Origin of the sequence: Rhizobium nepotum 39/7 (assembly GCF_000949865.1) — a bacterium.
Taxonomy (GTDB): Bacteria; Pseudomonadota; Alphaproteobacteria; order Rhizobiales; family Rhizobiaceae; genus Agrobacterium; species Agrobacterium nepotum.
Genome location: NZ_JWJH01000003.1, coordinates 1 through 57,671, shown reverse-complemented (window position 1 = coordinate 57,671; position 57,671 = coordinate 1). Strand labels below are relative to the sequence as shown.

Below are 57,671 nucleotides of genomic sequence, written 5' to 3'. Positions count from 1 at the left end.
ATGGAGTCGACTGGAAAGACATACAGGATATCTCATTCCAACGCTTCGCCGGCGCGAAAAGCGCGATCGTAGCCGATCCCCTCGCCTCTGACGGGGCAGCGATCGCTCTTGATCGAAGCAAACCGGGCTGGAATACGCAGTTGAAGTTTGACAAATTACCCAAATCCGGAAAATGGTGGCTCTATGCCGCCATTCGTGTGGGCGACACGATGAAAAATGAGAAGGTCGCCAATCTCGGAGCTGCACCGCCGATGAGTTGTTTTGATACGATTGGGGGCGACCAACTGGTTGCAGATAAGTATTTTTGGTTCCAGGTGCCAGGAGCGCCTTTTTCATACACAGCCGACCACGCTCGCAGTATTTACCTGGCACCGTTGAGTGGGCCTGAAGGATCCAAGGTTTTGATCGACAGGATAGTTGCCTTATCCCGTCCCTGGCGGGAGCCTACCGTTGCGCTATCTGGCAAAAAAACACCACACGTCACGATAGCCTCCACACAGAAATGCCAGCGTTAATACAACAGACTCACATAACGCAATATTATTAAACCGTAAAAAACAATATAAATCATCACATAAGGAATAAATTATCATTAATTTGCCTGTTAAGTACTGTTATACTAAAAAATACTGCCATAATCAAAATTTAATTGGGTAAACCGATTTTTCTCAGAGCGATGCGCCCCATTTTTAAAGGAATACATGGGTGAATACCACCTACCGTCGGCCTTGGTCGTTGCCGCAAAAGGAAACACGCAATGCGATCCCCAAGCGACGAATGGGCCTCCTGGAGATAATTCTGATCGCTGGCCTGCTTTTAATGCCGCTCCAGGTCGTAAGGTTATCAATTGCGCAGCCTGCCCATCTCTGGGTATTGATCGCGTTTGCGATGATGTTGTTCTATGATCTACCAAGGGTGTCGGCAGCGGAACTGATCGTCTATACGGCCTTCATCTATTTCACGCTGGCACTGACCTTCATGCAAGACTACACGCGCATAAAGGAAATGGATCAGGTCATCAAATTCATGCTTTTCTATCCCGCCTTTTATGTGGTGGGCAAATGGCTGGGGTTGCGTTTCGGTGACCGCGCACTGCCACTTGGCTACAGCTTCCTATTTATATTCCTCATTTTTCAATACTCGGTGCAAGCGCTGCATTTACCGGTGATCTATGAGGAAATCAGCTTTGGACAGGGCGCATTGCATGGGACGTTTAGAGAGCGTAATTGGCTGGCCGTCTATTTTTTCCTGTTCTCCTACGTCCTACTCATGAGGAACCGCAGCAACTGGGGGTTCTTGCTGTTCTTCGGCCTTAACGTGGCCGTCATGCTTCTGTCTGGTTCGAAGACGACGTTCGTAGCTGTTGGGATCGTCTTTCTCCTACAGTCAAGACTGCCTTTGTGGATAAGGATCCTACCTGTCATCATCGGCGCAATGTTTTACCTGTCAATCTTTTCGGAAGAACTCACCGGCGATAAATTGGCAATTAAACTTGAGGAAGAACGCGGGCTTGCGTTCACCGTTAGTCTCGATCTGTTACGAGCCAACCCGATAGGCTACGGCTTGGGGTTTGTGGAAGCGTTTTTCTCTAACACCTGGATCGTGGTAAAAGGGCTGGGAGAGGGCACAAACTCGGTGTTCTCCGTTCCGCTTGACCTCTGGATTATAGCTGGCCCGTTCGGCTTTGCTCTGTGGTTAGTGATCTTCGCCGGAGTAGGAAACTCCGCCACCAAGGTGTTGGCGCCGATTGCAGCGCTATCGCTGCTTAACCCGCTACACCAGTCCGAACTGGTCTATTTTTTCATGGGATTTTTGGTATCGCAGGATAGGTTTCTACGGCTTGCTCCCGTACGGGCAAGACAAATCACTGAGCGATCGACACATCCAGAAGAGATGGTGCGGAAATTCGCGCAGCTACGATAAGTAAATTTTTCCTGGGTTTGGCTGACGTCTCGGAAACAGGCTCAGATCAGTTCTTCGAGACAGATTTCACGCTAAATCATCGGCTGTAAATTTATCTGGCCAAAGCGATTTATTTCGCATATGCGAAAGAGAGTTTTTTTATTCATTGTTTCTCATAAATCTTTACAAAACGGATGATAAGCCATGTCGGCACCAATTCATAGTGAGATCCAAGCGCATGCTACTGTAATGCAGGATCTTAAATCCAAGCTCTCGACGATTAATGAATGTATTGGGGTTGGATCGAAGATTGTCTACATTGACTACCCCGCACATTTCAACACAGGCGACCTGCTGATTAACATTGGTACCGAAGCTTTTTTTTCAAAATACAATATCAATGTAATAAGTCGCTACGCAATCGGGGATCTCGGGAAATATTATTATGAATCTGACGAGTTTATACTCGGAAGACGCATCTCCCAGCTCGACAAAGACGTCGCTGACGGTGCAATTTTGGCATTTCATGGAGGTGGGAGTTTTGGAGATGTCTGGCCGCATCACCAAAAGCTTCGTGAAGCACTGCTAGAGCGATATAGCGGCGTTAAAGCAATTGTATTTCCACAATCGATTCAGTTTGGCGATCGCAAAAAGTACGAAGAAGCAGCCGAAAAATTCAGCAAACACAACAATCTGACATTATTCGTGCGAGACCAGGAATCGTTTGAATTTCTGGTTACAAGTGGCGTGTCGGGTGATGTATTGCCCGATATGGCCCATGAACTTTGGGAAAACGCGGAATTTTTCCCATTTCTTCATACTGGAGGGGCTGGTGAACTCCAACAGGTGCGTGTGGACTTGGAGGGAGACAACAATCCATCCATCGCAAAAGCCGGTTTCGATTGGGATGACACCCAATCTTCTCGAGACAGGGCTTTATACCAGATCTTTTGCGTCTGGCGGCGTCTAAATCCCCTCCCGCGATGGGTTCCCAGCTACAAGGCCTGGTACTTCCTAAGGGACGGGGTGATCAATAACGGTGTCGAACACTTTCAGAAGTTTGAAAGCGTCAGGACTGATCGTTTGCACGGCATGATTTTGTCATCATTGCTTTCAAAGCCGATATATTTCGACGATCGCAATAACAAATACAGGAAACTCCATCGATATCATTCCAAGTGGCTCTCAGGGTCGCCATTAGTCACATCCGCTTGAGCCCTGGAGGGACCATGAGCTCGAGACTAATAATTGGCCTTTCGGCCAATATAGCCGGTGGCCTCGTTCCGATGGCAGTTACGCTAATCGTCACACCATTCTACCTTCATCTGATCGGGTTGGAACGTTTCGGTATATTATCCCTTATATGGTTGTTACTTGGATATCTCGGCATTTTTGACTTTGGTTTCGGGCGAACGGTCGCCAGTGCGGTGGCGCGCGAAAAGGACGAGCATCGGAGGGCCGATTTTTTTTGGACCGGGCTCGCACTTAGCACCGTTGGTGGTCTAGCCGGCGCGCTCGTGGCTTACGGGATCAGCCGCTTCTTCTTTGATCAGATTTTTTCCGTCAGCTCTGATCTAAGCGGCGAAATCGGGAAGGCGCTTCTGACGCTCGTGGCTATTTTGCCGCTCGTGACCATTTCGTCGGTGCTTACTGGGTATCTGCAGGGGCGAGAACAGTTCGGGAAACTAAATATCGCCCAGTCGGCAGGTACTATTTTGTTTCAGACCGCTCCACTACTGGCCGGATGGCTGGTTTCTGTCGAACTTCCATGGCTGGCGGTGGGCGCGCTTCTTGGAAGACTGGGGGGTCTTCTGCTGCTCTTCGCCTACTGTCTATCACAGTCAACAGAAGCACGGATACCTCGTTTTAGTGCTGCCGATGTTCGCCCCATGCTCAGCTTCGGTGGCTGGACGATGGTGTCAGGCGTTATCAACCAACTCATGCTCACCATGGACAGGTTTGTTATCGGTGCCGTTTCCTCCTTGCATGCCGTTGCTATATACAGCCTGCCCTACAATGTGATCATCAGGGTCACGCTTATTCCATACAGCTGGTTCTCGGTATTATTTCCCCGCTTCGCAGCAGCCAAACATGATGAAGAAGCTCGGCAAATACTCGAATTCGGAAGCCGGGTGATGTTTCTTGCTGTCACCCCGATTACCGTGGGGGGCCTGGTGTTGCTTCAGCCCTTCTTGGACCTTTGGGTTGGTCGGGAAATTGCCGAACAGGCGGTCCCTCCGGGCACTATACTTATGGCCGGATTCTGGTTCTACGCAATGACATTCATGCCACTTGCATTCTTTCAGTCGCGCGGCAGGGCGGGCGTGCCAACCATTGCCTATACGATTGAGTTTATTGTTTTCGTTCCGCTTCTGTACTTCTCCGTCGCTCATGCTGGCGTAGTCGGTGCCGCTGGCGCGTGGGTTTTCCGTGCCCTTCTCGATGGGGCAATTCTTTACTGGGCTGCCGGCCGGGCGACAGTTTACTGGAAGAATCTTGGCCTCGCCCTGCCTTGCCTTCTACCCGTTTCGTTGTTTGAATTGCTCGGGCGTGATCTGGAATATTATGGTGCTCTGAAATCCGTGTGCCTGATCTGGGTCTTTATTTATATGGTGTTGATCCTTTCATCCTCCGAGCGTGAAATGGTTGTGCAATTCATAAAATCCGCATGGCGAAAGGTTCGTTAATCAGGACATTCGTCATTAAAGATATTCCGATATTTTTGGTGCAATGCAAAACTTCATCTTGCGATAGCGAAACAAATTGATAGACTACGGTTCAATTCATATTCGACTACTTTTTTATTTTTATATTATTTTAGAAAAATACATATTTGATAGGGTTACTTTTGAATATATCGCTTGTGACGTCCACAATGCATCGCCCCAGACAAATCGGCGAGCTTTTGGAATCCCTAAAGAACCAGTCAATACCGGCCATCCAGATTATTGTTGTCGATCAGAGTTCCGATGACAGTACGGAGAAGGTCGTCAAGAGCTTTGAGGGCAGTCTTCCGGTCATTTACATCCGGGACAGCCGCAAAGGGCTTTCGCGTGGCCGGAACCTGGGGCTTGAGCATGTTACCGGCGATATCGTTGCCTTTCCTGACGACGACTGTATCTACCCAAAGGATACCTTGAAACGTGTGCATACAGCCTTCCTCAATGATGAGGAAATGGGCGTTTACACTGGTATGAGCGTAACGCTAACTGGTGAGCCTTCACAAGGCCGCTGGGGTACGGTGCCGCATGTCATCAATCGTTTTAACATCTGGATCAGCCAAACTTCCTACACAACGTTTTACCGCTCACCGACGCTCAACAAAGCGGGCCGGTTCAATGAACATCTAGGTGTTGGCTCCGGTACTGTCTGGGGCGCTGGCGAGGAAACGGAACTGTTGCTCCGCGCTCTGCGTGAGGGTGCAAAGGGTTTCTACGACCCTGCACTCCGCATCATGCATCCCGAACCACTGGCTATTTTCGACGAGGCGGCGATGAAGCGTGGGCGCCTTTACAACAGGGGGTTTGGGCGGGTTATGCGCATGGAGGCGTATCCGCTCTGGTTCGTAGCCTATCTCGCGGGGCGCCCGCTCGCTGGCGCTTTGGCAGCTCTTGCCAAAGGAAAGCTGGGGCAAGCGCGTTACCGTGCCTGCGCGTTTTACGAGCGCCTGCGCGGCTGGGCCGATAGCCCGAACCTGCACGAACGACACAATTACTAACTCCGGCACAACAACCAAGGGACCAGTAACGTGCGTCTGAAAAGTGGTGACACATACGCGCCCACCACGACTGTTTTTGCAGACCGGCGGTGGCCTGAAGAAACGGGCATCGGAAAGGTACAAGCCGAAATTGAAGCCCGGCTTCCGGCCGATTTGCGTATAGTCGATATTGCGGTACGCGGACGGATAGGCTCTCCTTTGTCACCGCTCGCGATCAGTCGCTCCCTTACCGGCCGCGGCGGCAGAGGTGTATTTTTCAGCGCGGGCTTCGTACCGCCGCTCGTCACCAAACTTCCCTCGGTGGTCGTTGTGCACGACCTGACGCATCGCCGTTTCTACGGTAAAGCCAAGCGCACTTATTATGATCTCGTCTATCGGCCGCTATACCGGCGCTGCGCGGCAGTAATTTGTGTTTCAGAATACACAAGACAGGAATTCATAGACTGGTCTGGAATGCCCGCGGACAAGGTGCATCTTGTCTATAACGGTACTGAACCGATGTTCCGTGAAGATGGCGCGCAGCATAGCCCTGGCTATCCTTATGTCCTCTACGGCGGCAATCACCGCAGCTACAAGAACCTGGACCGGCTAATACGAGCCTATGCGACCTCCAGCCTGCCTGGCCGGGGGATAAGGCTGGTTTTGACCGGAAATCGTAACGATGAGCTTCACGCGATAGCCGCTGAGCTTGGTGTTGACCGAAGTGTAATTTTCACAGGACGCCTGCCGTCCGAGCAAATCCCCCCATTATACAGAGGAGCCCTGGCGGTAGCCTATGTCTCGCTGTTCGAGGGTTTCGGACTTCCTATCGTCGAGGCATATGCCTGCGGGGTGCCAGTGGTGACCTCAAATGTTTCCGCCATGCCGGAAGTCGCTGGCGGGGGTGCGCTCCTGGTGGATCCGCAATCACTGGACGAGATCAGGGAAGGGTTGGATCGGATCACATCTGACGAAACGCTTCGGCAACGCCTTATCACGAACGGCCGCAAGAGGCGGGAAGATTTCGATTGGGGCGTCTCAGCTCAACGCCTTTGGGAACTCGTGAAGGGAGCCGCCATCCAGGTGGATTCGGAAAGATGATGAGTAATATGGTCAAACGACAAAGACTACACGTCATACTTGTCAATTTCCGTACACCAGAATTGACGATCCGCAGTATCAGTTCGATACGGGAACAGGGCATTGCCAGGCCTGAAAACATTACTGTGGTTGAGAATTGCTCGGGCGGCGACTCGTTGCGCCTGATGCAAACCGCTATGCCGGATATTGAAATCAAGTCGTCACTGATCAACGGCGGTTTCGGTGCTGGTGTTAATTTTGGTGCTGCAGGAATAGATGCGGACTATCTGCTGGTACTGAACCCCGACACCTATTTCGACATGGACAGCGTGACGCCTGTACTCGATCAAATGGACTCCATGCCGGACATTGGAATTGCTGGCCTGGATTTGATCAATCCAGACGGTAGTCGCCAATACGGCGCTCGCCGCTTCTATTCCGCACTAGACATCGCCACGCGACGCTTCAGTCAACTTCGCAAGTTGATGAAGGAACGCATAAACCGGCATTTAATGGTCGAGGAAACAGATAGAGGCGAACCGTTCAATGCCGAATGGGTGATGGGAACGGGCTTCATAATAAGACGCGATCTTTTCAATCGGCTCGGCGGCATGGAGGAGAACTATTTCCTCTACATGGAAGACGTGGACCTCTGCGCACGCACCTGGATGAGCGGCCGTCGTGTTGTCTATTTCCCCGGCCTTCCACTCGTCCACGATCATCAGCGTCAAAGCGCAGCAAGTCCCTTGAGTTTCGTCGGCCGGGCACATATCCGCAGCCTGTTGTTATTTGCACGACGCTTCCACGTCCCACTGTTTCGCTCGCCCGGAATTGCCCATGTTGTACGCAGTGGGCGTAAAAAACGGTGGTCGGAAGAACAGCCAAGCAACCATGTTTACGACAAAGCCTATTGATCTCTGAAGCACAATAGAACGAGCGGAAGACGAAGAATGCATTTCGAACGACTGGATATACCCGAACTGGTTTTGATCACCCCGAAGAAATTCGGGGATGAACGCGGTTACTTTATGGAGTCTTTTCGTAAGAGCCTGTTCGAGGAGGCCGTCGGAAATTTCGACTTCGTCCAGGATAATCAATCCCTGTCAGCAGATGCCGGCACGATCCGTGGACTACATTTCCAGCTGGAACCTAAAGCACAGGGCAAACTCGTCTCCTGTATCGTGGGTTCCATCCTCGATGTAGCAGTCGATATCCGTACTGGATCGCCGACTTATGCACGCCACGTAACGGCCGAACTGACTGCCGATAACGGGCGAATGCTCTGGGTTCCGCCTGGCTTCGCGCATGCCTTTTGCACACTCGAGGCGAACACCAAAGTCAGCTACAAGGTAACCGACTACTATAGTCCCGAACATGATCGCGGTCTCGCATACGACGATCCTGAAATCGGCATAAACTGGCCGATCCCAATCAGCAAAGCGGTCTTATCGGCCAAAGATCGCCGCCAACCCAGGTTGGCGGAGCTTGGCGCCCTCTTCACCTATTCACAGCGTTCTGTCGGTTAATTTGGAAGGGTAGCTTCATATGCGCGTTCTGGTAACCGGAGGAGCCGGCTTTATAGGTTCTGCTGTTGTTCGCCACTTGGTGCTCGACAAGGGCTACGAGGTGTTGACGGTCGACAAGCTGACCTATGCGGGCACGCTGACCTCCCTTCGGACGGTTAAAGATCACCCCAGGCATCGTTTTCTGAAAGCGGATATATGTGACACTTCGGCGATTAGTGATGCGTTCGAGGCCTTCCGTCCGCAGCGTGTGATGCATCTTGCAGCTGAGAGCCACGTGGATCGCTCGATCACCGGTGCACGCGATTTTGTCGAAACCAACGTATTAGGCACATTCAATATACTCGAATGTGCACGTCATTTTTGGTCGAGTCTGCGGCCGGGCAAAAAAGAAGCCTTTCGGTTCCTGCACGTATCCACTGATGAAGTCTACGGCTCGCTCGGCGAGGAAGATCTTTTCACGGAGGAGACGCCCTACGATCCAAGTTCGCCTTACTCGGCATCCAAGGCTTCTTCCGATCATCTGGCGAAAGCCTGGGCCCGCACCTATGGTCTTCCGGTAATAGTATCCAATTGCTCCAACAATTACGGGCCCTACCATTTCCCGGAAAAACTCATTCCGCTCGTGATCCTTAACGCGCTCGAGGGAAAACCACTGCCAATCTACGGGAAAGGCGCCAATGTTCGCGACTGGCTTTACGTCGAGGACCACGCCCGCGCGCTCGATCTCATCTCCGAGAAGGGCCGGATTGGGGAGACCTATAATGTGGGCGGCCGAAACGAAAGACGCAATATTGATGTCGTCGAGCGAATTTGTGTCTTGATGGATGACCTCAATCCAGCAGGTGCGCCGCATTCACAGCTGATCACTTATGTGACTGACCGCCCCGGCCACGATGCTCGATATGCCATTGATGCTACCAAACTCAATGTCGAGCTTGGATGGACGGCGCAAGAAAACTTCGACACCGGTATCGAAAAAACTATCAAATGGTTTTTGGACAACCGATGGTGGTGGGAGCCATTGAGGCAAGGTTACTCTGGAACAAGGCTCGGACTGATGGAAAAGCAGGGCGAGCTCGCGTCATGAGCCCGCGACTGCTTGTGACGGGAAGATACGGACAGATCGCAACGGCGCTGACTGAACGTGCCGCGCTTGATGGGCGTTTCGACGTTGTTTCGCTGGGCCGACCTCAATTTGACCTCGCCGATCCTTCAACTGTGGGCGCGGCGATTGAGATGGCGTCGCCAGATATTATCGTTTCCGCGGCGGCATATACGGCGGTCGATCAGGCTGAATCGGAGGAAGATCTTGCTACACGCATGAATGGTCTTTCTGCTGGAGAGATTGCAAAGGCCGCCCACCGGCTTGGCGTGCCAATCATTCACATTTCCACCGACTATGTTTTCGATGGTTTAAAAAGCACCCCGTATTTGGAAGACGATATCGTCGCTCCAATCGGGGTTTACGGACGTTCCAAGCTCGCGGGAGAAATAGCGGTTCGCGCTGCAACGGAAGAGCATGTGATCCTTCGTACTGCGTGGGTTTACAGTCCATTCGGCAAGAACTTCCTGAAGACGATGCTACGGCTGGCGGAAACACGCGACAGCCTCTCAATCGTCGATGATCAGATCGGCAATCCAACCTCGGCTCTCGATATCGCCGATGGCATACTCACAATGGCCTCCAATATTCTGTCAGACAACTCGCGCATGTTTCGAGGCACGTTCCACATGAGTGGGGACGGTGCCGCAAGCTGGGCCGACTTTGCCGAAGAGATATTTTCCCAGGCCCGATTGCGAAATGGCCCTTTTGCGACGGTGAAGAAGATCGCGACGAGCGAGTATCCAACTCCCGCAAGACGTCCGGCAAACTCGCGGCTCGATTGCTCGCGACTGCGGAAACTGCACGGTATCATTTCACCACCTTGGCAGAGTTCGACGGCTCAGGTCGTCGAACGATTGCTCGCTGAATTACGAGCATAAGTCACTTCATCAAAACAGAGGGAGCAATACGACATGAAAGGCATCATACTTGCCGGCGGAAGCGGAACACGGTTGCATCCGATGACTGCCGTCCTCTCAAAGCAACTCATGCCTATCTACGATAAACCAATGATTTTTTACCCGCTATCGACACTGATGCTGGCTGGTATCCGGGATATATTGATAATCTCAACGCCCCGCGACCTACCGAACTTCCAGACTCTTCTGGGTGACGGTTCGCGCTTCGGAATTTCACTGACTTATGCCGTACAACCTACGCCTGACGGCCTTGCCCAGGCCTTCGTCATCGGCGCAGATTTCATAGGCTCCTCGCCTTCATGTCTCATCCTGGGTGATAACATCTTCTACGGTCATGGTATCAGCGACATGATCAAAGATGCCATCAACGGATTGGACGGAGCAACGGTGTTCGCCTACCAGGTCAATGATCCAGAGCGATATGGCGTCGTTGAATTTGGCAACTCCAGGAAAGCGATTTCGATCGAGGAAAAGCCAACCGTGCCGAAATCCGACTGGGCGGTGACCGGGCTTTATTTTTACGACAGCGACGTGATCGACATCGCCGCTAACCTGAAGCCTTCGGCACGCGGTGAGTTGGAGATTACCGACGTAAACCGCATCTATCTCGAACGTGGAAAACTCAACGTCGAACTGATGGGGCGTGGTTACGCCTGGCTCGATACCGGAACGCCAGATAGTCTCCTGGAAGCGGGCGAATTCGTAGCGACGCTTGAACGCCGTCAAGGCTTTAAGGTCTCCTGCCCAGAAGAGATTGCCTATCGCATGGGCTTCATAAGCGAGGATCAATTGCGAAAACTCGCGGAGCGCTACGGAAAGAGCAGTTACGGTCGCTATCTTTTTAAACTGATTGGCTAAACTCTTTCACTGATCGGCGCTTTAGGCGACCTCGATGATTTCAATCTCCCTGCCGCCCAGACTGACAATATCACCCGCCGTTTTTCCCATCAGCACCCTCGCGACGGGTGAGACATAGGACATCGATCCCGCAGCGGGATCGGCCTCATCCTCACCGACGATCCGGAACCGTTGCGTTCGCCCGTCATCGCGGCTGAACGTCACCAGGCTGCCGAAGGCGACAATGCCATTCGCGGGCGGGCTCAGCATCGGCTGAGCGGTGCGAACGCGCTCCGCGAAGTACCGAATGTCCCGCAGAGGATTGGCGGAAAGCCGACGTCTTTCATTGACGTCTTCGACGGTATTGGCCGCTTCGCAGGCTTCACGCGCCAATCTTAGCTGCTGTTCCAGCACTTTCAGTCCAGCCTCTGTTACCAGATTGGGATGAGGCGAAATCACCCGATCCGGCAAAACCGTTTCGGCTGCGGTTTCGGCACTGTCTTCCTTGGTAAAGGCAACACTCAATCCTGACACTCCATTTCCCTGAGATGCCGCTTCGGACATCCCCATCCGGCGCCGATCTTGCCATTTCCCACTGTGACGCTGCAAGAGCACGCCCCCCCATAAACCGGCCGCAGGTCCCGAACGGACACGAAGGGCACCGAGATCGGCCAGTCGCGACATGTCCGTTAGTCAGATCGCCGTTTTGCGCGGCGTTTTCGAATGCAACACGCACCCCTCATTTCTGGTTCTAACAGGAGGCTTTTTGCCCTGTTAGGGTGTCTGCCAAGAGGAGTGAGGGAGCCAACGCTAACGGACAGGAGACGATTAATGGCCCGGACAGTAGTGAATGCGCTTGGAGACACACTCTATTACAGCGGCAGTTCCACCGGATTTTTTTCCGCCACGGGTTCCGGCCCGCTGCTGACAGGCACCGCCGGCAATGATTCCATGTGGGGCGACAGTTCCGTCAACGTGACGATGGCGGGCGGCACGGGCGATGATATCTATTATCTCTATTCCAGCATCAATCGCGCCGTCGAAAATGCCGGAGCAGGTATCGACACGATCGACACATGGATGAGCTACACCCTGCCCGACAATTTCGAGAATCTCAGGGTGACGGGCGACGGTCGTTATGCCTTCGGAAATTCGCTCGACAATATCATCACCGGCGGATCGGGCAGCCAGACGATCGATGGCGGAGCCGGTAACGACGTACTGATTGGCGGCGGCGGTGCGGACACATTCGTTTTTACCAGCGGCAACGGCACCGATCTCATCACGGATTTCAGCGCCAACGACACAATCCGGCTTAACGGTTACGGCATCACGTCCTTCGATCAGCTCGTCAGCAATGCCACCCAGCAGGGCAGCAATCTCTGGCTGAATTTCGCAAATGGTGAAGCCGTCGTGCTTGCCGGAACGACCATTGATGACCTTCAGGCCGACCAGTTCGAACTCAGCCTCGACCGGTCATCCCTGACCCAGACCTTTGGCGACGAATTCGACGCGCTTTCACTCCGCAGCGGCGATCAGGGAACATGGGACGCCAAATATTGGTGGGCGCCGGAAAAGGGAAGCTCGCTGACCACGAATGGCGAAGCGCAATGGTACATCAACCCCGCTTATGCGGGTACATCTGAGGTCAATCCCTTCAGCATCAACAACGGCGTCCTGACCATCACGGCCGAGGAAACCCCGCAATCGATTGCCGGCGAGGTCGATGGTTACGACTATACGTCGGGCATGCTGAACACCTATTCGTCATTCAGCCAGACCTATGGCTATTTCGAGATCCGCGCCGATATGCCGACCGACCGGGGCGCATGGCCAGCCTTCTGGCTTTTGCCGGAAGACGGCTCCTGGCCACCGGAACTCGATGTCGTGGAAATGCGGGGCCAGAACCCCAATACGCTCATCATGTCTACCCACTCCAATGCGACGGGCGAACAGACTTCGGTCATCAACAATGTCAGCGTGCCGAGCACGGAAGGGTTTCACACCTATGGCGTGTTGTGGGATGCGGAACACATAACCTGGTATTTCGACGATGTCGCCGTCGCACAGACAGATACGCCTGCCGATATGCATGACCCCATGTATATGGTCGTCAATCTTGCCGTCGGCGGCATGGCGGGGACACCGTCGACCGTTGATTTCAGCGACGGCTCGCACATGATGATCGATTACATCAAAGCCTATTCGCTGTCCGACTGGGCCGCGTAACAAAAAAACGCCGGCAGTTGCGTCCAGAACTGCCGGCGTTTCAGGCTTCAGCCTATTGGGGCTGCGCCCTTTTCGGGTTCGTCATTCTGCCGCGATCTGCATCCGATCGGCGTAGAGCGACATGAGATGCCGCGCCGTTTCAAGGCTTGCCGGCTGTTCGGCCCGGTAGCGACGGCCGATTTCCATCATCAGCACGGTGCCTGGCAGGAAGGTCAGCTCCGAGAAGATTTCCTGCCATTCGATATCGCCCCAGCCGAGCGGCATATGCAGATCGCCGATGCCGAGCGCGGTATTTTCCTGCGGGAAATACGGCTGATAGAAGCCCTGCGGCCGGCCGAAGGAATCGTGCACATGCAGATGGCCGGCGACCGGCGCCATGGCGCGAAGCTGTTCGCGGAAATCGAGCCCGCGATAGGTGGATTCGAGATAGGCGTGGCTGAAGTCGATCAGCGCCACGACGTTGTCGTGGCCAACGGCCTTCACGGTCTGAGCCACCTCGGCGGGTGTCTGACGATATTGACCGGCTTCGGTGGAGAAGATATTTTCAAGCGCGACGCGCACGCCATAGGGCTTGCAGAATTCCGCAAGCTCAAAAAGCGCTTCCCGCTCACGGGCATCGGCATCGGCCCGCTCGGCGATCTGGTCGGCACGTAGCGCGCCGCCATGCTGAACGAGGATGCCCGCGCCGATACGGTCGCACAGGACAGCAAGCGCCTTGGCGGCATCGACCTGGTAGCGGCACGTCACCGGATCCATGAAGTTGGACGAAACCAGACCGTGCACGGTGTAGCGGAAGTCAAACTGTTTCGCGAGCGCCACAAACCGTTCGGCGCGCTCCTCGATGATGCGGCCACCCGCGATCAGATCGAGGCTCGTGACAGCGATTTCGACGGTGTCGCAGCCAATTTCGGCAAGCGCACGCAGATCGCTTTCGAGAGTGGCCAATTCGCCGTCATCCGAGCTGGCGTTGAAGCCAGTACCAATAAGATTGCTCATATCATCATCTCCAGGGGGTGAGGAAGGTCATGCGAGTTCAGGCAGTCGCGCGGTGCGCCGCGCCGCATCGAACAGGTCCGGGCGGTCGATGTTGACGTAATCTACCCCGGCCAATGCGATCTCATTATGAAGGTCTGCGTCATCGCCGCCGTAATAGACCATGACCTCGAGACCCGCATTGCGGCACGCCGCAACAAGTCCGGGCCTACGCATCTGCGCCGGTGTGATCTCTATGATCGAGGCATGGTGCACGGCTGCCGCCAGCGAAGGCGACTTGGCGATGTCGAGCGTCATCATCTTGCGGAATTCAGGCGCGGCGGCGGCCAGGCCCCGGCGCATTTCTTCGGAAAAGGAGAAAAAGAAAGTATCGCGCACCATGCCGAGGCCGCGCACCAGCGCTACCACCTTGACGGGATCGCAATATTTCAGCTCGACATAGATGCCGCAGCGGCCGCGCAAATGGCTGAGATAGGCATCGAGCCGAGGTACGGTCGCACCTTTGAAGCTTTCGTCGAACCAGCTGCCGGCGTCCAGCGTATCGATCTCGCTCGACAGCGCATGGCCAATCGGACCCGTGCCATTGGTGGTCCGATCCAGTGTTTCGTCGTGAAAGACGTAAAGCACGCCATCCGCGCTCTCGCGCACGTCAAGTTCGATGTAATCCGCCCCCTGCCGCAAAGCGAGGTCGGCGGCGGCAAAGGTGTTTTCGGGTGCGAACTGATTGGCACCGCGATGGGAGACGATTTTAGGCATGGAAGTTCCTGTCAGTTTACGGGTTCCGGTTCACGCGCCGGGATAGTCGAATGGTGGGAAAGATCGGCATGCAGTCCGGCGATACGGTTGCCGGTGGCATCGAACACGAGCGTCAGGGCGGATTTGCAGCTGATCCCGACATGATCGCCCGGCGAATGGCATATCGTCTCGCCATATTCCAGCGCATGGATCATGCCTGCTGGCGTGTCGATCGTGTAAAAGACCTCACGCCCCATGGGCTCGACGGTAGTTACCTCCCCCGCAAGCCGCGCCTCGGACGAGTTGACGAGGGCGATATCTTCCGGGCGCAGGCCAAAGGTGACTTCGCCGTCATAACGGGTATTGAGGTCGAGCAGGGCATCGCCAATCTGCAACTGCCCGCCTTGCGCCCATCCCTTCAAGAGATTCATCGGCGGCGTGCCGATGAATCCGGCCACGAACAGATTGTCGGGCCGACGATACAGATCATCGGGCGTGCCGATCTGAGCAATAGTACCGTTGTTCATGCAGATGATCCTGTCCGCCATGGTGATCGCCTCGATCTGGTCATGGGTGACGATCAGCGTGGTGATCTTCAGTCGCTTCTGCAGGCTTTTGAGTTCCGCGCGCATGATGATGCGCAGGGTCGCATCTAGATTGGAAAGCGGTTCATCCAGAAGCAGGATGTTCGGTTCCTTGACTAGCGCCCGGGCTAGAGCGACACGCTGCTGCTGACCGCCGGAAAGCTGCGACGGCCGCCGGTCGAGCAGCGCGCTGATCTGCACGAGGCTCGCCGCCTCCTCCACCCGCCGCGCCGCGTCCTCACGCGGAACATTCTTGAAACGCAGCGGAAAGGCGATGTTCTGTCGCACCGTCAGATTGGGATAAAGCGCATAGGACTGGAAGACGATGCCGACATTGCGATCGCGCGCATCGATGCGGTTGACGTTGTGGCCGTCGAAGGCGATCTCTCCGCTGGTCGGCGCATAAAGTCCGGCGAGCAGGAAAAGAGTGGTCGATTTTCCACATCCGGAAGGGCCGAGAACGGCGACGAATTCGCCATCTTCGATGGAAAGCGTCATCGGTTGCAGAACCCGGGTCTCGCCCCAGCTTTTGCTGACATTGTTAAGGGTGATCCTGGCCATGGCGATTATCCTTTGATCCCGCCGAAACTCATCTGGGTGATGTATTTCTGCGTGAAAACGTAAATGATCAGCACAGGCAGCAGATAGATGATGCCGACGGCGGCGATCATGCCGTAATTCACACCGGCGCTGTCCTGTGCCACGAAGAAGAGATAGAGGCTCATCGTCATCTGGCTTTTTTCGATGAGCAGGGTCTGGACGAAGACATACTCCTCCCAGCCACGCAGAAAGGTGAAGGTGGCAACCGCGATCAGCCCGCTTCTCACCTGCGGCAGAACCACCATGCGAAAGGCTTGAAAGCGGGTCGCGCCATCGGTGACGGCGCTCATTTCGATGTCCCAGGGAACGTTGTCGAAAAAGCCCTTGAGAACGAAGATTGCGAACGGCAATTCCAGTGCGCTCATGACCAGCACGACGCCGAAGAGATTGTTGAGCAGACCCATGTAATGCAGCTGCACGAAGATCGCGACGGTGAGTGCCAGCGCCGGAAAGGCATGCAGCAGCAAAAGCCCGCGCAGCACGTTTTCGCGCCCGGCAAAGGTAAAGCGTGACAGAGCATAGGCGGCAGGCGTTGCCACCAGCGCAACGATAAGCGTCTGGGAAGCGGCAAATAGCAGCGAATTGCGCATCGCGGTCCAGACCGACGGCATCAGCGCAATGAACGTGGTGCCGGTTTTCTCGATATCGCGGCTCCACAGGAAACTGTAGTTGTCGATGGTCAGATGCGGCAGCACCAGCACGAAGACGAGCGCCGCAACCACGGCGCCAAATGCCAGCCACAGCAGCGCGGGATTACGCAGGCGCGTGGAAAGAAGCGCAACCGCTATCGCCCCGCCATAGGCAAAAGCGGCGATTGCGCCGCTGCGCCACAGCACAAGCCGGCTGAGATTGTCGTCGGAGGAGGTCAGCGACTTCACCAGAAGCCACAGGTAAGGCAGGAGAACCGGGACCGAAACCACCGTCAGGAACACGAGGATGACGGGAACGAAACCGGCGCGATGGGCGAGGCTGCGCCTTTCGAGACGCGCCCAGTCCGGCTTCATATCAAGCGCGCGTCTGGTGTGGGTGTGAGCGAGTGTCATCACAGCACCTCGATTTTGGCGGGAGCAAAGGTCGAGCGCATATTGCTGAGGCGCCATTGAACGAGGGTGACGGCAACACCGATGGCCATCAGGCCAAGCGCAAGCGCCGCGCCATAGGCATAAGCGCCGTTTTCGAAGGCGCGCCGGTAGATGTAAAGCGCATAGGTCGTGGAATCGTAGACGGGGCCGCCGCTCGTGATCAACAGGATATATTCATAGGTCGTCATCAGCGAGAGCGCCTGATAGAGCGTGATGAAACGGATCGGCGCCGAGAGCGCCGGTGCAACGACATGGCGAAGCACGCCCCATTCGCTGGCGCCATCGACGCGCGCCGCATTGGCCAGATGCGAGGGTATGGAGCGGATGGCCGATGTGAGGATGACCATGGCGAAGGACGCGCCGACGACCCCGTTCGCCACCACCACCAGAAACAGCGGAAAGTCGTTGCGCAGGTTGAGAGCGGGTACGCCGAGCGCGCCGAGAAATTGGTTGAGCAGGCCCGACGAAGTAGGATCGGCGATCCAGATCCACAGCACACCGTAAAGCACGGCCGGGCTCATGCGTGGCAAAAGCCACAGACCGCGAAAGAAATTGCCGAGCCGGTCCGGTATTGCCGTCGTTGTGACAGCCAGAAGCGCGCCAAGCCCGATATTGAAGATGAACAGCGTCGCGCCGACATAGATCAGCGTCGTCAAAAGCACCATCGGCAGCCGAACGTCCCGCTGAAACATGCGCTGGAAATTCTCGACCGTAAATTTACCGACCCTCAGGTTTGCGCCCATATCGGTAAAGGCGATCACCAGATTGACGACGATCGGGGCCAGAAAGAACAGGCCGAGCAAGGCAAGAGCCGGGGCCAGATAAAGGATCGGCCGGGCCGGGCGGCGCGCCCGAAGCTGGAATTGGGACATTTCGATATACCGGTGGGAACGCGGAAAGGCCGCCCGGCAAAGCCGGGCGGCATGGTTTCGGGCAAACTCAGTTGCTTGCGGCGTCGCGGATTTCGATTTCCGCGCCGAATTGCAGGTCAAGTTCGTCGGCGATGAAATCAACCGCCTGCGCGGCCGTCATCTTGCCGGTCTCAACCGCCTGCAGACCGCTGAACAGCACCTTGTTATAGCTGCCGAACTTGGTGTGGTTAGGCACGAACTGCGCGTATTTCATCATCGGCGACGCGGCAGACAGAACCCAGTTGTCGCGGTATTTCGGCATGGCCGTCTGCGCGTTGCTGATTGCCGTGTGATAGGAGGTCACGGCGTGTTCATTGTTGAAATAAGGCAATGTCGCAAGCGCCACGAGATCGGCGGCGATATCGGCATTTTTGCTCTTCGGATTGAGGGTGTAGAGCAGCGGATGCGACAGGTTGACCGGCTTGCCACCCTTTTCGGCTGCCGGAGCGGAAATCCAGCCAATCTTGTTGAAATATCCCTTGCCGTCAGTTGGCCAGGTTGCGCCGTTCTTTTCACCCACCTGCCAGGCAACCGCCCACACACCCTGATGGAAGATGAAGGCCTTTTCCTGCTTGAAGGCCGTCTGGATCGCCTCCCAGCTCATGGCCGTGTTGTCGACCGGCGTCACGCCCTGCTTGGCGTTACGCTCGTACCAGCCGAGCGCCTTGGCCATTTCGGCCTTGGGGAACATCAGCTTGCCGGTCTTTTCGTCCATGAACTTCACGCCATAGGACTGGAACACCATCAGATAATCGATGCCGACATTCGGGCGGTGCAGCATGCCGTATTGGGCGGCCTTGCCGTCCACCACTTCCTTCGACAGCGCCGTCAGATCGTCGAGCGTGAATTCACCGGCGTCGACCTTCGCCGGCAGGCCTTCGATGAAGGCTTCGTCCTTGCCGATTTTGCGCAGCATGTCCTTATTGTAGAAGAACATGCGGATTTCCGCGTCCTGCGGAATACCGTAAATCTTGCCGTCCGTCGCCTTGGCCGAATCCCACAGAACCGGCAGGATATCGCCGTAAACCCAGGGAGCGGCGGCGATCTTTTCTTCCATCGGCATCGCATAACCGTCCTGCGCGAACTGGCCGATCCACTCATGCGGCAGAATGTAGATATCCGGTCCCTGCCCCACCGAAAACGCCTTCAGCGTATCGAGTGCGAAGGAGTCCCAGCCCTGAACGGTGCTGTTGTTGATGTCGATGACGATGCGCTTGTCGACACCCGCTGCCTTGAACTGGGCATTCATGACGCCGGCGGCGGCTTCGATATTGGTGACACGGCCGGGCGCATTCTTGTCGGCGAGCGTCCAGAGCTTGATGTTGATGTCTTCGGCAAAGGCGATGGCCGGCAAAAGCGTGCCGAGAGCGACCGTGGCCATCAAGGTGAGAGACTTGAACATAGGATCCATTCCCGTTGAAACTGATTATTTAATTAAGTTGCTTAATTAACAGCTTCATGACATTTCCCTAGGTAAAGCGAGGAGAGCGAAACTTTGACTGAGAGACGCAACGGCGGGCTGGCTGGTATTGGCGCGACACAGGGCGCGCTTCTCGGTTACATCCGGCGCAAAGGTTCGGCTTCGCGGGTCGAACTTGCCGAGCACTGCAGCATAACGCCGGCGGCCGTCAGCATGATGACGCGCAATCTGCTCGAGCGTGGTCTTATCGAGGAAGGCGCGCGCCGGCAGGAGGGTCGCGGCGCCCCCCATATCGACCTCACGCTCAAGAAAACCGTCGGCTACGCCCTCGGCGCGCACGCCAATCGTTATTCGGTAATGTTGACGCTCTTGAATTTCAGTGGAGAGATCGTCGGCGAATTGCAGATGCGCGGCTCCTATGACGTGTTTTCCGATGTCCAGCGGGCGCTTCAGGACGGATCCGAAGAGTTGCTGACAAAGAACGCGATCGACAGAAACGAGCTGATCGGCGCGGCAATCGCCATGCCGACCCGCTTTCGCAAGGAAGCCATGTCGCTCGACCTTGCCGAAGAGGTTATTTCCTGGGCGGGTTCGGACCTTTCCGCCATGCTGCGCGAGGCGCTACGCTGCCCGGTCATCATCGAAAATGACGCAAATGCCGCCACTATGGGCGAACTTACGCTCGGCAATGCGGACGGGCATGAAAACTTTGCCTATCTCTATCTGTCCGAAGGGATCGGCGGCGGCATCATCATCAGGAACGAGCTTTATCGCGGTTATCTCGGCAATGCCGGCGAGATCGGCGCCTTGCGCGGCCGAAACGCCTCGCGACCCTCCTTCGAAGATCTGGCGGCATGGTGCCTCGCGCATGTGGGAGAGAAACCTTCAGGACGTGCGCCCGATGTCTGGACGAACTATCTGTCGTGCAATTCTGCCGTGTTTGACGCATGGCTTGAACAGGCGGGACCGCAGGTCGCCAGGCTTGCCTTCGCCGTCAGCGCCGTTCTGGCGCCCACCGCCATCTTTGTCGGCGGCACTTTACCGAGGATCGTGCGCGAGAGGCTGGCGGAATGGCTGGATTACGAACGCTCGGACCCGTTCGACGGCGCAAAGGTGATACAGCCGAAGATCCTGCTACCTGAAGTGGTTGCGACAGACCCCGTTGCCTTCGGTGCGGCGGCGATGATCCTGCACGGCGTCGGCGAAATGCGCTGAAAGCCGGAGCATACACGTCGGGAGAAGCCTCAACCTAGGCTCTGCACCATGAAATAGATCAGCCAGCAGTGCCCGATCACCAGCACGGCCCAGGCCCATTTCGCAATCCTGATATCGACGTCGATGATCGTATTGCTATTTTCTCTCGCGTGGAAAACGTCTTCCCCCGCCCCGTTTTCCGGTGGACGGGACCTGAACGCCGTCCTGGGAACCGCCTCCCCCACAACATAAAGCCCGTCGTTTGGAGCGAACGGACGCGGCTCCTCATCGACGCTCCCGGGATGGGAAAGCACGTCGTCGCCCGAGGCGCAACTCATCGCCAGAAGCCGCGATGACACCCGCCTGTTACGCATGTTACCTTCATTGGGCATCATAAATCTTCCACACAATAAAAATAAAAATATTCAAAGGTGCTTCCCGATAGACCTGTGGGCTTACCGGTATGTTTGCGGCAGGCGCACTGTACGCCGCGCCTGCCGCCGCCCCCCATCTTGTCGCGCGCTTTTGCGTCCCCCAGAACGCATCGGCGCCCTCCCGGCCACTAGCGCGCCGGGCCGCCAGACAAATCGCGTCTGCCGGCATTAGGCTTGGCTTCGCGCTGGATCAGAAATACGGATTTCTCCACCGGAAGCGGCTCGGCCGTCCGGTAGCGTTGAAATCGCTTCGAATATTCGAACCGGATCAGCCTGTCGTCGAATTTCCCCGCCAGAACGCGATAGCCGTTGACGATCTCGTTCAGTATTTCCAACTCTTCTCCCCACAGCCAGCCACCGTAGGAAGTGCCTTCATTCGAACGCAGCACGATCTCGAAAAAATGCCCGCCGGCCACCATTGGCATGCGGAAAAGAATATCGAGATTGTCCTCGTCTTCGTCGTCGCATCTCTCCGCCGACAATCTGGCATGGGCGACTTTCGCATGGGCCAACGCCGAAACAGGATAGAATGGACGGCCCTTGAACCACATGAATTCGCTGACCGCATATCCGACATCGTCGGCACGCTGGTAAGGTTCGGTACGCGGCTCGAACGCCATGTAGCTTCCGTTAAACGCTATCAATTCGAAATTCCCGATGGCTGCCTGGTGCATGATTGCTGTTTTCCGCCCGTCGCCCACGCTTCTGTTCAAGACAATAACCAGGCGGCGTCACACCAGCGTCAAATGGAACGCTATGATTGACTTTCAATTTCCCGGACACGTTGTTAGATGGTGAATCATGGGGGAACAAAAGTGGCTGGAAACGCTGAACTGATACCAATCCGGCTTTTTGGCACCCCGCGCTGTGATGCGGTGCGGGAAGCGTTTTTCCCGTCCAAGGGCTTTGCTCTCACCGCTGCGCTGATCCTTGCTCCCAACCAGTCCCTTTCCCGCCAGCAGGCCGCGTCGCTGTTATGGGAAAACGTCGAGCAAAAAAGGGCTCTCGGCAATTTGCGGCAGCTGATCCTGCGCCTTCAGAAGTTGCCCAACGGGGACGAAGCCATCCTTCTAACCGAAGGAAACGATCTGAGGGCCGGAAAGCTGGCCCAACGCACCGACCTTGCGATCTTCCTAGCCGACGCAAGGGCCGACGACCCGATGCGGCGGCTGCATGCCCTGCTCGCATTCGGCGGCGATCTGCTGGAGGGGCTGGAAACCGGGCAGGATCATCTTTATCTCTGGCTGCTGTCGGAACGCCGTCGTCTCAAGGACCTGTTCTTTTCGAGCTACACACAGCTTCTGGAGGCGTTGACGCGTTTTGGCCGCGCCAGTTCGAACGATATCGCAGCACTTGCCGAATGCGCGCTCAAGATTGAGCCGGAGCGCGAGGAAACCTACCGCGCCGCCATGGCGGCCTATGCGCGGGTGGGAAACACCAGCGCCTGCGAGGGAATTTTCCAGCTTCTGATGGAACAACTCCGCCAGGAAGAGCGCTCTCCGGAAGCCGAAACCGTAGCGCTCAGGCGCCGGATACAAAGCCTCGCCTCGACGATTGTGGTCCCCGCCGAGCCGGATGAGGTCAACCGCCGAAAATCCCCGGCAAAACCGCGCGTCGCCTTCGGCCGGCCGGTGCGGGTGGACGGGCTGCCGGTATCGCCGGTGATGAATGCCTTTGTCGAGGATGTCGCCAATAGTCTCGTTCGGTACCGGACCTTCACGGTCCTTTCGCCGCACAGCACTTTTGCACTGACACACGACCGGGCCGACGACAGTTACGCCATGTTGCGGGCGGACTACCGCATCATGTCGACGGTTTTCGACGATGCCCGCATGTCGGTGGCGCTGATCGAGGAAGCAACCGGCGAAATCGTCTGGTCGCTGGAGGCTGTCTTGACCGAGCGGCATATCCACGCCGCCTTTCGCCTGCTGTCGAAACAGGTGGCTGCGGGACTTGCCCGCGAGATCGAGCGGCTTCAGGTGGAGCCGGACCGCAACCACAGCGGCGAGGCCTACCGGCAATTGCTGGAGGGCCAGCAGCTTCTGCGCGGCAAGTGCGACCTGCCGCTTCTTCGAAGAGCCCGCTCGATGTTCCGCCGGGCCGTCGATCTCGACAACAGCATGGCGGTCGCCCGCGCCCGCGTGGCGCAGAGCCTGCAGCTGGAATGGCTGATGCTGGGCGGCAACGACCCGCATCTGCTGCACCGCGCCAAGGCGGAGGCGGACGCCTCCGTCGAGATCGATCCGGCACTTGGCGTCGGCCACTGGATGTGCGCCGTGGTGGCGCTCTACCAGCGGGATTTCGATATATCTGCCGAAAGGTTTTTCGAGGCGGAGGCGCTTGCGCCAAACTCCGCCGACCTGTTGCTCCAGCATGCCGATGCGCTCGCTCATTTCGGCGACGCCGAGACCGCATGGGAGAAATTTCAGCAGGCCATCGACCTCAATCCGCTCGCGCCCGATATCTACTGGTGGGCGGGCGCCAGCATCGCGTTCAAGCGCGAGGACTACGGCACGGCGGTGGAATTATGCGCGCGGATGGAAAATGACGAGCCGGCACTGCGTGTCCTGACCGCAAGCCACGCGCTCCACGGCGATTTGGCCGCTGCACGGGAAACCGGCGGCAGGCTCCAGGAAAACTATCCGGGTATGACGGCGAAGGAGATCAGCAGCCTGTCTCCAGACCGTGACCCGGTAGCGAATAAAAAATTCTATGACGCACTTCGATTAGCTGGGATCAAATAGGAGATATTATGTCCTCGCACTTCTTCATTGTTGGAAAAAAGGATTTCGGCATTCTCTTCATTCGTACGGCGCCGCTCAAGGTTGCGTCCGTTTCGCATGAGACGATTGCCGCCTATGAGGCGAGCCATCCCGGTGTGGACGGCTATGCACGCGTTGCCGCGGCCGCAAAATCCATGCTCGTCCGCCAGGACGGCCTGCCCGAAACCGAACTGGATCAGGTCCAGATTCAGGGCATCGAAGCCCTCCTCGCCGGCGGCGCCGTGGTTTCCGAGGCCGATTTCGCCCTTGTCGGTGAAGTGATCGACACCGGCTGGGATTTCAACCGCATGGTACTGGCACCGATCGAGTCGGCGCTTCAGGCGGTCGGCCCGGCGGGCGCCATCACCGGCGAACTGTTCGACGCCATCCTTGCCGACGACACCAACGCTGCGCCCTGATCGCGGCCCCGCAGCCTTGGCCGCCGACGGTGCTCCCATTTCAGCGACGGCGGCTTCAAGACATGCGGACGCTTCGTTCTTCGATCCCGAACTGCTTCGGCGGTTCGGGATTACCCGTGTCGGCGACGTGACCGGTCTCGACATTATCGGCATACCCGTCTGGTTTGCCGCGCGGCCCAATTCACGCGGACTGTCGGTGTCTCAGGGCAAGGGACTTGTCGCGGAACAGGCCCGCCTTTCGGCGATCATGGAAGCGATCGAAGGTGCCGTTGCCGAAGACACCCGCAAACACATCGCCGCTTTCGGCTCCATTCAGGAGATGCGGGACAAGGGCGCTCCGATTGTTCCCTTCGAAACCATCGGCCGGGTCGACCCGGACACTCTTAATCTGCAAACCGAACGCGCCTGGGTAAAAGGAATATCCATAGGCCGGCAGCGCGACGTTTTTGCCCCTTATGAGCTGGTCGGCATGGATTTCCGCGCGGATTTCCCCTGGGATCGACGGGCCTTCCTGATGAGTTCGCAAGGTCTCGCGGCCGGTTTCGACCATGACCACGCGGCTCTCCACGCTTTGCTCGAACTCGTCGAAAATGATGCCTGCTTTCTCATAGACACTTTCGAAACCCGCAATATCGCGCCGGAACCGGTCCTGTTTCCACCAGGAATCGACACTTCTTTCGACACCCTTGTTCGACATCTCTCAGATATCGGACTGCCGCCGCGCTTCTTTGACCTGACGAATGCGCTCGGCGTGCCGGTGGTCATGGCAAGCTTACCCCGTTCCATTCACGCGCAGGGCGGGCTTGCGACCCGCAGTGCTGCCGGCGCGGCCTGCCGGTTTGGTACCTATGACGCCGCAATTGCGGCGCTGCTAGAGGCGGTGCAGTCGCGATTGACTGACATCAGCGGCGCGAGGGACGATCTCTCTCCTCTGCGCTACCAGCGGGATATGTTTGCGGCCACACCAGCCGTATCCGCGTCACGGCCGGTGGAACGGCTCCCGGCCAATCTCGATTTCGCGGATCGCGACACGGCTCTGCCGCCATGGCGTCAGCTTGCGGAGCATCTCTTCTCCAGCGGGATCGAGGACATCTATGTCTTTCCGCTGGAAACGGGAATATCCGGCCTGCATGTCGTGCGGGTTCTGGCAAGCGGCCTCACACCTGCGGGCGGCGGTCTGCAACAGATCTCACCGCGGACGCTTGACCGGTTCCTGAACCTCGGAGGTCTTTGATGAAGCCGGTGGTTTTTGCGGGGCCGTCCATCCACGGCATCGCACGCGAAGGGATTTCCGGGGTCGATCTTCGCGGCCCCGCCTCCTGTGGTGATATTTTTGACGCTGTGCAACAGGGCGCCCGGATCATCGGGCTGATCGACGGCCTTTACGGAGATTGCGCCGCCGTCTGGCACAAGGAAATCCTGTTTGCGCTATCAGAGGGCGTCACCGTTGTCGGCGCGGCCAGCATGGGTGCGCTGAGGGCGGCGGAATGCGTAGCCTTCGGCATGATCGGCATCGGCGAAATCTTCGAAGCCTATCGGGACGGGCGGCGGTTTTCAGACGCCGATGTGGCGGTCACCCATGCGCCCGGCGAACTCGATTATCGCCCGCTTACGATCGCGCTGGTCGATGCCGAAGCGACGCTGGAAGCGTGCCGCGCGTCGTTCGAACCGGGGGAACACGACGGCCTGCTGCGCGCTGCCCGCAAGCTGCATTTTACCCGCAGAACATGGCGCGCAATCGCAACTGAGGCAAAGCTCAGCCCCGAAACTGCAAATTTTCTGGCCGGACATGCGGTATCCGTCAAACGAAACGATGCGGCCAGGCTTTTAGGCATGATTGGCAGCGGCGCGTTGCCATCTCCGCCGCCACTATCATGGAAGCTCCAGAACACGGCGTTTTTTCAGCAATTGGCCGCGCGGCGCATGGCGTGGGAAAAAGTGTCTTGACCGCTGCCCGGTCCCTGTCTCTCGTGCCCGATTGCGGTGGGCTGATCCGCACGATCGCGCTTGCACTGCCCACACCGTTTTTTGCGAACCATGACGTTTCACCGCTCATTCCAATCGGAAACCTGCTTTCGGCTCTGCCTTCCGATATAACAGCACTTGTTCTGATCAATCGCGCCTGTCTCACCTCCGCGCAAAACTGGCTCGACAGGCTGGCAATCCGCTGTACCGCAGAACTGGTAGCGCTCGACGCACATCACAACGTTTCGCATCCGTGGATACAGGATATGTTCCACGTCCGGACCGGCGAGAGGGGCGCAACCGAACTGGTTTCAGCAGCAGAAGACCCCATCGCCGGCGGGCTGGCCAACCGTCTCGGGCTTGCAGTCACCACTTCGCAGGTCATTTTGCCGGGCGGCAACCAGCTGGTCGGCCCGGACTTTCGACTGGTGGGCCATTCCAGCCTGCGGGACGACAGGGGGATCGCAAGCAATGCGGCGGTCGAGCACTCGCAACAATGGTGCCGGGTTCAGGCTCTCGACGGCAGAACCGTGCACAGTTTCGGATATCGGCCGGAGGATCTCGGGAATTCAGCTTCCGATCTTTCCCCGGTTGAAACCTCCGATCCTGTATTGATCGCCGGGAAAATGCATCAGTGCGGTTTCCACGTCGACCAGTTCGTTTCGGTCACGGGCCTTCGTCGTGATGGCCGCCCGCTATTGCTTGTCGCCGATCCGGTGGCGCAGGGCGGCTGCGAAGCCCGTTCAACCACGGATTTGAAACGAAAACTGGACGCCTCTGCCCTTTCGCTGGCGCGGCAAGGCTTCGCGATCATGCGAAATCCCATTCCGGTTTCACCCGCCATCGATACGAACAAATGCCTGCCCCGGCTTTACAATAATATCCTTCTGGAAAATGCCGTGCGGCCCGGTCAAAAGCAGCCATTCGTCTGGATCCCGCATTTCGGCGATACGGAAGCATTCGAGGGTTTCGACGAAGAAAACCGGAAAATATGGGAAAAACTCGGCTTTTATGCCATCGGCGTGGAGGGATGGAGCCGTTTTACAAGCAGAAACGGGGCATTGCGGTGTGCGACAAAGGTGATAAACCGTGGCCCGGCACATAGCATATAAACAGAAAACCGCCTTATTTTGTCAGTAACGCCTCGCAATACCCGTGGAAATTGTGTTGAATGTCTACCTTCAACAATATTAATTGACAATTATCCAAATTAAGCCCCTCACAACTGGAGGAATCCATGCTGCAACCCAAACTACCCAGCCCGATTGATGTGCATGTCGGTACGCAAATCAGAATGCGCCGCAAGTCGCTCGGCATGAGTCAAAGTGCACTGGCGGGCCGGCTGGGCATCACCTTTCAGCAGGTCCAGAAATACGAAAAGGGCGCAAATCGCGTCGGCGCGTCACGCCTGCAGGCCATAGCATCGGTTCTCGGCGTCGAGGTCAGCTCTTTGTTCGCCAATGCCACACCGGATGTCGGAAACGCCAATCCGGCCCTTGGCTCCATCAATGCCATGCAATCATTCGTGGCGTCGAATGAAGGTTTTTCGCTCAATCAGGCCTTCGCCCGGATCAAGAACGCAACCGTGCGCAAAAGCATCGTCGCCCTCGTGACATCGCTTGCAACGACCGAAACGGCGGAAAATACCGGCGCTCAGGAAAACAAGAGCGATGATTGACGCAGGTGTGACGCTCGCGTGACGCTCGATGTGGTCGAAAATGAACAACGCGGGGATCAACGCGTTATCATATTGTCGACTGTCGAGAGGGAAGCATGGCGGCATCTACCACAGCAATATTTGAACAGGACGATGCGGACGACATTCTGGCGCTTGGAAGGATGGTTTCCTATCTTTGCCAGCGTTCTAAATCGATGGAATTGGGCATGTCGACCTATTTCCTCGAAATGGCATTGCTGTCGCTGGCTCAGGACATCAACAAGCAGGGTCTGCCGCTGACAAGCGCAGAGATAAACGGCAGCAGCCTCGCACACGCCGATCTGCATTGAACATCCGCAATGACGTAAATCCACCAGAGGGCGCGTTTCTGCAGGACGCAATTGTCCGCACGACCCTCCCCAGGGATTTTCACGGAAGCGATGAATGATGAGGCCCGGTTTTACCGGGCTTCACTCAATATGGGCATAACAAATCTCGAATATTCGATCTGAACCGATCAGGCGACAACCGCACCCGGACCCGCCACAGCACCTGATGGCACCTTGCCCAGAATGATCATGCCGAGAACCTCGTCCTTCGTCACATCTTCCGTACGGGCATGGCCGACCACCTTGCCGTTTTTCATGACGAATACCCGGTCGGCCAGATCGAAGACGTCATGGATATCGTGGCTGATGAGGAAGATGCCGATGCCCTGCCGTTTCAGTTCCTTGACGAGATCACCGACCTGCGCCGTTTCCTGCGGCCCGAGCGCTGCCGTCGGCTCATCCATGATGAGGATGCGGGCGTCGAAAAGAATGGCGCGGGCAATGGCGACGGATTGTCGCTGGCCGCCAGACAACGCCTTCACCGGCTCCTTGAACCGCCGGAAGTTGGGGTTGAGACGCCCCATGACCTCGCGGGCCGAGGCCTCCATTGCGACATCGTCCAATGTGCCCCATTTCGTCTTCAACTCGCGACCGAGATAAAGATTGGCCGCCGCATCGACATTATCCGCCACGGCCAGCGTCTGGTAGATGGTTTCGATGCCATATTTCTTGGCGTCGCGGGGATTGCGAATATCCACATCCTCGCCGTTGATGAGGATATCGCCCTCATCCCGCCGGTATGCACCGGACAATATCTTGATGAGTGTCGATTTTCCCGCACCATTGTGGCCGAGAAGGGCAACCACCTCGCCGGGGAAAAGATCGACAGAGGCGTTTTCCACCGCATGGATACCGCCGAAGGAAATGGAAATATTGCGCATTTCCACGAGGGGCGTGACTTGGTCCGTCATAGGAGTTCTCCTCGGTTCTTACTTGGCGCGAGCGCGGTAAATGGTGTCGAGCCAGACGGCGACGACCAGAACCACACCGACGACGATGCGCTGGAAAGGCGTATCGATGCCCACGAGCACCATGCCGGATTGCAGCGATTGCATGACGAGCGCGCCGAGCATCGCGCCCGCAATGGTGCCGACGCCGCCGGCGAGCGAGGTGCCGCCGATGACCGCCGCCGCGATCGTATAAAGTTCGTCCAGTTCACCCTGGGCATTGGTGGCCGCGTTGAGGCGGGCCGTCGAGATCGCCGCAGCGATGGCGCACAGGACGCCCATCAGCGTGAATATCTTCACCGTGACCCAGCGGGTCTTGATGCCGGCGAGTTCCGCTGCTTCAGGATTGCCGCCGATGGCGAAGACATAACGTCCGAAGCGCAGCCGCGTCGCGATGAAAGTCATCACCGCCCCGACAGCGAGCGCCATCAACACGGGAATGGCGATGCCGTGCGGAATGAACAGACCGCCTTCCGGCCAGGCTATGCCACTTGCTTCGGCATAGTTGCGGGCGATGTTGATCGGCCAAGGATAGCTGTTGACCACCGCCACGAAGCCGATAACGACGAAGCAGCCGAGTGCCACCAGAAAATACTCCGCCCAGACGGGCCGCAGCGGAAAACCGAACCGGCGGCGCTGGTGACGGGAATTCAGGATCGCCGCAACGATGGCGACGCAGGCGACGATGGCAGCGACCCAGCTCCATGTCTCACCGATCGAGCCGCTGGTGCCGCCGCCCATCAGGCGGAAGGTGGAATCCATCGGCGCCACGGTGCGACCGCTGGTGACGAACCAGGTGCCGCCGCGCCAGACCAGCAAACCGCCGAGCGTGACGATGAAGGACGGCACATTCAGGAAGGCGATGATAGAGCCTTGCAGCATGCCGATCGCGCCGCCGACGAGAATGCCGACCAGAAGCGTGACGATCCATGTCGCCCAATGTTCGAAGCCGAGGATCTGCGGCAGGATTTCCGCCTGCATGACACCCATGATCATGCCGGAAAAACCGAGGATCGACCCGACCGACAGATCGATGTTGCGGGTGACGATGACAAGCACCATGCCTGTCGCCATTACCGCCACGGAGGCGGTCTGGACAGAGAGGTTCCAGAGATTTCTCGGCGTCAGGAACAGCCCGCCCGAAAGAATATGGAAACCGATCCAGATCAGAAGAAGCGCACCGACCATGCCGAGTAGCCGGGTATCAAGCTCGGTGGCGCTGATGAAACGCGAAATCGAGCCCGTCTTTTCCGTCTTGGGGGACGCTGTGGAATTGGATTGTGTCATGTCGGCCATGGACTGCCGGTCCTCCTTACATCTGAAAGGCGCCGCGCCACATGCCGTGGCGCGGCGCCCAAACGTCAACCTATCGGTCTCAGTTGCAGGCCTTGACGGATCCGGCCTTCACACCCTGGCAGGCCGTTTCCTTCTTGATCCAGCCGGCGTCGATGACGACGTTCAGATTGTCCTTGGTAATGGCGATGGGCTTGAGGAAGACCGACTGCATCGTCACTTTTTTCGGACCGCCATCAAAGGCGGCAACGCCCTTGATTTCCGTCATCTTCTTGCCGCCCGCAAGCGCCAGCGCGATGCCGGCAGCTTCCTTGCCGAGTTCGCGGCTGTCCTTCCAGACGGATACCGTCTGCGTGCCGAGCGCGACACGGTTAAGCGCGGCGAAGTCGGCATCCTGACCGGATACGGGAACAGAACCGGCAAGGCCCTGCGCGGCAAGAGCAGCGATTGCGCCGCCGGCCGTTCCGTCGTTCGATGCGACGACCGCATCGACCTTGTTGTTGTTCTTGGTCAGGAACTGTTCCATGTTCTTCTGGGCATTTTCCGGCTTCCAGCCATCGGTATAGGCTTCGCCGACATTCTTGATCTTGCCCGCATCGACAGCGGCCTTCAGGACTTCCTGCTGACCGGCAAAAAGAAAGTCAGCATTCGGATCGGAAGACGAACCCTTGATGAAGACGTAATTGCCTTCCGGCTTGACCTTGAAGACTTCGGCTGCCTGAAGGCGTCCGACTTCCTTGTTGTCGAAGGTGATGTAGAAGGCGTTCTTGTTTTCGATCAGGCGGTCGTAACCGACCACCGGAATACCCTCGGCGACGGCCTTTTCAACGGCCGGGCCAATTGCGTCGCTGTCCTGTGCAAGGATGATGAGCGCATTGGCGCCCTGGGAAATCAGCGATTCGACGTCGGTCAACTGCTTTGCGGCGGATGACTGCGCATCGGCGGAAATGTATTTCGCACCGGCCTTGTCGAGCGCGGACTTGATTGCCGCCTCATCCGTCTTCCAGCGCTCTTCCTGGAAATTCGACCAGGAAACGCCAACGACGAGATCGGCCGCAATAGCAGCGGTGTGCAGGGAAACGAGTACAGCTGTACCCGCCAAAAGCTTGGCAAATGAATTCATGATGTCCTCCCGGTAAGGGCGAAGCCTGCACCTCCATGCAGGAAAAACGCCCGGAAAAAGCTGCCGGTCTCTGTGGTTTCACAATTTTCTCGACAGTCGAGAAAATTAATGTCAGAGATTCCCAATGCTGTCAACAACGGCTGGGGACAGCATCCGGGTGTCTTGATCCTGTATGTGGCATGCGCCATCAGACGGGGTAAGCACGACAGGAAAAAAGCCGTTCAGGGAGCATACCCCAGCCCATGTCCGCCATTGCAAGCACGGAACTGGTGCGCCAGAAAAACAGCCTGTCGGTTATGGCGGCGTTGCGCCTGCGCGGCAGCCTTTCCCATACGGACATGTCTTCCTTCACCGGGCTTGCCTCCGCCACGGTCTCCGCCATTACCATGGAACTCGAGCGTGCCGGACTGATCCTGCGCAAAGAACAGCTTGCCGCCGCCGGGCGCGGGCGGCCCCGTATCCTCTTTGCGGCAAGCGGCGCCTTCTGCCATGTCGCCATCGTCATCATCTCTTCCGACAGCGTGCAATATTCGCTGGTCGATTATGCCGGCAAGCTGGTGGACCGGTTTACCGAGCAGAGGATGGCAGTTGAAAAAGGCTCTTTCGGTGGCTCTATACTGGCGGGTCTGGCGAGACTTGCGGAGCGCTCGCGCATCAGCCTGCACGATATTCTTCAGGTATCGATCAGCAGCAAGGGACTGGTGGACGCGGCAGCGGCGGTGCTCGTCTGGTCGCCGGTGCTCGGCAACGAGAAGATAGATTTCCAGCAACTCATTTCGCAAGACGGCCGCATTCGTGTAACCCTGAACAACGAGACCCTGCTTGCCGCAAAGGCCATCTGGATGCGGGAACAGGCGCATGAGGGCCGGACATCGGAGGCGCTCGTTACCCTTTCCCTCGGCCACAGCATCGGTCTCGGCATTGCTCGCGCCACCACGGATGGCGCGATCGAGGTCGGCGCACCCAATTTCGGCCATATGCTGCATCTGGCCGACGGCGCGCTGTGCCGTTGCGGCACCAGAGGCTGTATCGAGGCCTATTCCGGGTTTTACGCGATCCTGCGTTCGGCTTTCGAGGCCCCGCCACAGGCGGAACCCGCAAAATTCGTACCAATTGCGGAGGTGGACAAGATCGCGGCTTCAGCCCGCGCCGGCGGGCGCATGGCGCGGCTCGCCTTCCGCGCTGCCGGGCTCGCGCTCGGCAACGGCCTTTCACGCCTGTTCAGCCTGCATGGCCATATGCCGGTCTTCATCACCGGCCCCGGCACACGCTACTTCGATCTTCTGGAGAGCGGCCTTCACGAAGGCCTTGCGCAATCGCAAGCGGTGCGTTTCGGCGGAATGCCGAAAATAGGCATCGCGCCCAACGAACCGGAACTGGTGTTCGAAGGGCATATGGAACACGCGCTTTCGACCGCCGACGACTATATATTGAGCGCCGACGGCCCTCAGAAATTGGTCAGGAATTCCGCAAGCTGACCAGACAATCCGCAGGCTCAGGCCTGTTCCGCCAAAGCTTCGACTTTTTCCGGACGGCCCGTCAGCGTGGCCACGAATTCGTCCAGAGCGACGGCCTCGTCCTTGCTCAACCGCAGACCCTGTTTCGTACGCCGCCAGAGAATATCCTCGGCAGCAAAGGCCCATTCGTGCTTCACCAGCCAGCGCACTTCGCATTCGTAAAGCGTGCCGCCGAAATGCCGGCCGAGACCGGAAACATCGGTGGCGGCTCCGAGCAGTTCCGCAGCCTTCGTGCCGTAGTTTCTGACCAGCCGCTCGGCATGGCGGTCGCCGAGGAAAGGATAAAGGGAGACAAGCGCCCTCACCTGGGCTTCATATTTCTCCACGCCGAAATCACCACCCGGCAGGTGCGAACCCGCCGTCCAGGGTTTGCCCTTCTCGCCGATAGCCGCGCCGATCTTTTCCAGTGCATGTTCCGCCAGCCGCCGATAGGTCGTCAATTTACCGCCGAAGATGTTGAGAAGCGGCGCTTCGCCCTCTTCAACCTTGAGCACATAATCCCGTGTGGCTTCCTGCGCTTTCGAAGCTCCATCGTCGAAAAGCGGACGCACGCCGGAATAGGCCCAGACGATATCATCAGGCTTTACCGGTTCGCTGAAATATTCGCTGGCCGCATTGCAGAGATAGGAAATCTCGTCCTCAGAGATACGCACCTTGGCGGGATCGCCCTTGTAATCGCGGTCGGTGGTGCCGATCAGCGTAAAGTCCCGCTCATAGGGAATGGCGAAGATGATGCGATTGTCCGGGTTCTGGAAGAAATAGGCGCGCGGATCGGAAAACTTTTTGCGCACGATGATGTGGCTGCCCTGCACGAGGCGAACATTGTGCACATCGTTGCGGCCGAAGACGCCAGACAGCACATTATCCACCCAGGGGCCGGCGGCGTTCACCAGCATGCGCGCTTTGTGCGTGACCGTGCGGCCGGTTTTTTCGTCCAGCGTTTCGATAAGCCATAACCCGCCTTCGCGTCGCGCGGAAACGACCCGCGTGCGGTTCATGATCGTCGCACCGCGATCCGCTGCATCGCGCGCGTTCAAGACCACGAAACGGGCGTCGTCCACCCAGCCGTCAGAATATTCGAAAGCCTTTGCAAAAACCGGCTTCAGCGGCTTGCCTGCCGGATCTTGCCGAAGATCGACCGTGCGGGTTGGCGGCAAAAGCTTGCGGCCGCCGAGATTGTCATAAAGAAACAGGCCGAGCCGTACCATCCATGCAGGGCGCACGCCGCCCTTCTGAAGCGGCAGAACGAAGCGCATTGGCCAGATAACGTGCGGGGCCATGGCCCACAGGATTTCACGCTCCATCAGCGCTTCGCGAACCAAACGAAACTCGTAATGTTCGAGATAGCGCAAGCCGCCATGGATGAGCTTGGTGGCGGCCGAAGAGGTGCCGGAAGCGAAATCGCCCTTCTCCGCGAGCGCCACGGAATAGCCTCTGCCCACCGCGTCGCGAGCAATGCCGCAGCCATTGATGCCGCCACCGATGACAAAAAGATCGAAAATATTCTCGCTGGACATAGAGCCTCCACGACAGCGCCGGGGGAATTTCTCCCCATCGTTGAAAGTCAACCGCCATAAAAACGAAAATAAAACGAATGTCAAAAGAAAACAAACGAAACACGTTCCGGCAAAGGCGAACGGCCGCTACTGACCGTCTGCCACATGGCCAGCGTCTTACGGGGTCTGTGTTTCAGCCATGTGTCGGGGAAACTTGCTCAAGCTCGTAAAGCACACCGCCCATGTCCTTCGGATGCAGGAAGAGAACGGGATTGCCATGCGCGCCGGTCTTCGGTTCGCCATCGCCCAGAATGCGGATACCTTTGCGGGCGAGATCGTCGCGCACCGCCAGAATATCCGGCACCTCAAAGCACAGATGGTGCGTGCCGCCGCCCGGATTTCTTTCGAGGAAGGTGGCAATCGGCGAGTTTTCTCCGAGCGGATGCAGGAGCTCGATCTTGGTGTTTTCCGCCTGGATGAAAACTACCGTCACGCCGTGTTCGGGCAGGGATTGTGGCTCGGAAACCTGAGCGCCGAGCGCCCTATAGCGGGCGATGGCGGTATCGAGATCTGGAACCGCAATGGCGACGTGGTTCAGTTTTCCAAACATTGCCGTCTTCCCCTCACGCGTTCCGCCGGATGCCTTCAAGCAGGTCGAGAACCTTGTTGGCCGCATCCATGACATTGGTGCCGGGTCCGAAAATCGCCGAAACGCCGTGATCGAGCAGGAACTGGTAATCCTGACGCGGAATGACGCCGCCGACGACGACGATGATGTCTTCCGCGCCCTTCTTCTTCAGCGCCTCGACCAGCTGCGGCGCCAGCGTCTTGTGACCGGCGGCAAGCGACGACATGCCGACCACATGCACCTTGTTCTGAACAGCGAGATCGGCGGCTTCCCCCGGCGTCTGGAACAGCGGCCCGGCCAGCACATCGAAACCGATATCGCCGAAGGCTGACGCGATGACTTTCGCGCCGCGATCATGCCCATCCTGCCCGAGTTTGGCGACCATGATGCGCGGTTTCGTACCGATCCTTTCGGCGACACCGGAAAGCCGGGCGGCGAGCGTGGCAAGCTCCGGCTCATCCTTATACGCTTCACCGTAAATGTCGCTCACCACTTCCGGCACGGCGGCGTGATCGCCGAAGGAGGCGCGCAACGCATCGGAAATCTCGCCAACCGTGGCGCGGGCGCGAGCCGCCACGACCGCCGCCTCGAGAATATTGCCCTTGCCGCTGCGGGCGACTTCCGAAAGCGCCTCCAGCGCTGCGGCGACCTCTCCACCGTTGCGACGTCGCTTGGTATCCTCAAGACGGCGGATCTGCGAGGCGCGCACGGCGGCGTTGTCGATATCGAGAACGTCGACATCCTCCTCGGTTTCCAGCCGATAACGGTTGACGCCGACGATGACTTCCTCGCCCTTGTCCACCGCTGCCTGACGGCGCGTTGCCGCCTCCTCGATCAACCGTTTCGGCAAGCCTTCGGCCACCGCCTTGGTCATGCCGCCAAGCGCTTCCACCTCCTCGATCAGCGCCCAGGCCTTTTGCGCCAGTTCATCCGTCAGGCTTTCGACGTAATAGGAACCGGCCAGCGGATCAACCACCTTCGTAACGCCGGTTTCGTGCTGGAGGATAAGCTGGGTATTGCGGGCGATGCGGGCGGAAAATTCCGTCGGCAGGGCAATGGCCTCATCAAAGGAATTGGTGTGCAGCGATTGCGTGCCGCCGAGCACGGCAGACATTGCCTCGAAGGCGGTGCGGACGATGTTGTTGTAAGGGTCCTGTTCCTGAAGAGAGACACCGGACGTCTGGCAATGGGTGCGCAGCATCAGCGACGAGGCATTTTGCGGCTTGAACTCCTGCATGATGCGCGACCAGAGGAAGCGTGCGGCGCGCAGCTTTGCCGCCTCCATGAAGAAATTCATGCCGATGGCGAAGAAGAACGACAGGCGGCCGGCGAAATCATCGACATTCAGTCCCTTGGCAAGGGCGGCCCGCACATATTCGCGGCCATCCGCCAGCGTGAAGGCCAGCTCCTGCACCAGCGTCGCGCCTGCTTCCTGCATGTGGTAACCGGAAATGGAGATGGAGTTGAATTTCGGCATCTCCCTTGCCGTATATTCGATGATATCGGCGATGATCCGCATCGAGGGTTCCGGCGGGTAGATATAGGTGTTGCGGACCATGAACTCCTTGAGGATATCGTTCTGGATGGTGCCGGAAAGGGCAGCGCGCGCAACGCCCTGCTCCTCCCCCGCAACGATGAAATTGGCGAGCACCGGAATGACCGCGCCATTCATGGTCATCGACACGGAGACTTTTTCGAGCGGAATGCCGTCGAACAGGATTTTCATGTCCTCGACGCTGTCGATCGCCACACCGGCCTTGCCGACATCACCTTCGACACGCACGTGATCGCTGTCATAACCGCGATGGGTGGCAAGATCGAAGGCCACGGAAACGCCCTGCTGACCGGCGGCCAGCGCCTTGCGGTAGAACGCATTGGAGGCTTCCGCTGTGGAAAAACCGGCATATTGGCGGATCGTCCACGGCCGCCCGGCATACATGGTGGCACGCGGACCGCGCGTGAAGGGCGCAAAGCCCGGAAGGCCGTCGAGATGGGAAACCTTTTGCAGATCGTCAGCCGTGTAAAGCGGTTTGACCTCTATGCCTTCGGGCGTATGCCAGACGAGTGTTTCCGGTGAACGCTTCAGCTCCTTTTCAGCGAGCTGCAGCCAATCCCGCACCGTTTTTTCACCCGACATGCATCTCTCCCTCTGCATTTCATTTTTAGCACTGTGACGGGAAATCTTGGCCGAAATCCAGTGCCCCTCAAAACCGGCCGCCGCCGTAAACCGCTCCCATCCTCATCCGTTCCTGAAAACGGTCGCAAGCCTATTCGAATTCGAGAATGACCTCATCCACCGCAAGACTGTCGCCCGGCTTTGCCGAAACTTTCGAGACGCGACCGCGTTTTTCGGCGCGCAGGATGTTTTCCATCTTCATCGCCTCCACCGTTGCCAATGCCTGCCCGGCCTCCACCTCGTCACCTTCGCCAACAGAGATACCGGTGATGATGCCCGGCATGGGGCAGAGCAGCAGTTTCGAGGTATCTGGCGGCAGTTTTTCCGGCATCAGCAGCGCCAGTTCCGCCACGCGCGGACTGCGCACATGGGCCACGACGTCAATGCCCCGCCAGCGCAGGCGAATTGCCGCGCCGATGAGATCGACCTTGGCGGCAATCACCTCGCCCGCCACCATGAACAGACCAAGCCTTTGGCCAGGAAGCCAGCCGGTATCCACCGTCAGCGCCTCGCCGTCTTCAAAGCGCATCGCGGTTCCATCCGCGCCGGTTTCAACGCCGACGCTGTAGCGGGATGACCCGAACGAAACGACCCACTCATGGCCAACGACACGTCGGTGATTGCCGATGGTGCCGGAAATCTCGACCGCGCGGTTCTGAAGCCGCTGCTGGATGATGGCGGCGATGGCGGAAAGCTTGCGCGCGGAGGCCTCATCCGGTTCGACCCCGGAAAAGCCCTCCGGAAACTCCTCGGCAATAAAGCCGGTCGTCAGTCGCCCGGCCCGAAAACGCTCATGCTGCATGACGGCTGAGAGGAACGGCAGATTGTGGCCGATACCCTCCACCTCGAAACGATCAAGCGCCTGCCCCATGGCATCGATGGCGGTTTCACGATCCTTGGCCCAGCTGCACAGCTTGGCGATCATCGGATCGTAATACATCGAGATTTCCCCGCCTTCGAAGACGCCGGTATCGTTGCGGATGACAGTGCCGTTTTCCTGCTCGCCCTCTTCCGGCGGGCGATACCGCGTCAGCCGACCAATCGACGGCAGGAAGTTGCGATAGGGATCCTCGGCATAAAGCCGGCTTTCGATCGCCCAGCCATTGAGTTTGATATCGTCCTGCCCGAAGGACAGCTTTTCACCGGCGGCGACGCGGATCATCTGCTCGACCAGATCGATGCCGGTGACGAGTTCCGTCACCGGATGCTCCACCTGCAGGCGGGTGTTCATTTCCAGAAAGTAGAAATTGCGCTCGCCATCGACGATGAATTCCACCGTCCCGGCCGAATGGTAGCCGACTGCCCTCGCCAGAGCGACGGCCTGTTCGCCCATGGCTTTACGCGTCGCCGCGTCCAGAAAGGGCGACGGCGCTTCCTCTACGACCTTCTGGTTGCGTCGCTGGATCGAGCACTCCCGCTCGCCGAGATAAAGGATGTTGCCATGCCTGTCGCCCAGCACCTGAATTTCGATATGGCGCGGCTGGGTGACGAACTTCTCGATGAAGATGCGGTCATCGCCGAAAGAGGACTTCGCCTCATTCTTGGAGGATTGAAACCCCTCGCGCGCCTCTGCGTCATTGAAGGCAACGCGCATGCCCTTGCCGCCGCCGCCGGCGGACGCCTTGATCATGACCGGATAACCGATCTGCGATGCGATCCTCACCGCTTCTTCGGCATCGCCGATCAGCCCCATGTGGCCGGGAACGGTGGAAACACCGGCTTCCGCCGCGAGTTTCTTGGAGGTGATCTTGTCGCCCATCGCCTTGATGGCGCCAACCGGCGGGCCGATGAAGATGACACCCGCCTTCTCCAGCGCCTCGGCAAAAGCGGCGTTTTCCGACAGGAAACCATAACCCGGATGCACCGCATCCGCCCCGGTCTTCTCTATCGCCTCAAGGATTTTATCGATGACGATATAGGACTGCGACGAAGGCGCCGGACCGATATGAACGGCCTCATCCGCCATCTTCACATGCAACGCATTCGCATCCGCATCCGAATAGACGGCAACCGCCGCGATGCCCATCTTCTTCGCCGTCCTGATGACCCGGCAGGCAATCTCGCCGCGATTGGCGATGAGGATTTTTTTGATCACGCGGTTTTTCTCCCTCTTCCCCTCACGACAAATGCCGTATCCCGTCCTCAAATCTCGAAAAAATTCTCGAAGGATTCCGGGAAATTCTGCCGTGCTACGCGCTCGTCGATGACAAGCATCGCCTGGTAAGAAAGCGGATCGAAATTCTTTTCCGCCGGCAAGACCTCACGCCCGAACAGGAGGCTGAGGCGGGCGGCGTCGAGATTGCCGCGCTCAAAAGGCTCGGCCCCAAAATGGTGCCAGAGCGAGTGCAGGAAGGCGGCATCGATGCGGTGTTCCCTGGAATCGTCCCGCGCCCTTCGGGGTATCGCCTTAACCGGCGTTACCCCTTTTGGATTGGCGCGGCGGATGGTGAACTGCACACCCGTGCTCGGCATGCCGGATGGAAATCCCTTGTGTTTGGTCATTTCGGGCAGGTTCGCCATCTTTTGTCCTTTTAAGTCTTTATCGTTATGCCTTGCCGATCTTGTCCTGCGTCTTCTGCTCGAAGTCGGAGGCATCGTGGCGTTCATGTAATTGTTCGGACGGATCGCCCGAGGTTTTGTTGACGATCACGCCGCGTTTCACCGCAGGGCGTTCGCCGATTTCAAGCGTCCAGCGCATGACGTGTCTATAACCATCCGCTTCAAGAAACGCACCGGCATCGCCATAGGCTTGACCGAGCGCGATCTTGCCATACCAGGGCCAGACGGCCATGTCGGCGATCGTATATTCCGAACCCGCCAGATAGCGATTGTCGGCCAGATGCCGGTCCAGCACGTCAAGCTGGCGTTTCACTTCCATGGCGTAACGGTCGATGGCGTATTTGATCTTGATCGGCGCATAGGCGTAGAAGTGGCCAAAGCCGCCGCCGAGGAAGGGGGCGGACCCCATCTGCCAGAACAGCCAGTTCAGCGCCTGCGTGCGGGCATTGCCCTCTTTCGGCAGGAAAGCGCCGAATTTTTCCGCGAGATAAACGAGGATGGAGCCGCTTTCGAAAACCCGCGTCGGCTCTGATGTCGAATGATCCATCAGCGCCGGGATCTTGGAGTTCGGATTGACGCCGACAAAACCGGAGCCGAACTGGTCGCCTTCGCCGATCTTGATCAGCCACGCATCATATTCGGCGCCCCTGTGGCCGGCGGCCAGCAATTCCTCCAGCATGATCGAGACCTTCTGGCCGTTCGGCGTCGCCAGCGAATAAAGCTGCAAAGGATGTTTGCCGACCGGCAGTTCCTTGTCATGGGTGGGACCGGCGATCGGGCGGTTGATGTTGGCGAACTGGCCGCCATTGCCCTTGTCCCAGGTCCAGACCTTGGGCACTTCATATCCGGCGGGAAAATTATCTGCGGAGGAATTCTCGGCCATAAAATCAGTCCTTGTGCGTTTCGGGAGGGCATCCGAAGTTCCGGGCGCCTGAACAAACATATAGTAAGGTGGCCGAAGCATTTTTCCAGCCCCGGAACAGGTCAGAGCGGAATAGTATCGTGTTTCTTCCAGCGGGTTTCGACGTTCTTACCCCGCAGCGAGGCGAACGCACGGGCGATGCGGCGGCGCGAGGAGTGCGGCATGATGACTTCATCAATGAAACCGCGCTCCGCCGCCACGAAGGGATTGGCGAAACGCTCCTCATATTCTTTTGTGCGCGCCGCAATCTTGTCCGGATCGGAAAGTTCCGAGCGATAGAGGATTTCCGCAGCGCCCTTCGCGCCCATCACGGCGATTTCCGCCGTCGGCCAGGCATAATTCACATCCGCACCGATATGCTTCGACGCCATCACGTCATAAGCACCGCCATAGGCCTTGCGGGTAATCAGCGTCACCATCGGCACCGTCGCCTCCGAATAGGCAAACAGCAGTTTCGCGCCATGCTTGATGACGCCGCCAAATTCCTGCGCCGTACCGGGCAGGAAACCCGGCACATCCACCAGCGTCAGCAGCGGAATATTGAAAGCGTCGCAGAAGCGCACGAAGCGGGCAGCCTTGCGGGAACTGTCGATATCCAGACACCCCGCCAGCACCATCGGCTGGTTGGCCACGACACCGACTGTCTGGCCTTCCAGACGCATGAAACCGGTGATGATGTTTCGGGCGAAAGCCTCCTGCAACTCGAAGAAATCACCCTCGTCGGCAAGCGCGTGGATCAACTCCTTCATGTCATAGGGCTTGTTGGAACTGTCGGGGATCAGCGTGTCGAGACGTGCTTCCAGCCGCGCCGGATCGTCGTGAAAAGGCCGGGCCGGTGGTTTTTCGCGATTGTTCAGCGGCAGGAAATCGAACAGCAGCCGCACATGTTCCAGCGTCTCGATGTCGTTCTCATAAGCGCCATCGGCAACGGAGGATTTCTTCGTGTGGGTGGAAGCGCCGCCCAGTTCTTCCGCCGTGACGATCTCGTTGGTCACGGTTTTCACCACATCCGGCCCGGTCACGAACATGTAGGAAGTGTCGCGCACCATGAAGATGAAATCGGTCATGGCAGGCGAATAGACGGCACCACCGGCACACGGCCCCATGATGACGGAGATTTGCGGCACGACGCCGGAGGCGATGACATTGCGCTTGAACACATCGGCATAACCGCCGAGTGAGGCGACGCCTTCCTGAATGCGCGCGCCGCCGCTATCGTTGAGCCCGATTACCGGCGCGCCGTTGCGGACCGCCATATCCATGATCTTGCAGATTTTTTGCGCATGGGTTTCCGACAGCGAACCGCCGAGCACGGTGAAATCCTGGGAAAAAACATAGACCTGCCGGCCGTTGATGGTGCCCCAGCCGGTAACGACGCCGTCGCCTGCGATCTTCTGGCTCGCCATACCGAAATCCACCGCCCGGTGGGTGACGTACATGTCGTATTCCTCGAAGGAACCTTCATCCAGCAGCACATCGATACGCTCACGCGCCGTCAGCTTGCCCTTGGCGTGCTGCGCCTCGATGCGCTTAACGCCGCCGCCGAGCCGCGCTTCGTCGCGGCGCGTCTGCAATTGCTCCAGAATGCTGGGCATGTTTCCTCCATCCCGTTTTCAACACGACCCATAACCTAGAATTTGTGCCGCATCCAGCACTTGCCTCAGGGCAGCGGCACCATCGCGCGCCGCATGACGGCAGCGTAGTAGGCCCAGAACAGCCGGGCGGCGACGGAGCGCCAGGGCGTCCAGAGTTCCGCCCGTTCCGCCAGCCATTTCGCATCCGGTCGGGCTTCCAGAGAAAGCGCGTGGCCAACGGCCGCCCGCAACGCCACATCGCCGACGGGGAATATATCCGGGTGGCCGCCGCAGAACATCAGATAGACCTCCGCCGTCCACGGGCCGATGCCACGGAGCGCAACCAGTTCGGAAAGGGCAACAACCGCCTCCCTGCGCACCACGCCATCAAGATCGATCTGCCCTTCCGCGACGGCGCGCGCCAGCCCTTCCAGCGTCGTCGCCTTGGCCCGCGAAAGGCCGAAACTGGCGCGCAACTCCTCCGGCACGGCCAGATAGTTTTCCGCCGTCACCTCAGCGCCGGTGCCGGCAAGGATACGCGCCCAAATGGCGTTGGCGCTGGCGCGCGAGACCATTTGCGACACGACGATGTGGGCAAGGCCCGCAAAGCCGGGCTCGTGAATGCGCAACTCCAGCGGACCGGCTTTTTCGATAATAAGGCTGAGAGCCGGATCGAGGCGGGCAAGATGTTCCAGACCTTCGTTGATATCGTCGAGGCCCCTGATAATTTTCATATCCGCACAGTCCATATTCACGTTGGCCCGGCACCGGGTGGCGAGGCGCTTCAAAACATGGCAGAAGAAACCATGCCTTCGCCCATCCGTCAAAAACCGGTTTATCGTTTTGCGCCGAGCCCCAATGGCTCCCTGCATCTGGGCCATGCCCTCTCCGCTCTGCTGAACCACGACATGGCGCTGGAAAATGGCGGTCGTTTTCTGCTGCGCATGGAGGATATCGACCAGACTCGCTGCACCCCTGAACTGGAGCAGGCGATCTATGATGATCTTGGCTGGCTGGGGCTGGAATGGGAAAGACCGGTGCGGCGGCAATCGGAACATTTCGATGACTATCACGCGGCACTGGACAGGCTGATTGAGGCGGGCCTCGCCTATCCGGCCTTTTTGAGCCGTGGCGAGACGAAAACCATCGTCAGAGCCTTTGAGGCGCAGGGCACGGCCTGGCCGCGCGACCCCGACGGCGCACCGCTTTATCCGGCGATCGACCGGCAAAGGCCGCAGGCGGAACGGGCGGCGATGCAGGCGTCAGGCAGACAACACGCCTGGCGGCTCGATATGGAAAAGGCGATCCGCATCGCCGGCAGCAAACTGTTCTGGCGCGAGAACGGCGACGGGCAGACCGGAGAGATCGAAGCCTTGCCGGCACTTTGGGGTGATGTGGTGCTGTCGCGTTCCGATGCACCCTCCAGCTACCATCTTTCCGTGGTGGTGGATGATGCATTGCAAGGCATAACCCATGTGGTACGCGGCATGGATCTGTTTCACGCAACCGCCATTCACCGGCTGTTACAGCAATTGCTGGACCTGCCGCAACCCGGCTACCATCACCACCGGCTGATTTTGGGCGCGGATGGGCGCAAGCTTTCGAAAAGCGAGGGCAGCACCGGCCTTTCCTCTCTTCGATCGGAAGGTAAAACGCCTTCAGATATCCGCCGGCTTGTCGGCCTCCTCTAGAACCTGCCCGCGGCGCGCGCTGCTTCCGCCCATATTGCGGCGAATGATCTGCCGGACCTTGTATTTCATCAGGGCGGCATTCACCTCCGCGCCCAGCATGAAGATGACGCCAACCATGTAAAGAAACACCAGAACCACCATGACCGAGGCAAGACCGGCATAGGTGGCGGCATAATTTGCGAAGGTGGAGAGGTAATAGGCAAAGATCGCGGCACCGATGACCCAGAAGATCATCGTCAGCAGAATGCCGGGCCAGACATCCCAGATGCGGCGTTTGCCGGCCGGAAGCCAGAGATGCGCCGCCACCAGTCCCACCGTCAGCATCACGATTGTTCCGTAGAGTCCGAGGCTGGAGACGGTGTTCAGCACGTCCGTCAGCCAGGGAAATCGCTGCTCCGCAAACGACATGGCGACCGGCACGGCGACGAGCACGATACTGATGCCGGCGAAGACGATCACCGCGATCAGCACATAAAGCAGGCTGAGCAGGCGGGTGATGTACCACCAGCGCGTTTCGGTGACGCGATAGGCGCGGTTTAACGAGATTCGGAGCGCCTCGACGCCGTTGGAGGCGAAATATGCGGCCGCCAGCACCGAAATCGTCAGCAGCCCGCCGCGCGGAATGGTCAGGACCTGTTGCACCTGCGCCGCCAACGGCCCGGCGATCGCTTCCGGCCAGGTGTCGAAAATCAGATGCACCGCCGTTTCGGAAAACTGGTCTGCCCCGAGAAAACCGGCCAGAGCCGTGCCGAAGATCAGGAAAGGGAACAGCGCCAGAAGAATGGAAAGCGCCATATGGCTCGCCATCGCCCAGCCGTCATCCTCGGCGAAATGGGAATAGGCATCGAAAGCAACCTTGCCTGCCAGGCGCACTGCGGCAACCATGTCGCCTCCATTCATCGGCATTTCATTTGTAACTTCGTCCCGAATATGGGAAATCACCTCTGCTTTGTACAGCGCACAAGTCCCCCTTTCGGTTCCGGCCGAGCACGGATTTTGCGCAATGCAATTTTCATGGGCCGGACCATCGGGCCAGAGCGACATTCGGCTTCCCGGAGCGGCATAGATGCCTGAAAAACCCGTCATCATCATTACCGGATGTTCCTCGGGCGTCGGCGCCCATTGCGCCGGCGCGCTTCACCGCGACGGCTGGCGGGTATTCGCCACCGTGCGACGCATCGCCGATATGGCCGCACTCGAAAATCAGGACATCGAAACCCTGATCATGGATTATACCAAGCCGGAAACCATCGCCGCCCTAGTGGAAACGGTCGCGGCCAGAACCGGAGGCCGCATCGATGCGCTCTTCAACAACGGCGCCTATGGCCAGCCGGGCGCGGTGGAGGATCTGCCGGTGGAGGCGCTGCGCCGGCAATTTGAAACCAACGTCTTCGGCTGGCACGATCTGACGCGGCGGGTCATTCCCTTCATGCGCAAGCGCGGTTCGGGGCGCATCGTACATTGCTCCTCCATTCTCGGCCTCGTTCCCTATCGATATCGCGGCGCCTATACGGCATCGAAATTCGCCATCGAGGGACTGGGCGTCACGCTGCGCATGGAACTTCAGGGCAGCGGCATCCATGTGAGCCTGATCGAGCCGGGACCGATCGCCTCCAAATTCACCACGACGGCGCTCGCTCACATCAAGGATAACATCGATCTGGAAAACTCGGCCCATGCGGCGGAATACAAGCGCCAGCTGGCGCGGATGGACGGGTCCGGCCCGGTCAGCCGCCACAAGCTCGGCCCCGACGCCGTTTATACCGTGCTGAAACACGCCTTGACCGCAGCAAAGCCGAAACCGCATTATCCCGTTACCGTTCCAGCCAAACAGGGGCTGTTGCTGAAACGGCTCTTGCCTGCCGGCCTGTTCTATCGTCTGTTGCGCAGATTCGATTGAGGAGGAGTTACCCCTAAATGTCCGGCTTTACCACCGTTCTGGCCCTTATCGTCATGGGCCTCGTTGTCATCGTGCTGATACGAGGCCTTTTCAACATGCTGAAGGGCCAAGACGCCAACCGCTCCAACAAGTTGATGCAGCTTCGCCTGCTGTTGCAGGCCATTGCCATCGTGCTGATCATGCTCACCCTGTGGCTCACCGGCGGCGGCCGCTGACATGGTGAAGCTGAACAAGATCTACACCCGCACCGGCGACAAGGGCACGACGGCGCTGGTTTCCGGCCCGCGCCGCCTGAAGCACGACCTTCGCGTCGAGGCCTATGGCACGGTAGACGAGACCAATTCGGCAATCGGCGTGGCGCGGCTTTATACAAGCGGGCTGGAAAAGCTGGATGGCATGCTGTTCCGCATCCAGAACGACCTTTTCGACCTCGGTGCCGATCTCGCTACTCCGGAAACCGATGAACCGCCCGCCTACGAGCCGCTTCGCATCGTCGACAGCCAGGTCACGCGGCTGGAAAACGAAATCGACGACCTCAACGCCACGCTTGAGCCTTTGACTTCCTTCGTGCTGCCGGGCGGCAACGCGGCGGCGGCCAATCTGCACCTGGCGCGCACCATCTGCCGGCGCGCGGAACGGCTGATGGTGGAGCTTTCGGTCGCTGAGGCCGAGATCGTCGGCCCGCCGGCCCTGAAATATGCCAACCGTCTGTCGGACTTCCTGTTCGTCGCCGCCCGTTTTGCCAATGATGCGGGCAAGGCCGACATATTGTGGGTTCCCGGCAAGAACCGTTAAAGCGCGCCAATTGCGCAACCAAGGGGCATTCGATGTTCATACCGCTGCACGATGCGAATTCCCTGAAGCACATCCGGCTGCAATATGTCACGATTGGCCTGATTGTGGTCAATGTGCTGGTCTGGCTGTTTACCGGCGTGTTCGCCAGCGATGTGCAGGCCAATGCGGCAGCGCTCGGCCTTGGTTTCATTCCCGCAGTGGTGTTCGATTACGCTTATCTGGAGCCTGCTTTGCAGGTTGTGCCTGATGATCTGACCGCCGTCACCTATGCGTTCCTGCATCTGGATTTCTGGCATCTGGCCGGGAATATGCTGTTTCTGTGGGTCTTCGGCGACAATGTCGAGGACGCGCTCGGCCATTTCCGTTTTCTGATCTTCTACCTCGCCTGCGCCATAGCCGGCGCATTGCTGCACGGCTTCGTCGCCCCCACCTCGGAAGGACCGCTGATCGGCGCGTCGGGCGCGGTTTCCGGCGTCGTCGCGGCCTATTTTCTCCTGCATCCCAAGGTGCGCGTCTGGGTGCTGGTGTTCATGCGCATTCCGCTTCCCCTGCCCGCCTTCATTCCGCTGGCGCTGTGGATCGGCCAGCAGTTCCTGATGCTGGCACTCGGGCTGGAGGAAAACGTGTCCTGGGGTGCACATGTAGGCGGCATATTGGCGGGTGCGGTGATGGTGGTTTTCATGCGCAGGCGTGGCGTTCCCCTGTTCGACCGCACTATTGTTCCGCCGAGGGCGGCACAGTTCAAGAATCCGTCGCAAACGGCAGGGTTGTCGCAAATCGAACGGGGCTATGACGGGAGCGGATGAGCCCGTGACGAAGAGATAACTTATTTACGTTAACGTCAACGTAAGATATGCCTTGCGTGCATGCGATAATGAGCATTGTTCCGTTGTGTTTGCGGGAAAAATGCTTATCCATGTCGCCAACCTTTTTTTGGAGGTCCGCGCGGTCTTTTCACCTCGCGGACAGGAGTTTGAGGAAAGCCGCCGATGAAGATCCTTGTCCCAGTCAAACGAGTTGTTGATTACAACGTGAAGATCCGCGTGAAGTCGGATGGTTCGGGCGTTGAGCTTGCGAATGTGAAGATGTCGATGAACCCGTTCGACGAAATCTCGGTGGAAGAGGCGTTGCGGCTGAAAGAAGCCGGCAAGGCCGAAGAGGTTGTGGTCGTGTCGATCGGCCCGGCCAAGGCGGAAGAGACGCTGCGCACAGCGCTCGCCATGGGCGCCGACCGCGCCATCCTGATCGAGACCGACGAGACAGTCGAACCGCTGGCCGTCGCCAAGCTCCTGAAGGGCGTGGCGGAAGCCGAGCAGCCCGGTCTTGTCATCGTTGGCAAGCAGGCGATCGACGACGACTCGAACCAGACCGGTCAGATGCTGGCTGCCCTTCTCGGCTGGGGCCAGGGCACCTTCGCCTCCAAGGTCGTGCCATCAGACGGCAAGGTCGCAGTGACCCGCGAAGTCGATGGCGGTTTGCAGACAGTTGAACTGAAACTTCCCGCCGTCGTCACCACCGATCTTCGTCTGAACGAGCCGCGTTATGCCTCGCTGCCGAACATCATGAAGGCAAAGAAAAAGCCGCTCGACAAGAAGACCCCGGCTGATTTCGGCGTCGATGTCACGCCGCGTCTGAAGGTGCTGAAGACCGAGGAGCCCGCAGGCCGCAAGGCCGGCATCAAGGTCGCCTCTGTGGCCGAACTCGTCGAAAAGCTCAAAGCCGACGGCGTCCTCTAAGGTTTCGGAAAAGGGAGATATTTTTATGGCCATTCTTCTTCTGGCAGAACACGACAACGCAACCCTTTCCGACCTGACGGCGAAGACGCTGACGGCGGCAACGCAGATTGCCAAGGGGACGGGAAGCGACGTGCATGTGCTCGTTGCCGGTTCGGGTGCGAAGGGTGCCGCAGATGCGGCAGCGAAACTTTCCGGCGTCGCCAAGGTGCTGCTTGCCGATGACGCATCCTATGCCAACGCGCTCGCCGAGCCGCTGGCAGCGCTGATCGTCTCGCTCAGCCCGTCCTATGACGTCATCATCGCACCGGCCACCGCTTCGGCCAAGAACGTCACCCCGCGCGTGGCGGCCCTTCTCGATGTGGCCCAGATTTCGGAAATCATCGAGGTCGTCAGCCAGGATACCTTCAAGCGTCCGATCTATGCCGGCAACGCCATTCAGACGGTGCAGGCAAGCGACGCGAAGAAGGTGATCACCGTGCGCCCCACTGCCTTCGCAGCGGCGGCAGAGGGTGGCTCGGCTCCGGTAGAAGCCATCGGTGCTGCCGAAAACCCCGGCCTGTCCACCTTCGTTTCCGATGCGCTCGCCTCTTCCGACCGGCCGGAACTGACTTCTGCGAAGATCATCATCTCGGGCGGCCGCGCGCTCGGCTCCTCGGAGAAATTCAAGGAAGTCATCCTGCCCGTCGCTGACAAGCTCGGTGCGGCCGTTGGCGCATCGCGCGCGGCGGTGGATGCGGGTTATGCCCCGAACGACTGGCAGGTCGGCCAGACCGGCAAGGTCGTCGCACCGCAGCTTTATATCGCCGCCGGCATTTCGGGCGCCATCCAGCATCTGGCCGGCATGAAGGACTCGAAGGTCATCGTCGCCATCAACAAGGACGAGGAAGCGCCGATCTTCCAGGTCGCCGATTACGGCCTCGTCGCAGACTTGTTCGAGGCTCTGCCGGAACTCCAGAAGGCACTGTGATTTTAAGCAGTTAACCAAAGGCGGCGCGTTTTTTGAACGCGCCGCCTTCTCTTTTGCGGCGATATGCGTAACATCGCCGCCAATGACGCAGATGAAATCCCACGAGGAGACCAGCATATGACCGCCCCCTTTAAAAATATCGGTATCATCGGAGCCGGTCAGATGGGTTGCGGCATCGCGCATGTTTCCGCCATCGCCGGTTACAAGGTCCATATTTACGATCTCTCCAAGGACGGCATCGAAGCCGGTCTTGCCACGATCAACGGCAATCTCGCCCGTCAGGTCACCAACGGCAAGCTTTCCGACGACGCCCGCAAAGAGGCGCTCGCGCTTATCAGCGGCTCGACTGATGTCAACGATCTGGCGCCGATGGATCTGGTCATCGAGGCCGCGACTGAAAACGAGGAGATCAAGCGCAAGATCTATGCGCAGATCTGCCCGGTGTTGAAGCCCGAGGCGCTGCTGGCCACCAACACCTCTTCGCTCTCCATCACCCGCCTCGCCTCCGCGACCGACCGTCCCGAGCAATTCATGGGCATCCACTTCATGAACCCGGTACCGGTGATGAAACTGGTGGAGCTGGTGCGCGGCATCGCCACCAATGAAAAGACCTTCGACGCGGCGAAAGACTATGTGCGGACGCTGGAAAAGGCGATCACCGTCGCCGAGGACTTCCCGGCCTTCATCGTCAACCGCATCCTTCTGCCGATGATCAACGAGGCTATCTACACGCTTTACGAGGGCGTCGGTTCGGTAGAAGCCATCGACACCGCCATGAGGCTCGGCGCCAACCACCCGATGGGACCGTTGCAGCTTGCCGATTTCATCGGTCTCGACACCTGTCTGTCGATCATGCAAGTGCTGCATGACGGTCTGGCCGACAGCAAATACCGCCCCTGCCCGCTGCTGGTCAAATATGTCGAGGCCGGCTGGCTCGGCCGCAAATCCGGCCGCGGTTTTTACGATTATCGCGGCGAGACACCCGTTCCGACGCGCTAAGGCGCAAGAGATATTCCTCGGACATTATGCGAGACGACGGGAGGGGAAATCCCTCCCGCACGGGCTGGAAAAATTATTTGGCCTTCACTGCCGATATCAATGCCTTGGCATCCTCGCTGTCCCAGGCTGCCGGGCCGTTCATGGCGGCGAGCAGGCAGCCGTTTTCGTCCAGGAGCAGCGTGGCGGGAAGGCCGAAGGCCAGCCCTTCCTTTTTCAGCAGGTTGAAAACGCCCATGGAACTATCGCGATAGAGTTTCAGCGCGTCGATCTTGTATTCGTCCATAAAGGTTTTCGGTTTTTCATCCGCGCCGGTATCGATATTGACGGCAACGACCTCAAAACCGTCACCGCCCTTTTCTTTCTCAAGCGCGTTCAGCGCGGGCATTTCCTCCCGGCACGGGACACACCAGGTGGCCCAGAGATTGAGGAGAACCGCCTTGCCCTTGAGATCGGCAAGCGACATCTCCTGCGCCTCAGGCCCCTTGAAGGACAGGGGAATGATGCGTGGCGTATCCGTGGCCGACATGGCCGCCACCTGACCCTTCAGAAGGGGTTTCAGCGAGGCGATACGCTTTGCCGCACCTTCACATAAACCGGCCTCGGCAACCGCTGCCCCTTGAACCGGGCTCTCAGACCCAATATGCCTGAACCAGACCGCGCCCGCGCCGCACAAGACACCGGCAACGGCAGCAATTGCAACCAATCTGGCGGAAGGAAGCCTGAACGGCCTTTTTTCTGTCATCGAATACTCCAGGGCACGCAGAACATGGCTGACGGCACAGATCAGAAATCCTCCAACCAGATGTGGGGCGGACGTTTCGCTTCCGGGCCATCAGCCATCATGGAAGAGATAAATGCCTCCATCGGCTTCGACAAGAAGCTTTATGCCCAGGACATCCGCGGCTCAATCGCGCACGCCACCATGCTGGCGGAAAAAGGCATTATTTCGCAGGAAGATAAAGACAAGATCGTTCACGGCCTGAACACGATCCTGTCAGAAATCGAGTCCGGCAGTTTCGAATTCTCCCGCAAGCTCGAAGACATTCACATGAACATCGAGGCGCGCCTCGCCACCCTCATCGGCACAGCGGCGGGGCGTCTGCATACCGCCCGTTCGCGCAACGACCAGGTGGCGCTCGATTTCCGCCTCTGGGTCAAGGAAGAATTGCAGAAGACCGAGGGCATGCTGACCGGGCTCATCGCCGCCTTCCTCGACCGCGCCGAAGAAAATGCCGATACGGTGATGCCCGGCTTTACCCATTTGCAGACGGCCCAGCCCGTCACCTTCGGCCATCATTGCATGGCCTATGTGGAAATGTTCGGCCGTGACCGCGCCCGCGTGCGCCACGCCATCGAGCATCTGGATGAAAGCCCGATCGGCGCCGCCGCCCTTGCCGGCACCGGTTATCCCATCGACCGCCATATGACGGCGAAGGCGCTCGGTTTCCGCGAGCCGACCCGCAATTCCATCGACACCGTATCCGATCGCGATTTCGCGCTGGAATTCCTGTCGATCGCCTCGATCTGCGCCACGCATCTGTCGCGTCTCGCTGAAGAAATCGTCATCTGGTCGACGCCGCAATTCGGCTTCATCCGCCTGTCGGACGCTTTTTCCACCGGCTCGTCGATCATGCCGCAGAAGAAGAACCCGGACGCCGCCGAACTGGTACGCGCCAAGACGGGCCGCATCAACGGCTCGCTGGTCGCACTTCTGACTGTCATGAAGGGCCTGCCGCTCGCCTATTCCAAGGACATGCAGGAAGACAAGGAACAGGTTTTCGACTCTGCCGAAAGCCTGGAACTGGCAATCGCCGCCATGACCGGCATGATCCGCGACCTCGAAGTGCGCAAGGACCGCATGCGCGCAGCTGCCGGTTCGGGATACTCCACCGCCACCGATCTCGCCGACTGGCTGGTGCGCGAAGCGGGCCTGCCCTTCCGCGATGCTCACCATGTGACCGGCAATGCCGTGGCGCTGGCGGAAAAGAAAGGCTGCGATCTAGCCGATCTTTCACTGGAAGACCTGCAGGCGATCCACCCCGCCATTACCAACGGCATTTTCGACGTCCTTTCGGTCGAGGCTTCGGTTGCCAGCCGCACCAGCTTCGGCGGCACCGCCCCTTCGGAAGTGCGAAAGCAGATCGCCTGGTGGCGCGGACGCAACTAACCTATCGGACCAGAAGAGAGCTGCGTTTTCGGAAAATCCGATGCGAAAACGACCCTGTTTTTCGATCCGCCACTCTCATAAATTCGCGTTACGCTGCGATCACAAGAAACAGGGTGCACAAGCGCCCTGTTTTTCGTTATCAGAGAGGCACATATTTCCTTTGGACAGGCTCATGCTTTCAAAAACCGCGCGTAATCTCATCGTTCCCATCGGCATGACGCTCGCCGTCGGCCTCGTTCTCAGTGCCTGCGGGCGAAAAGGCGATATCGATCCGCCGAGCACGCCGGTCGAAATGCGCAACAAGCGCAATGCCGATGGAACCGAGACGAAACCGGCGACGGCGGAACGGCCGTTCATCCTCGACAAGCTTCTCTGACGGATAAAAAACCGTGAACCATTTTGGCTATATCGACGGCGTGCTGCACGCCGAAAACGTGCCCGTGCCTGAGATCGCCAAGGCTGTCGGCACGCCCTTCTACGTTTATTCCACCGCGACGCTGGAGCGCCACTACAAGGTGTTTTCCGGCGCCTTCGCCGATGTGGACGCCATGGTCTGTTACGCCATGAAGGCCAACTCCAACCAGGCGGTGCTGAAGACGCTGGCGAAGCTCGGCGCTGGCATCGACGTCGTGTCGGGCGGTGAATTGCGCCGCGCGCTTGGCGCCGGCGTGCCCGCAAGCCGCATCATGTTCTCCGGCGTCGGCAAGACGGTGGCGGAAATGGATTACGCGCTGGATGCCGGCATCTACTGCTTCAACATCGAATCCGAGCCGGAGCTGGAAGTTCTCAATCTGCGCGCCGTCAAGGCCGGCAAAAGGGCGCATGTCTCCTTCCGCATCAATCCGGATGTGGATGCGCGCACCCACGCCAAGATTTCCACCGGCAAGAAGGAAAACAAGTTCGGCATTTCCTATGAGCGTGCGCGGGCGGTCTATGCCCATGCCGCCACTCTGCCGGGCATCGACGTTACCGGCATCGATATGCATATCGGCAGCCAGATCACCGAATTGCAACCTTTCGAGGATGCCTTCCGGCTGCTGCGCGAACTGGTCGAAGCACTGCGCGGTGATGGCCATACGATCAGCCATGTCGATATCGGCGGCGGCCTCGGCATTCCCTACCGCGAGGACAACAACCCGCCGCCATTGCCGGATGCCTATGCCCATATCGTCAAGAACGAACTGAAGAGCCTCAACTGCAAGATCATCACCGAACCCGGACGCCTGATCGTCGGCAATGCCGGCATTCTGGTCACGGAGGTGATCTATGTGAAGGATGGCGGCGAAAAGAACTTCGTAATCGTCGACGGAGCGATGAACGACCTCATCCGCCCGACGCTTTATGAGGCCTATCACGGTATTCGCCCGGTGGTGCAGCCCGCACTGGATGCGCCGCGCATCAAGGCCGATGTCGTCGGTCCGGTCTGCGAGACGGGCGATTATCTGGCGCTGGATCGTGAGATGGCGGCTCCTCAGCCGGGTGATCTCATCGCCGTGAGTTCTGCAGGAGCCTATGGCGCGGTGCAGGCAGGCACCTATAATTCACGCCTGCTGGTGCCGGAAGTGCTGGTGAAGGGCGACAAGTTCCACGTCATCCGCCCGCGCGGCACATATGAAGAGCTTATCGCTCTCGATTCCGTGCCCGCGTGGCTCGACTGACCCGAACTGCCGATCACAATTGAGCGAAGCTGCCCAAAAAATGGGGGTGAGCACTTGGCTGCCCTCGTCTTCGCCACAAAGAATGTTATCCTTGTCCCTAACAGTATGAGTAACACGCCGTTCCGGGAATGGCGTTTGACGTGGCCAGAACCGGGAGAACGGATTGATGACCACAGCCGGAGAGGACAGGACAGGCAGAAAGCGCCCGACCGGTGCGTTCGCGCAGCGGCCAGACCTTGCCCGCCGGGTTGTGGCCAAGCGCTTCTTCGCAAAAATCGTGCTGCTTTCGGAAAGAATGGCGCCGAAGACGCTGTGGCCGCTCTCCATCGCCGCCGTATTTCTAGCGCTCGCATGGTTCGGTCTTTTCCGGCAGATGCCGGATTTTCTGCGCCTCGGCATTGTTTTCCTGCTGGTTTTCAGCTTCATCGCCACCATCCTGCCGATCCTGAGGCTGAAATGGCCGGCGGACAATGACGCATCTCGCCTCCTGGAAGAGCGCAACGGTCTGGCGCACCAGCCGGTCGGCGTGCAGGAGGACGAACCGGCCTTCGACACGCCCTTTTCCCGCGCTTTGTGGAAAGAACACCAGATCCGCATGGCGGAACGGATCGCCGCGCTCAATGCCGGTCTTCCGAAACCCGATATTGCCCGCCACGACCGCTCGGCACTACGCGCCATTCCTGCCCTGTTTCTGGCTGCCGCCTTCGGTTTTTCCTATTCCAACGGCGCGGGCACCGTGGCCGATGCCTTCCGCAGCCAGCCGGCTGCCGGTCCGCTCAATCCCGATATCCGTCTCGACGCCTGGGTGACGCCGCCCGCCTATACCGGCCGAGCACCGATTTTCCTGACCGGACGCGATGCGACCAGCCGCGACGCGGTGTCCGTACCGCAATCCTCCAAACTGACGATCCGTATCACGGGTGGCGATGGCGGCGAGGAAGTGACCTTCGAGCCCGAGACGGCGGGCGCCCTGCAGAAGCTTGCTCCCGAGGCGCCGCGCGTCGATAGCGCAAGCGGCGATGTGGCCGTTCAGACGCAGACACGCTTACCGGATCAGCCTGTCGCGCCGCGCACCTTCGCCCTTGATGTCACCGAAAGCGGCATGATTACCGCCAATGGTGAGCAATGGGTGTTCAACGTCATCCCCGACCAGCCGCCCACCATCGCCTTCGACAACATGCCGCGCCGGGCCGTCAATGGCGCGCTGGAAGTGGGTTTTACCGCCAAGGATGATTACGGCCTGAAGGAAGCCCATGCCATCATCGAGCCGCTCGGCGTTGCTGAGGGCGCCACCGCGCTTTATCCGCCGCCGGAATTCAAGCTCGATCTGCCACGGCAGAACAATCGCGAGATCAAGGGGCTGACCAGCCGCAACCTGACCGAACATCCGATGGCGGGCAAACGCGTGCGCATCACGCTTGTGGCAACTGATGGTGCCGGCCAGACCGGCCGCAGCCCCGCGCACGAGATGGTGCTGCCGGGGCGCAACTTCTCCGAACCGCTGGCGGCTTCCATTGTCGAACAGCGGCAGATATTCTCGCTCGATACGCGGCAGGTGCCAAGGGCGATCGCCTATAATGAGGCAGTCGGCCTGCGTCCGGAAGAAACCATTCCCAACACCACGCATTATCTGCTGCTGCAATCGGCGCAGACCCGCATGCGGCTCGCCTATAATCAGGAAATGCTGAAGGACACCGCCGATTATCTCTGGGAAATCGCGCTCGGTATCGAGGATGGCGATCTTTCGCAGGCGGAAAAACGCCTGCGCGATGCACAGACTGCGCTTTCCGAGGCGCTTCAGCGCAATGCATCCGATGAGGAGGTCGCCAAGCTGATGCAGGAACTGCGCGAGGCGATGCAGCAATTCATGAGTGAACTTGCGCAGCGCATGCAGAATGCGCCGCAAGCCAACATGAACAACCAGGCCCAAAACGTGCTGCGCCAGCGCGATCTGGAAAACATGATGAACCAGATCGAGAACCTCGCCCGTTCGGGCAACCGCGACGCGGCACAGGAGATGCTCTCGCAATTGCAGCGTATGATGAACAACCTGCAGGCGGGCCGGCCACAGCGTCAGGGCCAGCAGGGGCAACAGCAGAGCAGCAAGATGCGCCAGCAGATCGACAAGCTTGGCGAAATTCTGCAACAGCAGCAGAAGCTGATGGACGAGACGTTCAAGCTTGATCAAGCCCTGCGCGACCGCATGCAGCGTGGCGACCCGCAGGATGGCGGTGAGGGCGAAGACCCGCAGATGGGTGAAAACGGCCAACAGCCACAACAGGATCAGCAAGGCCAGCAGGGTCAGCAGGGTGAGAATGGTCAGCAGGGCGGACAGCCAAACGACCAGATGACTGCCGAACAATTGCGCGAGGCGCTGAAAAACCTGAGGGCGCAGCAGGACGCGCTCGGCAAGCAGCTCGGCGAATTGCAGCAGGGCCTTCGCGATCTCGGCATGGAACCGGGCGAAAACTTCGGCAAGGCGCAGCAGGAAATGCAGGGCGCCGGCGAAGCGCTCGGCCAAAGCCAGGGCGAACAGGCGGTCGAAGGTCAGGGCAATGCGTTGAACGCGCTGCGCCAGGGCGCGCAGGACATGATGGGCCAGATCATGCAGGCCATGCGCCAGCAGGGCCAGCAACCCGGACAGGGGCAGGAAGGCATGGCGGGCCAGGGTGGCCAGAACGGCCGCGACCCGCTTGGACGCCCGCGCAGCACCACTGGCCCGGATTTCGGCGATCAGGTGAAGGTGCCTGACGAGATCGACGTGCAGCGCGCCCGCGAAATCCTCGAGGCCATCCGCGAAAAACTTGGCAACAACCCGCCCGGCGAAATCGAACGGCGTTATCTGGAGCGGTTGCTGGATATACGGTGAGGGTCTGCGGGCCATTGCCAGCGACGCGGGCTGTCACTTTAACCTCGCAGCTTTTCCGGAAAAGCCAGCAGCGCGGAAAAGGCGCTCGACAGGTCGCCAAACACTCTACGTCATCCTCGGCCTTGTGCCGAGGATCTGCCAACCTCTCACTAAACTGATACGTCGCAGATGCTCGGGACAGGCCCACTACTGTCCGGTTTAAATTTTGTAGACAAG

General features: G+C 58.5%; 55 protein-coding genes (1 of these 55 running past the window's edge). 33 read left to right on the top strand and 22 right to left on the bottom strand.

Annotated features, from left to right (window positions below; translation table 11 throughout):
* The 11 genes from RS75_RS03485 to rfbA all read left to right on the top strand — a co-directional run.
* Positions 1-515, top strand: partial view of a DUF4838 domain-containing protein gene (locus tag RS75_RS03485; protein WP_052679651.1) — the final stretch only. Its footprint begins 2,461 nt before the window's first position; only the last 515 of its 2,976 coding nucleotides appear in the window; its start codon lies off the left edge, out of view; its stop codon occupies positions 513-515.
* A gap of 190 nt (positions 516-705) precedes the next feature.
* Positions 706-1,923 carry a hypothetical protein gene (locus tag RS75_RS03480; RefSeq protein ID WP_152643104.1) on the top strand — a complete coding sequence of 406 codons (1,218 nt, stop codon included), beginning with the start codon at positions 706-708 and terminating at the stop codon, positions 1,921-1,923.
* A gap of 183 nt (positions 1,924-2,106) precedes the next feature.
* On the top strand, positions 2,107-3,117 hold the full coding sequence (locus RS75_RS03475; RefSeq protein WP_084686416.1) for a polysaccharide pyruvyl transferase family protein: 1,011 nt from the start codon (positions 2,107-2,109) through the stop codon (positions 3,115-3,117).
* Between the two features lie 14 nt (positions 3,118-3,131).
* Positions 3,132-4,589, top strand: a complete 1,458-nt coding sequence (locus RS75_RS03470) for a flippase (RefSeq protein ID WP_052679649.1) — start codon at positions 3,132-3,134, stop codon at positions 4,587-4,589.
* 176 nt (positions 4,590-4,765) lie between these two features.
* On the top strand, positions 4,766-5,620 hold the full coding sequence (locus RS75_RS03465; RefSeq protein ID WP_267884603.1) for a glycosyltransferase family 2 protein: 855 nt from the start codon (positions 4,766-4,768) through the stop codon (positions 5,618-5,620).
* A 30-nt stretch (positions 5,621-5,650) separates the two neighbouring features.
* Positions 5,651-6,700, top strand: a complete 1,050-nt coding sequence (locus tag RS75_RS25400; protein WP_084686414.1) for a glycosyltransferase family 4 protein — start codon at positions 5,651-5,653, stop codon at positions 6,698-6,700.
* The gene (locus RS75_RS03455) at positions 6,700-7,593 is read left to right on the top strand and encodes a glycosyltransferase family 2 protein (RefSeq protein ID WP_200893612.1); all 894 of its coding nucleotides are present in this window, start codon (positions 6,700-6,702) and stop codon (positions 7,591-7,593) included. Before RS75_RS25400 ends, RS75_RS03455 begins: the two co-directional genes overlap by 1 nt.
* A 36-nt stretch (positions 7,594-7,629) precedes the next feature.
* A complete protein-coding gene (gene rfbC, locus RS75_RS03450; protein WP_045017437.1) occupies positions 7,630-8,205 on the top strand; it encodes a dTDP-4-dehydrorhamnose 3,5-epimerase in 576 nt (191 codons plus the stop codon).
* Positions 8,206-8,224: 19 nt separating this feature from the next.
* Complete coding sequence (rfbB, locus tag RS75_RS03445) at positions 8,225-9,292, top strand: dTDP-glucose 4,6-dehydratase (RefSeq protein ID WP_045017435.1); 1,068 nt, start codon at positions 8,225-8,227, stop codon at positions 9,290-9,292.
* Entirely contained in the window at positions 9,289-10,188 is a 900-nt protein-coding gene (gene rfbD, locus RS75_RS03440) for a dTDP-4-dehydrorhamnose reductase (protein ID WP_045017433.1), read from the top strand. Before rfbB ends, rfbD begins: the two co-directional genes overlap by 4 nt.
* 33 nt (positions 10,189-10,221) lie before the next feature.
* Positions 10,222-11,085 (top strand): glucose-1-phosphate thymidylyltransferase RfbA, encoded by an 864-nt coding sequence (gene rfbA / locus RS75_RS03435; protein WP_045017431.1) that lies wholly within the window; start codon positions 10,222-10,224, stop codon positions 11,083-11,085.
* A 21-nt stretch (positions 11,086-11,106) separates the two neighbouring features.
* Here the strand turns inward: rfbA and greA are convergent, their stop codons facing one another.
* Positions 11,107-11,589 carry a transcription elongation factor GreA gene (gene greA, locus RS75_RS03430; protein ID WP_045017428.1) on the bottom strand — a complete coding sequence of 161 codons (483 nt, stop codon included), beginning with the start codon at positions 11,587-11,589 and terminating at the stop codon, positions 11,107-11,109.
* A gap of 306 nt (positions 11,590-11,895) precedes the next feature.
* On the opposite strand from greA, the gene eglC reads away from it, so the two are divergent.
* A complete protein-coding gene (gene eglC / locus RS75_RS03425) occupies positions 11,896-13,293 on the top strand; it encodes an endo-1,3-1,4-beta-glycanase EglC (RefSeq protein WP_045017426.1) in 1,398 nt (465 codons plus the stop codon).
* Between the two features lie 81 nt (positions 13,294-13,374).
* On the opposite strand, the gene RS75_RS03420 is transcribed toward eglC, so the two are convergent.
* From RS75_RS03420 to RS75_RS03395, 6 genes are all read right to left on the bottom strand, one after another.
* Complete coding sequence (locus tag RS75_RS03420) at positions 13,375-14,289, bottom strand: TIM barrel protein (RefSeq protein ID WP_045017423.1); 915 nt, start codon at positions 14,287-14,289, stop codon at positions 13,375-13,377.
* A 27-nt stretch (positions 14,290-14,316) separates the two neighbouring features.
* Entirely contained in the window at positions 14,317-15,042 is a 726-nt protein-coding gene (ugpQ, locus tag RS75_RS03415; protein WP_045017421.1) for a glycerophosphodiester phosphodiesterase, read from the bottom strand.
* 11 nt (positions 15,043-15,053) lie between these two features.
* A complete protein-coding gene (locus RS75_RS03410; RefSeq protein ID WP_045017420.1) occupies positions 15,054-16,166 on the bottom strand; it encodes an ABC transporter ATP-binding protein in 1,113 nt (370 codons plus the stop codon).
* A 5-nt stretch (positions 16,167-16,171) separates the two neighbouring features.
* Entirely contained in the window at positions 16,172-17,248 is a 1,077-nt protein-coding gene (locus RS75_RS03405; protein WP_045017418.1) for a carbohydrate ABC transporter permease, read from the bottom strand.
* On the bottom strand, positions 17,248-18,159 hold the full coding sequence (locus RS75_RS03400; RefSeq protein ID WP_045017416.1) for a carbohydrate ABC transporter permease: 912 nt from the start codon (positions 18,157-18,159) through the stop codon (positions 17,248-17,250). The genes RS75_RS03405 and RS75_RS03400 overlap by 1 nt, the downstream gene beginning before the upstream one ends.
* 67 nt (positions 18,160-18,226) lie before the next feature.
* Positions 18,227-19,600, bottom strand: a complete 1,374-nt coding sequence (locus RS75_RS03395) for an ABC transporter substrate-binding protein (RefSeq protein WP_045017414.1) — start codon at positions 19,598-19,600, stop codon at positions 18,227-18,229.
* 93 nt (positions 19,601-19,693) lie between these two features.
* Between RS75_RS03395 and RS75_RS03390 the strand changes: the two genes are divergently transcribed.
* Entirely contained in the window at positions 19,694-20,833 is a 1,140-nt protein-coding gene (locus RS75_RS03390; protein ID WP_045017412.1) for an ROK family transcriptional regulator, read from the top strand.
* Positions 20,834-20,862: 29 nt separating this feature from the next.
* Here RS75_RS03390 and RS75_RS03385 read toward each other — a convergent pair whose 3' ends face one another.
* Positions 20,863-21,186, bottom strand: a complete 324-nt coding sequence (locus RS75_RS03385) for a hypothetical protein (RefSeq protein WP_160297173.1) — start codon at positions 21,184-21,186, stop codon at positions 20,863-20,865.
* A 188-nt stretch (positions 21,187-21,374) separates the two neighbouring features.
* Positions 21,375-21,866: a hypothetical protein gene (locus RS75_RS03380; protein ID WP_045017834.1), complete on the bottom strand. Its 492-nt coding sequence runs from the start codon at positions 21,864-21,866 to the stop codon at positions 21,375-21,377.
* A 171-nt stretch (positions 21,867-22,037) separates the two neighbouring features.
* On the opposite strand from RS75_RS03380, the gene RS75_RS03375 reads away from it, so the two are divergent.
* The 7 genes from RS75_RS03375 to RS75_RS03345 all read left to right on the top strand — a co-directional run bounded on the left by RS75_RS03375 (position 22,038) and on the right by RS75_RS03345 (position 28,399).
* Entirely contained in the window at positions 22,038-23,990 is a 1,953-nt protein-coding gene (locus tag RS75_RS03375) for a BTAD domain-containing putative transcriptional regulator (RefSeq protein ID WP_045017410.1), read from the top strand.
* Between the two features lie 8 nt (positions 23,991-23,998).
* On the top strand, positions 23,999-24,427 hold the full coding sequence (locus RS75_RS03370; RefSeq protein ID WP_045017409.1) for a hypothetical protein: 429 nt from the start codon (positions 23,999-24,001) through the stop codon (positions 24,425-24,427).
* A gap of 37 nt (positions 24,428-24,464) precedes the next feature.
* A complete protein-coding gene (locus RS75_RS03365) occupies positions 24,465-25,661 on the top strand; it encodes a YcaO-like family protein (RefSeq protein WP_045017833.1) in 1,197 nt (398 codons plus the stop codon).
* Positions 25,661-26,374, top strand: a complete 714-nt coding sequence (locus RS75_RS03360) for a TfuA-like protein (RefSeq protein ID WP_045017408.1) — start codon at positions 25,661-25,663, stop codon at positions 26,372-26,374. The genes RS75_RS03365 and RS75_RS03360 overlap by 1 nt, the downstream gene beginning before the upstream one ends.
* Positions 26,371-27,504 carry a hypothetical protein gene (locus RS75_RS03355; RefSeq protein WP_045017407.1) on the top strand — a complete coding sequence of 378 codons (1,134 nt, stop codon included), beginning with the start codon at positions 26,371-26,373 and terminating at the stop codon, positions 27,502-27,504. Before RS75_RS03360 ends, RS75_RS03355 begins: the two co-directional genes overlap by 4 nt.
* 125 nt (positions 27,505-27,629) lie before the next feature.
* The gene (locus RS75_RS03350) at positions 27,630-28,070 is read left to right on the top strand and encodes a helix-turn-helix domain-containing protein (RefSeq protein WP_045017405.1); all 441 of its coding nucleotides are present in this window, start codon (positions 27,630-27,632) and stop codon (positions 28,068-28,070) included.
* Between the two features lie 95 nt (positions 28,071-28,165).
* Positions 28,166-28,399, top strand: a complete 234-nt coding sequence (locus RS75_RS03345) for a hypothetical protein (protein WP_045017404.1) — start codon at positions 28,166-28,168, stop codon at positions 28,397-28,399.
* A gap of 167 nt (positions 28,400-28,566) precedes the next feature.
* Here RS75_RS03345 and RS75_RS03340 read toward each other — a convergent pair whose 3' ends face one another.
* The 3 genes from RS75_RS03340 to xylF form a co-directional block, all read right to left on the bottom strand.
* Positions 28,567-29,349: an ATP-binding cassette domain-containing protein gene (locus RS75_RS03340; protein ID WP_045017403.1), complete on the bottom strand. Its 783-nt coding sequence runs from the start codon at positions 29,347-29,349 to the stop codon at positions 28,567-28,569.
* 18 nt (positions 29,350-29,367) lie between these two features.
* On the bottom strand, positions 29,368-30,681 hold the full coding sequence (locus RS75_RS03335) for a sugar ABC transporter permease (protein WP_045017402.1): 1,314 nt from the start codon (positions 30,679-30,681) through the stop codon (positions 29,368-29,370).
* Between the two features lie 79 nt (positions 30,682-30,760).
* Positions 30,761-31,801, bottom strand: coding sequence for a D-xylose ABC transporter substrate-binding protein (gene xylF / locus RS75_RS03330; protein ID WP_045017399.1), 1,041 nt, complete (start codon positions 31,799-31,801; stop codon positions 30,761-30,763).
* 242 nt (positions 31,802-32,043) lie between these two features.
* On the opposite strand from xylF, the gene RS75_RS03325 reads away from it, so the two are divergent.
* Positions 32,044-33,279, top strand: coding sequence for an ROK family protein (locus RS75_RS03325; protein ID WP_045017397.1), 1,236 nt, complete (start codon positions 32,044-32,046; stop codon positions 33,277-33,279).
* Positions 33,280-33,296: 17 nt separating this feature from the next.
* Here RS75_RS03325 and RS75_RS03320 read toward each other — a convergent pair whose 3' ends face one another.
* The 8 genes from RS75_RS03320 to RS75_RS03285 form a co-directional block, all read right to left on the bottom strand.
* A complete protein-coding gene (locus RS75_RS03320; RefSeq protein ID WP_045017395.1) occupies positions 33,297-34,835 on the bottom strand; it encodes a glycerol-3-phosphate dehydrogenase in 1,539 nt (512 codons plus the stop codon).
* A gap of 172 nt (positions 34,836-35,007) precedes the next feature.
* On the bottom strand, positions 35,008-35,424 hold the full coding sequence (gene mce, locus RS75_RS03315) for a methylmalonyl-CoA epimerase (RefSeq protein ID WP_045017392.1): 417 nt from the start codon (positions 35,422-35,424) through the stop codon (positions 35,008-35,010).
* Between the two features lie 13 nt (positions 35,425-35,437).
* Positions 35,438-37,579, bottom strand: a complete 2,142-nt coding sequence (gene scpA / locus RS75_RS03310; protein WP_045017390.1) for a methylmalonyl-CoA mutase — start codon at positions 37,577-37,579, stop codon at positions 35,438-35,440.
* Between the two features lie 130 nt (positions 37,580-37,709).
* Positions 37,710-39,713 carry an acetyl-CoA carboxylase biotin carboxylase subunit gene (locus RS75_RS03305; protein WP_045017388.1) on the bottom strand — a complete coding sequence of 668 codons (2,004 nt, stop codon included), beginning with the start codon at positions 39,711-39,713 and terminating at the stop codon, positions 37,710-37,712.
* Between the two features lie 47 nt (positions 39,714-39,760).
* The gene (locus RS75_RS03300) at positions 39,761-40,138 is read right to left on the bottom strand and encodes a hypothetical protein (RefSeq protein ID WP_045017386.1); all 378 of its coding nucleotides are present in this window, start codon (positions 40,136-40,138) and stop codon (positions 39,761-39,763) included.
* A gap of 25 nt (positions 40,139-40,163) precedes the next feature.
* Complete coding sequence (yghU, locus tag RS75_RS03295; protein WP_045017832.1) at positions 40,164-41,060, bottom strand: glutathione-dependent disulfide-bond oxidoreductase; 897 nt, start codon at positions 41,058-41,060, stop codon at positions 40,164-40,166.
* A 101-nt stretch (positions 41,061-41,161) separates the two neighbouring features.
* On the bottom strand, positions 41,162-42,694 hold the full coding sequence (locus tag RS75_RS03290; protein ID WP_045017383.1) for an acyl-CoA carboxylase subunit beta: 1,533 nt from the start codon (positions 42,692-42,694) through the stop codon (positions 41,162-41,164).
* A 65-nt stretch (positions 42,695-42,759) separates the two neighbouring features.
* Positions 42,760-43,407 carry a DNA-3-methyladenine glycosylase family protein gene (locus RS75_RS03285; RefSeq protein WP_045017831.1) on the bottom strand — a complete coding sequence of 216 codons (648 nt, stop codon included), beginning with the start codon at positions 43,405-43,407 and terminating at the stop codon, positions 42,760-42,762.
* A 57-nt stretch (positions 43,408-43,464) separates the two neighbouring features.
* Here RS75_RS03285 and gluQRS point away from each other — a divergent pair, with 57 nt between their 5' ends.
* Positions 43,465-44,364: a tRNA glutamyl-Q(34) synthetase GluQRS gene (gene gluQRS / locus RS75_RS03280; protein WP_045017381.1), complete on the top strand. Its 900-nt coding sequence runs from the start codon at positions 43,465-43,467 to the stop codon at positions 44,362-44,364.
* Here gluQRS and RS75_RS03275 read toward each other — a convergent pair.
* On the bottom strand, positions 44,332-45,249 hold the full coding sequence (locus RS75_RS03275; RefSeq protein ID WP_045017830.1) for a YihY/virulence factor BrkB family protein: 918 nt from the start codon (positions 45,247-45,249) through the stop codon (positions 44,332-44,334). The two genes, gluQRS and RS75_RS03275, sit on opposite strands and share 33 nt — an antisense overlap.
* A gap of 181 nt (positions 45,250-45,430) precedes the next feature.
* On the opposite strand from RS75_RS03275, the gene RS75_RS03270 reads away from it, so the two are divergent.
* The 7 genes from RS75_RS03270 to RS75_RS03240 all read left to right on the top strand — a co-directional run bounded on the left by RS75_RS03270 (position 45,431) and on the right by RS75_RS03240 (position 50,761).
* Entirely contained in the window at positions 45,431-46,264 is an 834-nt protein-coding gene (locus RS75_RS03270) for an SDR family oxidoreductase (RefSeq protein ID WP_045017379.1), read from the top strand.
* A 17-nt stretch (positions 46,265-46,281) separates the two neighbouring features.
* On the top strand, positions 46,282-46,479 hold the full coding sequence (locus tag RS75_RS03265) for a twin transmembrane helix small protein (protein WP_003497428.1): 198 nt from the start codon (positions 46,282-46,284) through the stop codon (positions 46,477-46,479).
* Position 46,480: 1 nt separating this feature from the next.
* The gene (locus RS75_RS03260) at positions 46,481-47,059 is read left to right on the top strand and encodes a cob(I)yrinic acid a,c-diamide adenosyltransferase (protein ID WP_045017377.1); all 579 of its coding nucleotides are present in this window, start codon (positions 46,481-46,483) and stop codon (positions 47,057-47,059) included.
* 32 nt (positions 47,060-47,091) lie between these two features.
* Positions 47,092-47,865, top strand: coding sequence for a rhomboid family intramembrane serine protease (locus RS75_RS03255; RefSeq protein ID WP_045017375.1), 774 nt, complete (start codon positions 47,092-47,094; stop codon positions 47,863-47,865).
* 183 nt (positions 47,866-48,048) lie between these two features.
* Positions 48,049-48,795 (top strand): electron transfer flavoprotein subunit beta/FixA family protein, encoded by a 747-nt coding sequence (locus RS75_RS03250; protein ID WP_045017372.1) that lies wholly within the window; start codon positions 48,049-48,051, stop codon positions 48,793-48,795.
* A 25-nt stretch (positions 48,796-48,820) separates the two neighbouring features.
* A complete protein-coding gene (locus tag RS75_RS03245) occupies positions 48,821-49,762 on the top strand; it encodes an electron transfer flavoprotein subunit alpha/FixB family protein (protein WP_045017370.1) in 942 nt (313 codons plus the stop codon).
* A gap of 117 nt (positions 49,763-49,879) precedes the next feature.
* On the top strand, positions 49,880-50,761 hold the full coding sequence (locus tag RS75_RS03240) for a 3-hydroxybutyryl-CoA dehydrogenase (RefSeq protein WP_045017368.1): 882 nt from the start codon (positions 49,880-49,882) through the stop codon (positions 50,759-50,761).
* A gap of 73 nt (positions 50,762-50,834) precedes the next feature.
* Here RS75_RS03240 and tlpA read toward each other — a convergent pair whose 3' ends face one another.
* On the bottom strand, positions 50,835-51,503 hold the full coding sequence (gene tlpA, locus RS75_RS03235) for a thiol:disulfide interchange protein TlpA (RefSeq protein WP_045017366.1): 669 nt from the start codon (positions 51,501-51,503) through the stop codon (positions 50,835-50,837).
* Positions 51,504-51,527: 24 nt separating this feature from the next.
* On the opposite strand from tlpA, the gene argH reads away from it, so the two are divergent.
* The 4 genes from argH to RS75_RS03215 all read left to right on the top strand — a co-directional run bounded on the left by argH (position 51,528) and on the right by RS75_RS03215 (position 57,455).
* Entirely contained in the window at positions 51,528-52,928 is a 1,401-nt protein-coding gene (argH, locus tag RS75_RS03230) for an argininosuccinate lyase (protein ID WP_045017364.1), read from the top strand.
* 172 nt (positions 52,929-53,100) lie between these two features.
* Positions 53,101-53,304, top strand: coding sequence for an LPS translocon maturation chaperone LptM (lptM, locus tag RS75_RS25395; RefSeq protein WP_045017363.1), 204 nt, complete (start codon positions 53,101-53,103; stop codon positions 53,302-53,304).
* Between the two features lie 13 nt (positions 53,305-53,317).
* Entirely contained in the window at positions 53,318-54,586 is a 1,269-nt protein-coding gene (lysA, locus tag RS75_RS03220; RefSeq protein WP_045017360.1) for a diaminopimelate decarboxylase, read from the top strand.
* Positions 54,587-54,752: 166 nt separating this feature from the next.
* On the top strand, positions 54,753-57,455 hold the full coding sequence (locus RS75_RS03215) for a TIGR02302 family protein (RefSeq protein WP_045017358.1): 2,703 nt from the start codon (positions 54,753-54,755) through the stop codon (positions 57,453-57,455).
* Positions 57,456-57,671 lie beyond the last annotated feature (216 nt).

Bases quoted from the DNA above. Each gene is read 5' to 3' on its own strand.
- rfbD (WP_045017433.1), top strand. From the start codon at position 9,289: ATGAGCCCGCGACTGCTTGTGACGGGAAGATACGGACAGATCGCAACG.
- RS75_RS03245 (WP_045017370.1), top strand. From the start codon at position 48,821: ATGGCCATTCTTCTTCTGGCAGAACACGACAACGCAACCCTTTCCGAC.
- RS75_RS03345 (WP_045017404.1), top strand. From the start codon at position 28,166: ATGGCGGCATCTACCACAGCAATATTTGAACAGGACGATGCGGACGAC.
- rfbA (WP_045017431.1), top strand. From the start codon at position 10,222: ATGAAAGGCATCATACTTGCCGGCGGAAGCGGAACACGGTTGCATCCG.
- argH (WP_045017364.1), top strand. From the start codon at position 51,528: ATGGCTGACGGCACAGATCAGAAATCCTCCAACCAGATGTGGGGCGGA.
- RS75_RS03375 (WP_045017410.1), top strand. From the start codon at position 22,038: ATGGTGAATCATGGGGGAACAAAAGTGGCTGGAAACGCTGAACTGATA.
- RS75_RS03240 (WP_045017368.1), top strand. From the start codon at position 49,880: ATGACCGCCCCCTTTAAAAATATCGGTATCATCGGAGCCGGTCAGATG.
- RS75_RS03400 (WP_045017416.1), bottom strand. From the start codon at position 18,159: ATGTCCCAATTCCAGCTTCGGGCGCGCCGCCCGGCCCGGCCGATCCTT.
- RS75_RS03265 (WP_003497428.1), top strand. From the start codon at position 46,282: ATGTCCGGCTTTACCACCGTTCTGGCCCTTATCGTCATGGGCCTCGTT.
- RS75_RS03290 (WP_045017383.1), bottom strand. From the start codon at position 42,694: ATGCCCAGCATTCTGGAGCAATTGCAGACGCGCCGCGACGAAGCGCGG.
- RS75_RS03410 (WP_045017420.1), bottom strand. From the start codon at position 16,166: ATGGCCAGGATCACCCTTAACAATGTCAGCAAAAGCTGGGGCGAGACC.
- tlpA (WP_045017366.1), bottom strand. From the start codon at position 51,503: ATGACAGAAAAAAGGCCGTTCAGGCTTCCTTCCGCCAGATTGGTTGCA.
- RS75_RS03250 (WP_045017372.1), top strand. From the start codon at position 48,049: ATGAAGATCCTTGTCCCAGTCAAACGAGTTGTTGATTACAACGTGAAG.
- RS75_RS03320 (WP_045017395.1), bottom strand. From the start codon at position 34,835: ATGTCCAGCGAGAATATTTTCGATCTTTTTGTCATCGGTGGCGGCATC.
- RS75_RS03405 (WP_045017418.1), bottom strand. From the start codon at position 17,248: ATGACACTCGCTCACACCCACACCAGACGCGCGCTTGATATGAAGCCG.
- RS75_RS03385 (WP_160297173.1), bottom strand. From the start codon at position 21,186: ATGCGTAACAGGCGGGTGTCATCGCGGCTTCTGGCGATGAGTTGCGCC.
- RS75_RS03260 (WP_045017377.1), top strand. From the start codon at position 46,481: ATGGTGAAGCTGAACAAGATCTACACCCGCACCGGCGACAAGGGCACG.
- xylF (WP_045017399.1), bottom strand. From the start codon at position 31,801: ATGAATTCATTTGCCAAGCTTTTGGCGGGTACAGCTGTACTCGTTTCC.
- RS75_RS03275 (WP_045017830.1), bottom strand. From the start codon at position 45,249: ATGGTTGCCGCAGTGCGCCTGGCAGGCAAGGTTGCTTTCGATGCCTAT.
- ugpQ (WP_045017421.1), bottom strand. From the start codon at position 15,042: ATGCCTAAAATCGTCTCCCATCGCGGTGCCAATCAGTTCGCACCCGAA.
- RS75_RS03470 (WP_052679649.1), top strand. From the start codon at position 3,132: ATGAGCTCGAGACTAATAATTGGCCTTTCGGCCAATATAGCCGGTGGC.
- rfbC (WP_045017437.1), top strand. From the start codon at position 7,630: ATGCATTTCGAACGACTGGATATACCCGAACTGGTTTTGATCACCCCG.
- RS75_RS03325 (WP_045017397.1), top strand. From the start codon at position 32,044: ATGTCCGCCATTGCAAGCACGGAACTGGTGCGCCAGAAAAACAGCCTG.
- RS75_RS03255 (WP_045017375.1), top strand. From the start codon at position 47,092: ATGTTCATACCGCTGCACGATGCGAATTCCCTGAAGCACATCCGGCTG.
- RS75_RS03300 (WP_045017386.1), bottom strand. From the start codon at position 40,138: ATGGCGAACCTGCCCGAAATGACCAAACACAAGGGATTTCCATCCGGC.
- gluQRS (WP_045017381.1), top strand. From the start codon at position 43,465: ATGGCAGAAGAAACCATGCCTTCGCCCATCCGTCAAAAACCGGTTTAT.
- eglC (WP_045017426.1), top strand. From the start codon at position 11,896: ATGGCCCGGACAGTAGTGAATGCGCTTGGAGACACACTCTATTACAGC.
- scpA (WP_045017390.1), bottom strand. From the start codon at position 37,579: ATGTCGGGTGAAAAAACGGTGCGGGATTGGCTGCAGCTCGCTGAAAAG.
- RS75_RS03360 (WP_045017408.1), top strand. From the start codon at position 25,661: ATGAAGCCGGTGGTTTTTGCGGGGCCGTCCATCCACGGCATCGCACGC.
- lptM (WP_045017363.1), top strand. From the start codon at position 53,101: ATGCTTTCAAAAACCGCGCGTAATCTCATCGTTCCCATCGGCATGACG.
- RS75_RS03270 (WP_045017379.1), top strand. From the start codon at position 45,431: ATGCCTGAAAAACCCGTCATCATCATTACCGGATGTTCCTCGGGCGTC.
- mce (WP_045017392.1), bottom strand. From the start codon at position 35,424: ATGTTTGGAAAACTGAACCACGTCGCCATTGCGGTTCCAGATCTCGAT.
- yghU (WP_045017832.1), bottom strand. From the start codon at position 41,060: ATGGCCGAGAATTCCTCCGCAGATAATTTTCCCGCCGGATATGAAGTG.
- RS75_RS03475 (WP_084686416.1), top strand. From the start codon at position 2,107: ATGTCGGCACCAATTCATAGTGAGATCCAAGCGCATGCTACTGTAATG.
- RS75_RS03455 (WP_200893612.1), top strand. From the start codon at position 6,700: ATGAGTAATATGGTCAAACGACAAAGACTACACGTCATACTTGTCAAT.
- RS75_RS03340 (WP_045017403.1), bottom strand. From the start codon at position 29,349: ATGACGGACCAAGTCACGCCCCTCGTGGAAATGCGCAATATTTCCATT.
- RS75_RS03420 (WP_045017423.1), bottom strand. From the start codon at position 14,289: ATGAGCAATCTTATTGGTACTGGCTTCAACGCCAGCTCGGATGACGGC.
- rfbB (WP_045017435.1), top strand. From the start codon at position 8,225: ATGCGCGTTCTGGTAACCGGAGGAGCCGGCTTTATAGGTTCTGCTGTT.
- RS75_RS03370 (WP_045017409.1), top strand. From the start codon at position 23,999: ATGTCCTCGCACTTCTTCATTGTTGGAAAAAAGGATTTCGGCATTCTC.
- RS75_RS03215 (WP_045017358.1), top strand. From the start codon at position 54,753: ATGACCACAGCCGGAGAGGACAGGACAGGCAGAAAGCGCCCGACCGGT.
- RS75_RS03380 (WP_045017834.1), bottom strand. From the start codon at position 21,866: ATGGCGTTCGAGCCGCGTACCGAACCTTACCAGCGTGCCGACGATGTC.
- RS75_RS03395 (WP_045017414.1), bottom strand. From the start codon at position 19,600: ATGTTCAAGTCTCTCACCTTGATGGCCACGGTCGCTCTCGGCACGCTT.
- RS75_RS03285 (WP_045017831.1), bottom strand. From the start codon at position 43,407: ATGAAAATTATCAGGGGCCTCGACGATATCAACGAAGGTCTGGAACAT.
- RS75_RS03350 (WP_045017405.1), top strand. From the start codon at position 27,630: ATGCTGCAACCCAAACTACCCAGCCCGATTGATGTGCATGTCGGTACG.
- RS75_RS03335 (WP_045017402.1), bottom strand. From the start codon at position 30,681: ATGGCCGACATGACACAATCCAATTCCACAGCGTCCCCCAAGACGGAA.